Annotated in this window: 52 protein-coding genes and 1 pseudogene (1 of these 53 running past the window's edge); 21 read left to right on the top strand and 32 right to left on the bottom strand. The window is 63.5% G+C overall.

Going from position 1 to position 56,261, the window contains the following annotated elements; genetic code table 11:
* The 3 genes in view from U4Y90_RS21335 to U4Y90_RS21325 are tightly spaced (at most 18 nt apart) and all read right to left on the bottom strand, a layout consistent with a single transcriptional unit that may run on beyond the window.
* Positions 1-160 carry the beginning of a hypothetical protein gene (locus U4Y90_RS21335; RefSeq protein WP_321797472.1) on the bottom strand. Its footprint begins 380 nt before the window's first position, so only the first 160 of its 540 coding nucleotides appear in the window; its start codon is at positions 158-160; its stop codon lies off the left edge, out of view.
* Between the two features lie 18 nt (positions 161-178).
* The gene (locus tag U4Y90_RS21330) at positions 179-2,338 is read right to left on the bottom strand and encodes a hypothetical protein (protein WP_321797471.1); all 2,160 of its coding nucleotides are present in this window, start codon (positions 2,336-2,338) and stop codon (positions 179-181) included.
* A gap of 4 nt (positions 2,339-2,342) precedes the next feature.
* Complete coding sequence (locus U4Y90_RS21325) at positions 2,343-3,410, bottom strand: hypothetical protein (RefSeq protein WP_321797470.1); 1,068 nt, start codon at positions 3,408-3,410, stop codon at positions 2,343-2,345.
* 1,248 nt (positions 3,411-4,658) lie between these two features.
* On the opposite strand from U4Y90_RS21325, the gene U4Y90_RS21320 reads away from it, so the two are divergent.
* The gene (locus tag U4Y90_RS21320; RefSeq protein ID WP_321797614.1) at positions 4,659-5,117 is read left to right on the top strand and encodes an acyl-CoA thioesterase; all 459 of its coding nucleotides are present in this window, start codon (positions 4,659-4,661) and stop codon (positions 5,115-5,117) included.
* 54 nt (positions 5,118-5,171) lie between these two features.
* On the opposite strand, the gene U4Y90_RS21315 is transcribed toward U4Y90_RS21320, so the two are convergent.
* Positions 5,172-6,149, bottom strand: coding sequence for an MlaA family lipoprotein (locus U4Y90_RS21315; RefSeq protein ID WP_415749394.1), 978 nt, complete (start codon positions 6,147-6,149; stop codon positions 5,172-5,174).
* A complete protein-coding gene (locus tag U4Y90_RS21310; protein WP_321797468.1) occupies positions 6,146-8,806 on the bottom strand; it encodes an MMPL family transporter in 2,661 nt (886 codons plus the stop codon). Before U4Y90_RS21310 ends, U4Y90_RS21315 begins: the two co-directional genes overlap by 4 nt.
* A 243-nt stretch (positions 8,807-9,049) precedes the next feature.
* Here U4Y90_RS21310 and U4Y90_RS21305 point away from each other — a divergent pair, with 243 nt between their 5' ends.
* Positions 9,050-9,667, top strand: a complete 618-nt coding sequence (locus U4Y90_RS21305; RefSeq protein ID WP_321797466.1) for an ABC transporter substrate-binding protein — start codon at positions 9,050-9,052, stop codon at positions 9,665-9,667.
* 30 nt (positions 9,668-9,697) lie between these two features.
* Here the strand turns inward: U4Y90_RS21305 and U4Y90_RS21300 are convergent, their stop codons facing one another.
* Both U4Y90_RS21300 and U4Y90_RS21295 read right to left on the bottom strand, forming a co-directional pair.
* A complete protein-coding gene (locus U4Y90_RS21300) occupies positions 9,698-10,336 on the bottom strand; it encodes a response regulator transcription factor (RefSeq protein ID WP_321797464.1) in 639 nt (212 codons plus the stop codon).
* Positions 10,326-11,753: a cache domain-containing protein gene (locus U4Y90_RS21295; RefSeq protein ID WP_321797462.1), complete on the bottom strand. Its 1,428-nt coding sequence runs from the start codon at positions 11,751-11,753 to the stop codon at positions 10,326-10,328. The genes U4Y90_RS21300 and U4Y90_RS21295 overlap by 11 nt, the downstream gene beginning before the upstream one ends.
* 247 nt (positions 11,754-12,000) lie before the next feature.
* Between U4Y90_RS21295 and U4Y90_RS21290 the strand changes: the two genes are divergently transcribed.
* From U4Y90_RS21290 to U4Y90_RS21275, 4 genes and pseudogenes are all read left to right on the top strand, one after another.
* Positions 12,001-14,085, top strand: coding sequence for a carbon starvation CstA family protein (locus tag U4Y90_RS21290; RefSeq protein ID WP_321797460.1), 2,085 nt, complete (start codon positions 12,001-12,003; stop codon positions 14,083-14,085).
* A gap of 11 nt (positions 14,086-14,096) precedes the next feature.
* Complete coding sequence (locus tag U4Y90_RS21285; protein WP_309885247.1) at positions 14,097-14,291, top strand: YbdD/YjiX family protein; 195 nt, start codon at positions 14,097-14,099, stop codon at positions 14,289-14,291.
* Positions 14,292-14,436: 145 nt separating this feature from the next.
* Positions 14,437-14,535: pseudogene (locus U4Y90_RS21280) on the top strand (type II toxin-antitoxin system Phd/YefM family antitoxin); the annotation flags it as partial.
* Positions 14,536-14,552: 17 nt separating this feature from the next.
* The gene (locus U4Y90_RS21275) at positions 14,553-14,720 is read left to right on the top strand and encodes a PIN domain nuclease (RefSeq protein ID WP_321797457.1); all 168 of its coding nucleotides are present in this window, start codon (positions 14,553-14,555) and stop codon (positions 14,718-14,720) included.
* A 71-nt stretch (positions 14,721-14,791) separates the two neighbouring features.
* Here the strand turns inward: U4Y90_RS21275 and hpnH are convergent, their stop codons facing one another.
* Positions 14,792-15,946: an adenosyl-hopene transferase HpnH gene (gene hpnH, locus U4Y90_RS21270; RefSeq protein ID WP_321797455.1), complete on the bottom strand. Its 1,155-nt coding sequence runs from the start codon at positions 15,944-15,946 to the stop codon at positions 14,792-14,794.
* 13 nt (positions 15,947-15,959) lie between these two features.
* Complete coding sequence (gene ispH / locus U4Y90_RS21265; protein ID WP_321797454.1) at positions 15,960-16,922, bottom strand: 4-hydroxy-3-methylbut-2-enyl diphosphate reductase; 963 nt, start codon at positions 16,920-16,922, stop codon at positions 15,960-15,962.
* A gap of 407 nt (positions 16,923-17,329) precedes the next feature.
* Between ispH and U4Y90_RS21260 the strand changes: the two genes are divergently transcribed.
* Positions 17,330-18,532 (top strand): glycosyltransferase, encoded by a 1,203-nt coding sequence (locus U4Y90_RS21260; RefSeq protein WP_321797453.1) that lies wholly within the window; start codon positions 17,330-17,332, stop codon positions 18,530-18,532.
* Positions 18,533-18,546: 14 nt separating this feature from the next.
* Here U4Y90_RS21260 and U4Y90_RS21255 read toward each other — a convergent pair whose 3' ends face one another.
* From U4Y90_RS21255 to hpnA, 3 genes are all read right to left on the bottom strand, one after another.
* Positions 18,547-19,077: a hypothetical protein gene (locus U4Y90_RS21255; protein WP_321797452.1), complete on the bottom strand. Its 531-nt coding sequence runs from the start codon at positions 19,075-19,077 to the stop codon at positions 18,547-18,549.
* A 228-nt stretch (positions 19,078-19,305) separates the two neighbouring features.
* Positions 19,306-21,552, bottom strand: a complete 2,247-nt coding sequence (locus tag U4Y90_RS21250; protein WP_321797451.1) for an NADP-dependent isocitrate dehydrogenase — start codon at positions 21,550-21,552, stop codon at positions 19,306-19,308.
* Positions 21,553-21,796: 244 nt separating this feature from the next.
* Entirely contained in the window at positions 21,797-22,807 is a 1,011-nt protein-coding gene (hpnA, locus tag U4Y90_RS21245) for a hopanoid-associated sugar epimerase (protein ID WP_321797449.1), read from the bottom strand.
* Between the two features lie 161 nt (positions 22,808-22,968).
* Here hpnA and U4Y90_RS21240 point away from each other — a divergent pair, with 161 nt between their 5' ends.
* From U4Y90_RS21240 to U4Y90_RS21220, 5 genes are read left to right on the top strand one after another with little or no spacing between them, the layout of a single operon-like run.
* Entirely contained in the window at positions 22,969-26,100 is a 3,132-nt protein-coding gene (locus U4Y90_RS21240) for a response regulator (protein WP_321797448.1), read from the top strand.
* A 17-nt stretch (positions 26,101-26,117) separates the two neighbouring features.
* On the top strand, positions 26,118-26,954 hold the full coding sequence (locus U4Y90_RS21235) for a CheR family methyltransferase (RefSeq protein WP_321797446.1): 837 nt from the start codon (positions 26,118-26,120) through the stop codon (positions 26,952-26,954).
* Complete coding sequence (locus tag U4Y90_RS21230) at positions 26,951-27,553, top strand: chemotaxis protein CheB (protein WP_321797445.1); 603 nt, start codon at positions 26,951-26,953, stop codon at positions 27,551-27,553. The genes U4Y90_RS21235 and U4Y90_RS21230 overlap by 4 nt, the downstream gene beginning before the upstream one ends.
* A gap of 22 nt (positions 27,554-27,575) precedes the next feature.
* On the top strand, positions 27,576-28,715 hold the full coding sequence (locus tag U4Y90_RS21225; protein WP_321797444.1) for a hybrid sensor histidine kinase/response regulator: 1,140 nt from the start codon (positions 27,576-27,578) through the stop codon (positions 28,713-28,715).
* Between the two features lie 49 nt (positions 28,716-28,764).
* A complete protein-coding gene (locus tag U4Y90_RS21220; RefSeq protein WP_321797443.1) occupies positions 28,765-29,061 on the top strand; it encodes an acylphosphatase in 297 nt (98 codons plus the stop codon).
* Here the strand turns inward: U4Y90_RS21220 and egtD are convergent.
* A complete protein-coding gene (gene egtD, locus U4Y90_RS21215) occupies positions 29,058-30,026 on the bottom strand; it encodes an L-histidine N(alpha)-methyltransferase (protein ID WP_321797441.1) in 969 nt (322 codons plus the stop codon). The two genes, U4Y90_RS21220 and egtD, sit on opposite strands and share 4 nt — an antisense overlap.
* Positions 30,027-30,403: 377 nt before the next feature.
* On the opposite strand from egtD, the gene rarD reads away from it, so the two are divergent.
* Complete coding sequence (gene rarD, locus U4Y90_RS21210; protein WP_321797439.1) at positions 30,404-31,381, top strand: EamA family transporter RarD; 978 nt, start codon at positions 30,404-30,406, stop codon at positions 31,379-31,381.
* On the opposite strand, the gene U4Y90_RS21205 is transcribed toward rarD, so the two are convergent.
* Positions 31,382-31,885, bottom strand: a complete 504-nt coding sequence (locus U4Y90_RS21205) for a DUF962 domain-containing protein (protein WP_321797437.1) — start codon at positions 31,883-31,885, stop codon at positions 31,382-31,384.
* A 203-nt stretch (positions 31,886-32,088) separates the two neighbouring features.
* Positions 32,089-32,796 (bottom strand): hypothetical protein, encoded by a 708-nt coding sequence (locus U4Y90_RS21200; RefSeq protein WP_415749393.1) that lies wholly within the window; start codon positions 32,794-32,796, stop codon positions 32,089-32,091.
* 153 nt (positions 32,797-32,949) lie between these two features.
* On the opposite strand from U4Y90_RS21200, the gene U4Y90_RS21195 reads away from it, so the two are divergent.
* Together U4Y90_RS21195 and U4Y90_RS21190 are read left to right on the top strand one after the other, a co-directional pair.
* On the top strand, positions 32,950-33,264 hold the full coding sequence (locus U4Y90_RS21195; protein ID WP_321797436.1) for a hypothetical protein: 315 nt from the start codon (positions 32,950-32,952) through the stop codon (positions 33,262-33,264).
* A gap of 101 nt (positions 33,265-33,365) precedes the next feature.
* Positions 33,366-33,716, top strand: a complete 351-nt coding sequence (locus U4Y90_RS21190) for a hypothetical protein (RefSeq protein WP_321797434.1) — start codon at positions 33,366-33,368, stop codon at positions 33,714-33,716.
* A gap of 130 nt (positions 33,717-33,846) precedes the next feature.
* Here the strand turns inward: U4Y90_RS21190 and U4Y90_RS21185 are convergent, their stop codons facing one another.
* From U4Y90_RS21185 to U4Y90_RS21175, 3 genes are all read right to left on the bottom strand, one after another.
* Positions 33,847-34,422 (bottom strand): lytic transglycosylase domain-containing protein, encoded by a 576-nt coding sequence (locus U4Y90_RS21185; RefSeq protein WP_321797432.1) that lies wholly within the window; start codon positions 34,420-34,422, stop codon positions 33,847-33,849.
* Between the two features lie 116 nt (positions 34,423-34,538).
* A complete protein-coding gene (locus U4Y90_RS21180) occupies positions 34,539-35,948 on the bottom strand; it encodes a DHA2 family efflux MFS transporter permease subunit (RefSeq protein ID WP_321797430.1) in 1,410 nt (469 codons plus the stop codon).
* Positions 35,949-36,083: 135 nt separating this feature from the next.
* Positions 36,084-36,632: a phosphonate degradation HD-domain oxygenase gene (locus U4Y90_RS21175; RefSeq protein ID WP_321797429.1), complete on the bottom strand. Its 549-nt coding sequence runs from the start codon at positions 36,630-36,632 to the stop codon at positions 36,084-36,086.
* A 101-nt stretch (positions 36,633-36,733) separates the two neighbouring features.
* Between U4Y90_RS21175 and U4Y90_RS21170 the strand changes: the two genes are divergently transcribed.
* Both U4Y90_RS21170 and U4Y90_RS21165 read left to right on the top strand, forming a co-directional pair.
* Positions 36,734-37,054, top strand: coding sequence for a hypothetical protein (locus U4Y90_RS21170; RefSeq protein ID WP_321797427.1), 321 nt, complete (start codon positions 36,734-36,736; stop codon positions 37,052-37,054).
* A gap of 88 nt (positions 37,055-37,142) precedes the next feature.
* The gene (locus U4Y90_RS21165) at positions 37,143-37,736 is read left to right on the top strand and encodes a J domain-containing protein (protein WP_321797426.1); all 594 of its coding nucleotides are present in this window, start codon (positions 37,143-37,145) and stop codon (positions 37,734-37,736) included.
* 34 nt (positions 37,737-37,770) lie between these two features.
* Here the strand turns inward: U4Y90_RS21165 and U4Y90_RS21160 are convergent, their stop codons facing one another.
* The 3 genes from U4Y90_RS21160 to U4Y90_RS21150 form a co-directional block, all read right to left on the bottom strand.
* Entirely contained in the window at positions 37,771-38,019 is a 249-nt protein-coding gene (locus U4Y90_RS21160; RefSeq protein ID WP_321797424.1) for a hypothetical protein, read from the bottom strand.
* A 343-nt stretch (positions 38,020-38,362) separates the two neighbouring features.
* Positions 38,363-38,734 (bottom strand): VOC family protein, encoded by a 372-nt coding sequence (locus tag U4Y90_RS21155; RefSeq protein WP_321797422.1) that lies wholly within the window; start codon positions 38,732-38,734, stop codon positions 38,363-38,365.
* 11 nt (positions 38,735-38,745) lie between these two features.
* Positions 38,746-39,069, bottom strand: coding sequence for a hypothetical protein (locus tag U4Y90_RS21150; RefSeq protein WP_321797420.1), 324 nt, complete (start codon positions 39,067-39,069; stop codon positions 38,746-38,748).
* 267 nt (positions 39,070-39,336) lie between these two features.
* On the opposite strand from U4Y90_RS21150, the gene U4Y90_RS21145 reads away from it, so the two are divergent.
* The 3 genes from U4Y90_RS21145 (at position 39,337) to U4Y90_RS21135 (ending at position 43,378) form a co-directional block, all read left to right on the top strand.
* A complete protein-coding gene (locus U4Y90_RS21145) occupies positions 39,337-41,532 on the top strand; it encodes a SulP family inorganic anion transporter (RefSeq protein ID WP_321797609.1) in 2,196 nt (731 codons plus the stop codon).
* 79 nt (positions 41,533-41,611) lie between these two features.
* On the top strand, positions 41,612-42,139 hold the full coding sequence (locus U4Y90_RS21140) for a DUF3280 domain-containing protein (protein WP_321797418.1): 528 nt from the start codon (positions 41,612-41,614) through the stop codon (positions 42,137-42,139).
* 162 nt (positions 42,140-42,301) lie between these two features.
* Complete coding sequence (locus U4Y90_RS21135) at positions 42,302-43,378, top strand: beta-propeller fold lactonase family protein (protein WP_321797416.1); 1,077 nt, start codon at positions 42,302-42,304, stop codon at positions 43,376-43,378.
* Positions 43,379-43,434: 56 nt separating this feature from the next.
* Here the strand turns inward: U4Y90_RS21135 and U4Y90_RS21130 are convergent, their stop codons facing one another.
* Positions 43,435-45,786 (bottom strand): TonB-dependent receptor, encoded by a 2,352-nt coding sequence (locus U4Y90_RS21130; RefSeq protein ID WP_321797415.1) that lies wholly within the window; start codon positions 45,784-45,786, stop codon positions 43,435-43,437.
* Between the two features lie 175 nt (positions 45,787-45,961).
* Between U4Y90_RS21130 and U4Y90_RS21125 the strand changes: the two genes are divergently transcribed.
* Positions 45,962-46,966, top strand: a complete 1,005-nt coding sequence (locus U4Y90_RS21125; protein ID WP_321797413.1) for an ATP-binding protein — start codon at positions 45,962-45,964, stop codon at positions 46,964-46,966.
* On the opposite strand, the gene U4Y90_RS21120 is transcribed toward U4Y90_RS21125, so the two are convergent.
* The 10 genes from U4Y90_RS21120 to U4Y90_RS21075 form a co-directional block, all read right to left on the bottom strand.
* Positions 46,912-47,586, bottom strand: a complete 675-nt coding sequence (locus U4Y90_RS21120) for a response regulator transcription factor (RefSeq protein WP_321797412.1) — start codon at positions 47,584-47,586, stop codon at positions 46,912-46,914. The genes U4Y90_RS21125 and U4Y90_RS21120 overlap by 55 nt on opposite strands.
* A complete protein-coding gene (gene pqqE / locus U4Y90_RS21115) occupies positions 47,583-48,779 on the bottom strand; it encodes a pyrroloquinoline quinone biosynthesis protein PqqE (RefSeq protein WP_321797410.1) in 1,197 nt (398 codons plus the stop codon). Before pqqE ends, U4Y90_RS21120 begins: the two co-directional genes overlap by 4 nt.
* Before the next feature lie 4 nt (positions 48,780-48,783).
* On the bottom strand, positions 48,784-49,092 hold the full coding sequence (gene pqqD / locus U4Y90_RS21110) for a pyrroloquinoline quinone biosynthesis peptide chaperone PqqD (RefSeq protein WP_321797408.1): 309 nt from the start codon (positions 49,090-49,092) through the stop codon (positions 48,784-48,786).
* Positions 49,089-49,835 carry a pyrroloquinoline-quinone synthase PqqC gene (gene pqqC / locus U4Y90_RS21105; protein WP_415749392.1) on the bottom strand — a complete coding sequence of 249 codons (747 nt, stop codon included), beginning with the start codon at positions 49,833-49,835 and terminating at the stop codon, positions 49,089-49,091. The genes pqqD and pqqC overlap by 4 nt, the downstream gene beginning before the upstream one ends.
* A 32-nt stretch (positions 49,836-49,867) precedes the next feature.
* Positions 49,868-50,788: a pyrroloquinoline quinone biosynthesis protein PqqB gene (gene pqqB / locus U4Y90_RS21100; RefSeq protein WP_321797406.1), complete on the bottom strand. Its 921-nt coding sequence runs from the start codon at positions 50,786-50,788 to the stop codon at positions 49,868-49,870.
* Positions 50,785-51,360 (bottom strand): cytochrome b, encoded by a 576-nt coding sequence (locus U4Y90_RS21095; protein WP_321797404.1) that lies wholly within the window; start codon positions 51,358-51,360, stop codon positions 50,785-50,787. The genes pqqB and U4Y90_RS21095 overlap by 4 nt, the downstream gene beginning before the upstream one ends.
* A 63-nt stretch (positions 51,361-51,423) precedes the next feature.
* The gene (locus U4Y90_RS21090) at positions 51,424-52,254 is read right to left on the bottom strand and encodes a formylmethanofuran dehydrogenase subunit C (protein WP_321797402.1); all 831 of its coding nucleotides are present in this window, start codon (positions 52,252-52,254) and stop codon (positions 51,424-51,426) included.
* On the bottom strand, positions 52,251-53,192 hold the full coding sequence (gene fhcD / locus U4Y90_RS21085; RefSeq protein WP_321797400.1) for a formylmethanofuran--tetrahydromethanopterin N-formyltransferase: 942 nt from the start codon (positions 53,190-53,192) through the stop codon (positions 52,251-52,253). The genes U4Y90_RS21090 and fhcD overlap by 4 nt, the downstream gene beginning before the upstream one ends.
* A gap of 3 nt (positions 53,193-53,195) precedes the next feature.
* Positions 53,196-54,890, bottom strand: a complete 1,695-nt coding sequence (locus U4Y90_RS21080) for a formylmethanofuran dehydrogenase subunit A (protein ID WP_321797398.1) — start codon at positions 54,888-54,890, stop codon at positions 53,196-53,198.
* Positions 54,887-56,152 carry a formylmethanofuran dehydrogenase gene (locus U4Y90_RS21075; RefSeq protein ID WP_321797396.1) on the bottom strand — a complete coding sequence of 422 codons (1,266 nt, stop codon included), beginning with the start codon at positions 56,150-56,152 and terminating at the stop codon, positions 54,887-54,889. The genes U4Y90_RS21080 and U4Y90_RS21075 overlap by 4 nt, the downstream gene beginning before the upstream one ends.
* Positions 56,153-56,261: the final 109 nt, after the last annotated feature.

Below are 56,261 nucleotides of genomic sequence, written 5' to 3'. Positions count from 1 at the left end.
TCTTTTCGCTCCAACAATACTTCGATAGCGCGACTTGTGTGACGCAGGCGTTCAATAGCGAACGCGGTGCTGCGGTGGGCTTTTCGATTGCGGCGCACATTTGTATCCATAGATTCCTAGTGCTATCTACCGAAGTACTTGAAGGTTCGTGCGTTTTCATATGAGCTCCGTGACTAGATCAAGTTTCAGAAGTATGAATAGACAACGCAATCCTGTGACTGCCGCTCGGTGTAGTAATCGTGACGACGTCGATTCGATAAAGTCCAGTCAAAATGCAGTGTTCGAGCCAATGCTTAAGTTCTGCGTCGCTGACCTCGCTTATCTCGCGCACGCTGAAATGTCTACAGACATTTCGGTACAGTGCCTCGATGTCCCGCCGGCCTGCACTGCGCTTCATAGACACGCTGAAATTGTGCAAGACTTCAGCAAGATAGTCGGCTTCGAGTTCCGAAATCACCTCGCCTGGAGTGTTCGACTTGATATATGCTAAAACGTGTGCTGCATTAGTGTGCCCGGCCAGCCATCTCGCCGTATCTAACGCCGCGTACTTGAAATACCAAACGAATGTCAGCAAGAAGGACTTCCTATTCTCGTGTACTCTCACGTACCATCGCCGTCCATGTCCGTCGGGAGGAAGTCCTACATGGTCACAGAATGAATCGAGCGCATAGGCGAGTGATGACGCATTCCGTCTATTGAGCCTTGTGCGTTCGATTTCTTTGAAAACGGGAAGGTTAAAGAGAAACTCGGGCCCTTTCGGTTGTTTAGATTCCCGGACTGTTGAAACCGAATCTTCTCCGAGCTTTCGCAATAGCCGGACTGCTTCCGCCACGCAACGTGGAACCGGCAGGTCTTGTTCAGCATGCTGGTCGCTTCGTACCGCTTTACCACGCCTCCTGCGAATCCAGAATCCGTCGCCGTCTTTGAAACTAAGGCATTCTTTTTTCAAAGTGACAAGTTCTGCGATTCTGATCGGCAGAACACCGGAGATCAAATGCACGCAAGCGCCTAGAAACACGGTCATAGCTGAGGTAAGAGAGAACTTCCTACGGTCTTCGCCCGTGGCCCCCCATCCGGTGATTCCGGCTCTGGCAAGCTTTTCTGGTAGATTCTTGCGCGTCCAGGTTTCGCGGTAGCGATAACGAGTGTCGGCACAATCTGTTGAATTAAGAAAATCCTTGCTAAAGAAGTGTCTGCTAGCTTTAAGATAGAAATCGACTAGAGTCTGACCATAATCCATCACCCACCGTAACGCCTCGTCGAGATAGTTCATCGCAATCTCGATCGGAATCCACGGGGTCGGCGTGACGAGAGGCGTGTCTTTCAAGTGACAACGAAGAGGTGAGACGGGTAGTCCTGCTGCAATTGGTTTTAGGCTAAACGCATCCTCTTGACTAGATAGCGTGTCAAGCGCTTCGATCGTTTGTATGATCTGTCCAAGCTGCGCTCTAGACGGTCTCGACTTCAAAACTTCCTCGAGCAGCTGTGTGCGATGGGAGGGGTACTCAGTGTCTAGTGGAGTCGTTTCCACGATCAGATTTCCGAACCGAACAATGTATTCTGGTTCGAACTGACGAAAGAACGCGTTCGCGCGGGTTGTGGCCAGTTTCTGTAAGGGAACTCGGAGAAGTTCGGCAATCTTGCCCCGGTCGAGGTGCTTCAGTTGGGCATTCGGTCCGCTCCCGCCGGTGACTGAATAGAAGCTGAGGTGTTCGAGTGCTTTGCAAACCGTGTTCTTCACCTCTGTCGGGAGTTTATAGATTGATGGTTTACACTTGAGTTGTTTCCATTCTGAGAATGCAGCCGGGCTGACGAGCTGAAGGAATCTCGCTGGATAGTCGCACGCGTGGAAAATGCCCCCGGACGCGAATTTGCTGATGAATTCGTGCAACGCTTTAAGGTCGACCCTTGCGAACCCTTCCGATGCCGGCGAGAAACGTTTCACCTGGGAATACATCCAGTGTGCCAAGCTCTTCAAGATCTGGATGTAGATGGCGTGGGAATTACTAGATTCTATAATCAGCACTCGTTCCCTGATTAGAAACGCCGCCTTCTGCAAGTACTGGCGAAAATCGCGATTGCACTCATCGGTCAATCTGGTGCCATTAGGAAGAAGATCGTCCCAATTGATCTTCAGGACGTTGTTCCATTTTCCTCCGATAAGAGCCGAGTCCTGAAGGCGAAGTGCCCAGGAGTCTGCATGAATGGGGCCTAATAGCCATTGAGCCTTCCAGTCGGTTTCAGGCTGTGCGATCTGAACATCCTGAGCTTCTCTTAGCAGTTCTTGAATTATCCTCTCCTCATGTGCTTGACGATCTCGAGCGGCGGGGTTCGACATGATTTCATGCCTCGGCCCTTAATGATGCGAAGCTTGCATCGCACATTTTGTTGATAAGAGTCGGGGCGATAAGTTGTGCGGCATCGTGAGCGTCACGAAAAGTCCTGTCCGGATGTTCTGGGAGACGTATCGTTAGAAGGTCAGCGAGGTCCACCATCGCCTGAGGAGAAAGGTGTTGCTGTCCCTGCGCGGCGTGTTCGACTCGGTGTTCGGTGAATCCTCTCTCGTAAGTTAGGTCTCGAAAAGCGTAAAGCACAGAGAGAGTCGGTGCGCTGATACCTATCACCAAACTGCTTGGGCCGTTTGCATTTGACCGAGGCGGAGTGTCGTCGAAATGCTCTGGGGCACGAAAGCGCTCATGCAGCATCGACGCAAGTTTGCTGCTTGATGGGTTGTGCTCATCTAGCATATCGTCAACAAATTTCTTAAGCTCCGTTTCGGACGCGAAGTCTGTTGATGCAGCGCAATAATCCTCGTGCGCGCTCGCAGTGATTAGTAGCAGATTTTGGAAACGTCTGGCTAGGCGGACGTTCCACGCTCTTAGAAGGGCGGCGGGTATGTAGTGCTTTATCGTTACGTTCGTTGTGTTTCCGATCTTAGTAGCAGCCTTCAGCACTGACCCCGTTCGGAACCATTCGAGGACAGCAATAGTCTTTCTTATTTTCGCAGGGATTACGTTTGAAGGCGGAATTCCGGCGGCTGTCGCATTCGGCAGGATATGCTTTACATCTCGGGTGTCCCGTCGGCCGAAGCTATACAAGTTACGGTAAGGCACTCCTCGTGGCCCCATGTAGTCGAGCCCGAAGAACAACCGATTCTTTAGAGGGTCATCTGGAGCCATGGCACGCCTCGCATCGCTTGTGACAGCTAGGACAGTATTTATTGCTAGAATGCTGTCGGCGTCTAACGTACTTTTTTTCTCTGCCTTCGCGCGTTCCTTATTTACCGTGAAGGCTTGTCCGTCCGTAACAAGTGTGAACGTTGAGTCACCGTGCTTGTCGGTTATGACAGAATCGTACAATGACAGGGCAGTAAAAACCGGATTCCTCAACAATAGTAGAAGATTCAGCATACAGAGGTCCGTTGCGTCTAGAAAACATCCGGCCATCCATCGAAACCTACGCGTTTGGCTGACGAAGCTCGCGTGCGGTGGTTGCGGAGCGTTTTCGGGAAACGTTACGATCTGCCAAGTAGGCAGCCAATCCGATTGCGAAAATGTGTGCTTATTTTTGGGGTGTGGGGTCGCCCGCAAGAAAAAGCGTAGGATTCTTGCTAAAGACATTTCGCTCCCGCCAGGAGGCACTCCGCACTCAAGACACGCTCGCATTTGGTGGTATGGTGACTTGTTCTGCGCGGTATAAGTCGCTTGCATCTCGTCTGCATCTTTTTCGGAGAACTTCTGAAGGAGTCGCGCTCCGTAAGCGACGTGCTCAGCCATAGACTTGACGTACGCGACGCAGTCGGAATCCAGAGCGGCGCGGGCGTCAATGAGTCTGTCCCGATACGTCTCCAGGTATTCTGCATTGGTCATACTAACGTCTAAGTTCAGCAGCAACTGAGAAAATGACAGCACCTCGTCGCCGGAATCGGCTTTGTGGGTTTCCCCATCGACCAACGTGTCGTGCCTGTATCCGAATCGGCCTGTGAGCCTAATCGGTTTTAGTGGAAGAATATTCACGGCGGACGGAATCAGGCCGGCTTCGTCGCGCAGGAATTGGAGAATGGGGCGAATGCCTTGTTGCCAGTCGTTTATCCGAGTCTCTAAAGAGTATTTTGGCCGCTTAACGGTCAGGTGTTGCACGTATATTTTCTTCAGCGCTGCTTGCCATTCAACAGCAGAGGTCGGCTTGGTAAGAACGCCCGTCGCGCGAAGGTAGAGCGTAAGCTTCCGTAGGGACATAAGGACGTATGCGCGACTGGAATGGCAGTCACTTCTAGTCATAAAGGGATCTAGAGCCTCAAGAAACTCTAAAGCGGCGGGACCGTTGTCGAATATGGGCCCCAGTGCGCGCCAGTAAGCTACGCCAGAGCCGTCCCTAAACCAGCCTCTATACCCAGCTTCAGTCCGCTCGAAGATTCCCATCATGAGGTCCCAGGCGTATTAATCGGCGGGCGTGTCGCTACCTACGTTCGTATTAATATTACCAATAGTAGCAACGGCTTTGCGGGTACCAAAAGCGACGGCCGCTCATCGCGTTCAGCGTTGAGAGGCACTGCCACTTACCCGCCCGCATCGCATTTCCATTTCATCAACGCAGATCGTCAACGCCTTTCGCAATGGTGCCGACCTTGCCGCGAATGCTTGACCCCCCCCTCAAATATAGGCTCCTTTGATGATATTGGTAGTCTGGAAAACGAGGCGCTGTTCGGTGGCAGCCTCTTGCGCTGGATCGACGAAGAAGCGGCGATCTACGCCATCTCGCAACTGGGCAACCAGCGCGTCGTCACCAAGTTCATGTCCGAGATCAACTTCGCGAGTTCGGCGCGTCAGGGCGACATCATCGAACTGGGCATCACCGCGACGCAATTCGGCCGCACGTCGGTCACGCTGCGCGCGGAGGTGCGCAACAAGATCACGCGAAAGAGCATTCTGACCGTCGAGAAGATGGTATTCGTGAATCTGAACGAGCAAGGCGAACCGGCGCCGCACGGCCGCACGCAGATCCGCTATGCCGATGAGCTGTTCGAGGCGTATCGCCGGGATCAGGGCGCGGTCGAAGCGCCGAAGATATCGAGCGATGATCTGCTCGAAGAAGTCGCGGAAGAAGCGGCGCACTAGAAGCAAACGGGCGCTCATCGAGCGCCCGTTGCCATTTCAGACTTCAACCCCGGCTCACTTGCCCGCGGGCTGCGCACCCGGATCCTCATACTGCGGCAATCCCTGCGCCTTGCTCGAACTCGGCGACGGCTGAGTCTTGGGCGCGCTCTCCTCCGGCGCGGGCGACTTGCCGCCGACGCCGCCCGCGGGCGATTCCGCCGCGCCCGGATCGACATACGTCGGCAAGCCTTGCTCCGTGCTGCCGCCGCCGGTTTCGCCCGGCGCGCTCGCGCCTTCGGGCGCCGATGCGCCTTCGTCGCCGTAATCGGGCAGCGAGCTCGCGCCGCCGCCCGTCAGCAGATATTGACGCCGCTGCGTGTAGGCGTCGCGCACGAACGCGTATTTGTCGAGCGCCGCCGCCGACAGCAGATCGGTCGCGCCGATCAGATCCGCGCGCGCGCTCACGAAGTTCAGGCCGAACAGCGGCCAGCGAATCTCGGCCTCGGAGTAGCTGATCGGGTTCACGCGCCAGTCGACGAGCCAGGTCGTCGAATCGCGGAACGAGCTCGGGCCGAGCAGCGGCAGCACCAGATAAGGCCCCGACGGCATGCCGTAGTGCCCGAGCGTCAGTCCGAAGTCCTGATGATGCTTGGGCAGCCCCGCCGGCGACGCGATGTCGATCAGGCCGCCGATGCCGAACAGCGAGTTCATCGCGATGCGCATCAGATCCTGCGTCGCATCGGTGATCTTCAACTGCAGCAGGTTGTTCGCGAAGTTGGAGAAATCGCCGAGATTCGAGAAGAAATTGCTGACCGCAGTGCGAAACGGGCTCGGCGTGTAATCGACGTAGAACTGCGCGACCGGCTTGGCGATGTAGGTATCGAGCGTGTCGTTGAACGTGAAGATCTTGCGGTTCATCGGCTCGAGCGGATCTTTCGGGTTTCGGTCCGGGCCGGTCGCGCAACCCGCCGTCGCGAGGGCGACCGCCATCATCAGACTCAACCCCAATTTATGCACTGCACGAGCGGTCAAGGCCGTCGATCCCGACTTCATTCTTCAATTCCTCTTAGGTTGTCATGTCGCTGCGCCGCCCTGAGCTTCGCGCGAGCCGCCGCGCGCACCTTGCGCGGCTTGCCCATCAGCACCGGTTGAAAGACCACCGCGCCGACCAGCGTGCAAAAGAGCGACAGCGCCAGCAGTCGCCCCATGCTGGACGTGCCCGGATGATGGGAGAACCACAGGCTGCCGAACGCCGTCGCGGTCGTGGCCGCACTGAACATAACGGCATGCGTGAGGCTGGACTGTAGCAGTCGCGTCTGGCCGGAGCGCCACGCCATCACGAAATAGATCTTGAACGCGACGCCGACGCCCAGCATGAGCGGCAGCGCGATGATATTCGCGAAGTTGAGCGGCATCCGGAAGACGACGCACAACTCCAGCGTGACGATCGCGGAAACGAGCAAAGGTACCAAAGTTCTCAGAACGTCGCCAAAACGGCGCAACGCGATCCACAGCAGCACCGCGATCGCGATCAGCGAGTAGAGCGCCGCCTGTTCGAACGCCTTGATGATGGTCTCCGCCGAATGGCGCACGGAAATCGGCCCGCCGATCGCATCCGGCTCGGCCTTCTGCACCGCGTCGGCGAAGCGGGCGAGCAGGGCGTCGTCGTTCGGATCGGCGCCGGGCGGAACCTTCGGCGCCACGTCGACGAGCGCCTGACCCTGCGGCGTCACGAACGACGCGACCATCTGCGGCGGCAGGGTGTCGCGCGTGATCTCCGTCGGCGTGAGCAGCGCGCGCAATTGCGCGAGCGCGAGGCGCAGCGGTTCGGCCATCGCGTGCTCGGCGCGGTCGCGCGTCGCGGCGTCGGCTTGCGCCAGCTTCGTGAGGGTCTGCGCGAGATGCTTCGCTTCCTTCTCGCCGGGACCGGGATGCTCGTCGGCGGCGAGCGAAAGCTGGTTCGCCACGCGCTTGAGCGCCGCGACGCGCACCGCATCCGTTACCGGCGATGCCGTCGGCTGATCGAGCGCGGGCAGCAACTGGTCGGCGGCAGTCTTGATGAGATCGAGCTTCTTCGGCTGATCGTCGGGGATCAGCGAGGAGAGCGTCGTCGCGCTCCCGACTTCCGGCAGCTTGCGCAGCTTTTGGGCGATTCCGTCGGCATCGGCGAGCGAGGGCGCGAGCACGGCGACATCGTTCACCGCGCCTTCCGGCGAATCCTGGAGCGAGATGAGCGTCGCCATCGACTCGGTGTGCGGGTCCTTCAGATGCAGCGGATTGAAGTCGAAGCGCAGATTGAAGAGCAGCGGCAACGCGCCGATCACGACCACGAGCGTGCCGATCAGCACGGGCTTGCGATGCTTGTCGAGGAATTCATCGACGGGCGCGAGCACCGGAAAGCCCGGCGAATGCGCTTCGCCCGGCGGCGCGAACACCTTGATGAGCGCGGGCAGGAGCGTCATGTTGGTCACATAGGCGACGAACATGCCGACGCCCGCGATCAGCCCCAGCTCCGATACGCCGCGATACGCGGTCGGCAGAAACGAGAAGAAGCTCGCGGCGGTCGCGGCGGCGGCGAGCGTGAGCGGCACCGCGACGTGACGCGCCGTTTCCGCGAGCGACACGTCGAGCCGCCTGTGCCGATAGCGCTCCTCGCGGTACTTCACGCCGAACTGAATGCCGAAGTCCACGCCGAGGCCGACGAACAGCACCATGAACGCGACGGAAATCATGTTGAGCGCGTGGACCATCATGAGTCCGAGCGCCGCGGTGATCGCAAGGCCGACGAAGAGCGTGATGAAGACCGCGACGATCATGCGCTTGGAGCGCAGCGCGACCCAGAGGATCATCAGCACGACGAGAAAAGTCAGCACGCCGTTGAGCACGGCGCCGTCCTGCACCGAGGCGAATTCCTCGTCGGCGAGCGGTTGCGCGCCGGTCAGATGCAGCGTCGCGCCATACTTTTTGTCGATGCCGAGTTCGGCGGCTTTCGCGCGAATCTCTTCCGAGGCGCCCGCCGCCGCCTTCAGCGCGTTGAAGTTCAGCTCCGGCAGCACCGTGACGAACGCGCGCCCGGGCGCATCGCCCGTCGACGAATCCGCGAGGCCGCGCCACGAGAACGCAGCCGGCTGATTCGCCAGCACGCGGTCGAGCACGGTCGCGCTCTTGCCGAGCAGCCCCGCCATCTGGCCGAGACTGACCTGTCCCAGTGTCAGCGGAAGATTGAGCGTGGTGTTGAGCGTCTGCGCGAGGCCGGTGAGCGTCGGGTCGTGCGCAAGCGTATTGATGAGCGGACGCGCCTGCACGAGTTGCTTCGTGACCTGCTCGACCTTGTCCGCCGGCAGATAGAGCAGTCCGTTGTGCTCGAAGAACGCGCCGCCCGCGGGCTGCGAAACCGACTTGAAGCGCTCCGGCTCCTTCGCGAGCGCGGCGGCGAGTTCGTTCGCGGCGGCATCGGCGAATTCCTGCGCGGGTGCCTGAACGACGATCAGCAGCGTCGCGCCGCGCTGCGGAAACGCCTCGTCGATCGCCTTGCTGCGTGACGCCCACTCGGGCTCGGTTTCGATCAGCTGACTGACGTCGGTGCTGATTCTGAAGTGATGGACGACATAAATCGTGGACAGCACGCCGAGCAGCAGCGAAACGGCGATAATCCACGCCGGCCGGCGAATGGCGAGGGTGACGAAGCGAGTAATGTTGGACGTCAGCATGAAGACGCTACCTGTGTGCCCTGTTATTTTTTGCGCGTGCGAACGCGCGAATTGCATGATGCCGACCGCCAGGAAACGACGCGAGGCGCCGCGCAAGTATAGCGGGCGCACCGGAACACTCCCGGCTTGAACTGTTGCGGCCCCGCGGTGTCGGTATACTGACCTCGCAGCCATCTGGCCGCTCCTGCAACGTCCGAAGGCCGCACGACCCGCGCCGCCAAACCTGATTAGAGAACGGGTGCCATGAAACGCTATCTGTCCATTTGCTTCGCTTTCTTCCTTGCCTCGATGTCCTTCACAGGCGAGGCGCTCGCACAAACGAGTCCCGATGCCGTCGTCAAGAATGCCGTCGAAGGCACCGTCAACGCGATGAAGGCCGACCCTCAGGCGCGCGGCGGCGACATGGCGAAGATCACGCAGCTCGTCGAAACGCGCTTCCTGCCCGCCACCGACTTCCAGCGCACGACGCGCATCGCGGTCGGCAAGGCCTGGGCGAGCGCCACGCCCGAGCAGCAGAAGCAGCTTTACGACCAGTTCCAGACCTTGCTGGTTCGCACCTATGCGGCATCGCTTGCGCAATTGCGCGATCAGGACGTGACCTTCAAGTTCGACGCGCCCAAAATCGACGCGAACGCGAAGGACACCGTCGTCGAATCGCACGTCGTGTCCACCGGCGGCGACAATCCCGTGCGCTATCGCCTGGAGAAGACACCGCAGGGCTGGAAAATCTACGACATCGACATGATGGGCGCCTGGCTCATCCAGGTCTATCAGCAACAGTTCGCCGGCCAGTTGCAAAAGGGCGGCGTCGACGGCCTCATCAAGTTCCTGTCCGAGCACAACGCCCGTTCCGCGGGCTGACGTTCTCGCGTCTTCCGGCGAGGCCGGGCTTCATGTGCGGCGGTGCTCCACCGCGAACTTGATCAGCTCGGCCTGCCCGTCGATATCCAGTTTGCGCTTCAAATTCAGCCGATGCGTTTCCACCGTGCGCACCGACAGCCCGTGCTGCTGCGCGATCTGCTTGCTCGATAGCCCTTCGGCGAGCGCATCGAGGATGTCCAGCTCACGCGGCGTCAGACGTTCGAGCGGCGTCTGCATCGACTGTGCCTGAATCATGCGCGCCGCGAGCCCGGCGCTGAAAAAGGTCTTGCCGGCGAGCACCGCGCCGATCGCCTGGATGATTTCGGCGGCGGGCGAATCCTTCAGCACGTAGCCGCTCGCGCCCGCGCGCACCGCCTGCTTCACGTACTCGACGTTGTCGTGCATCGACAGCATCAGCACGCGGATGCCCGGATGCCGCTCGTGAAAGAGCGCCGCCAGTTCGATGCCGCTCATGCCCGTCATGCCGACGTCCATCAGCGCGAGATCGGGCGGGTTCGACTCGTCGGCGGCGAGCGCGAGCGCTTCCCTGGCGTTGCCGGCCTCGCCGATCACGCGCAGATGCGGCACCGAGTCGAGGCGTGCGCGCAAGCCGTCGCGCACGAGCGGGTGATCGTCGACGAGAATGATGCGGGCGGTTTCAGCGCTCATCGGTATGTCCTTGAAGATTCGGCGCGGCGAGCGGCAGCGGCACGCTCGCCGTGATCGACGTGCGGCCGAGCTGCGAGCTGATCGCGAGCGCGCCGCCGAGCGTGTCGAGCCGCTCGCGCATGTTGCGCAGGCCGACGCCGCTCGCCGGATCGGAAAACGCGTCGTGCGCGTCGAAGCCGCGGCCGTTGTCGGTGATGTCGAGCGTGACGGCGTGCGTCGAGATATCGAGCGTGATTGCCGCGCGCGACGCCTGCGCATGCCGCGCGATGTTGGTCAGCCCTTCCTGCGCGATGCGAAAGAGCACGGTGTTGACGGGATCGGGCAGCGTCGCGCGCTGCGTCGCACAAGGCTTGCCGTGGTCCGTCGATTCGAAACGCGCTTCGATGCCGTCCTGCCCGTCGAACTCGCGCGCGAGTTGCTCCAGCGCGGCCGCGAGCCCGAGATCGTCGAGCATCGCGGGACGCAGCGCATGCGAGATGCGGCGCACTTCGCGCAGCGTGCCGGACAGCCGCCCGAGGCTCGTCGCGAGCGCGGCTTCCGCGGTCGGCTCGCGCGCCGCGCCGCGTTCGAAGCGCGCGAGCGCCGATTCGAGCAGCAGCTTCACCGACACGAGCATCTGGCTGATGCCGTCGTGCAGCTCGCGCGACAGCCGCGCGCGCTCCTGTTCCTGCGAATCCACCACTTGCCGTGCGAGGCGCTTCAGCTTCGCGTCCGCGCTGCGATGCTCGCTGATGTTGAGCACCGCGCCGCATGCCGCGATGATCGCGAGCGCGGCGAGCGCGATCGCGCCGATCCACATGAGCGTGCGATCGATGTTCGCGGCCGCCTGCGAATCGATGCGCGCGAGCGTGGTCTCGACGTCTTCCAGATAGATGCCGGTGCCCATCATCCAGCCCCAGCGTTCGAGCGGCACGACATAGCCGAGCTTCGGCGCGATCAACCCCGTCGACGGCCGCCGCCAGACGTAGCGCACATATCCGCCGCCCCTGGACGCCTGCTCGATGAGCTGCTGGATCGTCAGCGCGCCGTTCGGATCGCGCATCAGCCAGAGATCGCGTCCGACGAGATCCGGCTGACGGGGATGCATCAGCGACGTGCCGTGCATCGTGTAGACGAAAAAGTAGCCATCCTGGCCGAAGTCGAGACGCTGGAGCGCGTCGAGCGCGAGGCGGCGGCGTTCGTCGTCGCTGCGCGGATCGTCGGCGGGCGCGTCGTAGTACGGCGCGATCGCGCTCTTTGCGATCTCGACGTAATGCCGCAGTTCGATCTCCTTGCTCGACATGTACGCGGCCTGCGTCGTGTCGTGCTGCGCCTGCGCGAGCGATTGCGCCTGCTGGCGCACGCCGTAGGTGATGCCGCCGATCGCCAGCGCGAACGGCACGATCGCGAGCAGGAAGATCTTTGCCTTGAGATTCATCGAAAGTCTGTTCACATGCAAAACGGCCATGCCCGAAGGAAAGTCCCGCAGGGGACACCCCATTTCGGACGTTCGCATGGCCGTTTCGCATGCAAACAGACGTTGGGGTTTTCCGCTACGTGAAGCCACGTAGCGCGCATACGTAGTTATGCGCTTGTAAGCGCCCGGGCGAAAGCGAATACTACCGCCCAATGCGCTATCACGGCGCATCCATCGACCCGGCGGGGTCAATAACTAAGGAGACGCCATGAATCGGGCTTCCGGATTCCTGGTCTGGATCGCGCTCGCGCTGCTGGGCGCGTTCGCATTCGGCACCATCGCGCTCGCGCACGGCGAGCGTATCAGCGCACTATGGATCGTCATCGCGGCGGTCTGCGTGTATCTCATCGCTTACCGGTTCTATTCGCGCTTCATCGCGGCCAAGGTATTGCAGCTCGACGGCCTGCGCATGACGCCGGCCGTTCGTCACAACGATGGCCTCGACTACGTGCCGACCAACAAGTACGTCCTGTTCGGCCATCACTTCGCGGCGATCGCGGGCGCGGGTCCGCTCGTCGGCCCGGTGCTGGCGGCGCAGATGGGCTACACGCCCGGCATGCTGTGGATTCTCGGCGGCGTGGTGTTCGCGGGCGCGGTGCAGGATTTCGTCGTGCTGTTCATCTCGACGCGCCGCGACGGTCGCTCGCTCGGCGACCTCATCAAGATGGAGCTGGGCACGGTGCCCGGCGTGATCGCGCTGTTCGGCGCGTTCCTCATCATGGTGATCATTCTCGCGGTGCTCGCGCTGATCGTCGTGAAGGCGCTCACCAATTCGCCGTGGGGCACCTTCACGGTGGCCGCGACCATTCCGATCGCGCTCTTCATGGGCGTCTATACGCGCTATATCCGTCCGGGGCGCATCGGCGAGGTGTCGATCATCGGCTTCATCGGGCTGATGGCCGCGATCGTCTACGGCGGGCAGATCGCCGCATCGCCGACGCTCGCGCCGTTCTTCACGTTCACCGGCGTGCAGCTCGTGTGGATCCTGATCGGCTACGGCTTCGTCGCGTCGGTGCTGCCGGTGTGGCTGCTGCTCGCGCCGCGCGATTATCTTTCGACGTTTCTCAAGATCGGCACGATTCTCGGCCTCGCGATCGGCATTCTGATCGTCGCGCCCGAGCTGAAGATGCCGGCGTTCACGAAGTTCGTCGACGGCAGCGGGCCGGTGTGGTCGGGCAACCTGTTCCCGTTCCTCTTCATCACGATCGCGTGCGGCGCGGTGTCGGGCTTCCACGCGCTGATCTCGTCGGGCACGACGCCCAAGATGGTCGATAACGAAGTCAACATGCGCTTCATCGGTTACGGCGCGATGCTGATGGAATCGTTCGTCGCGATGATGGCGCTCGTCGCCGCCTGCGTGATCGAGCCGGGCGTGTACTTCGCGATGAACAGCCCGGCCGCGCTGCTCGGCTCGACGCCCGAAGCGGTTGCGCAGACCGTGTCGAGCTGGGGCTTCGTGCTGACGCCCGAGATGCTGACGTCGACGGCGAAAGCAGTCGGCGAGACGACCATCGTCGCGCGTGCCGGCGGCGCGCCGACGCTCGCGGTCGGCATGGCGCACATTCTTCATCAGGTGATCGGCGGCCCGGCGATGATGGCGTTCTGGTATCACTTCGCCATTCTGTTCGAGGCGCTCTTCATCCTGACCGCCGTCGACGCGGGCACGCGCGCCGGCCGCTTCATGCTGCAGGATCTGCTCGGCACGTTCCATCCGGCGTTGCGTCGCACGGAATCGCTGCCGGCCAATCTCATCGCGACGGGTTTGTGCGTCGCCGCGTGGGGCTACTTCCTGTATCAGGGCGTGGTCGATCCGTTCGGCGGCATCAACACGCTGTGGCCGCTCTTCGGCATCTCGAATCAGATGCTCGCGGGCATCGCGCTGATGCTCGGCACCGTCGTGCTGTTCAAGATGAAGCGCGAGCGCTATGCGTGGGTCACGCTCCTGCCGACGATCTGGCTGCTCATCTGCACGCTGACCGCCGGCTGGCAGAAGATTTTCGACGCGAATCCGAAGGTCGGTTTCCTCGCGCACGCGGGCAAGCTGAAGGACGCTTACGACGCGGGCAAGGTGATGGCGCCGGCGAAGTCGCTCGCGGAAATGCAGCGCATCATCTTCAACGATTACGTCGATGCGGCGCTTGCCGGCTTGTTCATCTTCGTCGTGTTGAGCATCGCGGTGTATGGCGTGCTGGCGGTGCTGCGCGCGCGGCGCGAAGCGAAGCCGACCGTGCGCGAGACGCCTTTCGAGGCGATGCCGGCGGGCGCTTCCAGTGCGGTGCGCGGCGGACATTGAAGGAGCACGCGATGTTCACCGATCTTCGACAAGCAGGACGGTATCTCGGCCAGGCAATGCGCCTGATGGTCGGGATGCCCGATTACGACGCGTATGTCACGCACATGCAGACGACGCATCCCGACAAGCCGGTGATGAGCTACGCGGAGTTCTTCCGCGAGCGGCAGGAGGCGAGGTACGGGTCGGGGGCGGGGAAATGCTGCTGAGTTGAGGCCGCGTAGCGGCGGTCAATCAGAACGCGATGGCGAGAGCCGTCGCGTTTTTTTATGGGCACGCGAGGCAGTGTCCGTTTTGCCTGCTCCGTTCGGACGAAGCTAAATCGACCACGTAAATGTGACCTTGGGCGATATCGTGACTGTCAAGCGAGTGTCGAAATCCGAATTCAAAGCAAAAGCGCTCGAACACTTTCGTCTCGTGGAATCGGCAGGAGAACGTATGATCGTGGCGGACCCGGCGCGGTGCGTGTCATGCCCGTGGACAGCAGCATTGCCATCAAGTCGATCGATCCGCCCGGTCGATTCCACGACGATCGCGCAGACCGCATGATCGTTGCGGCCGCGCGCGCGTTATCGGCGCCGCTGGTGCCGAGGGATCGGCTGATTCGCCAGTACGAACACGTCAAGACCATCTGGTAACCGACAAAACAAAAAGGGCGGATGACCCGAAGCCATCCGCCCTTCGCATGCCCGTCGCTCGACGGAGCGACTCAGTTCACCGCCGCCGCCGTCTTCGCGCCCTTGTTCTTCTGCGCGCGCCCGATCTCTTCCAGCTTGATCTCGACATGCTTCGAGAACACATATTCGGCGGGACGCTGCTTGTCGATCGGCAGATCCTTCGCGAACGCGCCCGTCGTGCGCGGGCCCGAAAGAGCGATCTTCGCGGCCTTCAGCGGATGCGCCACCGTGTCCATCACGGCGGTCGCCTCGAAGCCGCAGTGGACCATGCAGTCCGCGCACTTTTCGTACTTGCCCGTGCCGTACTTGTCCCAGTCGGTGGTTTCCATCAGTTCCTTGAAGGTCTTCACGTAACCTTCGCCGACCAGATAGCACGGCTTCTGCCAGCCGAACACCGTGCGCGCCGGGTTGCCCCACGGCGTGCACTGATACGTCTGATTGCCCGCGAGGAAATCGAGGAACAGCGTCGACTGGCTGAACGACCAGTTCTTGCCGTTGTTGCCGCGCTTGAAGATTTCGCGGAACAGATTCTTGGTCTTTTCGCGGTTCAGGAAGTGCTGCTGATCGGGCGCGCGCTCGTAGGCATAGCCCGGCGAGACGGTGATGCCGTCGACGCCGATGGGGCCGAGCGTGTCGAAGAACTTCGCGACGCGCTCGGGTTCCGCGTCGTTGAACAGCGTGCAGTTGATGTTCACGCGAAAGCCCCGGCGCTTCGCTTCCTTGATCGCCGCAACGGCCTTGTCGTACGTGCCCGGCTGCGAAACCGAATGATCGTGCGCCTCACGGTCGCCGTCGAGGTGCACCGACCAGACGAAGTACGGGCTCGGCTCGTAGTCGTCCATCTTCTTTTCCATCAGGAGCGCGTTCGTGCACAGATACACGAACTTCTTGCGCGCCATGATGCCCTTCACGATCTGCGGCATTTCCTTGTGCAGCAACGGCTCGCCGCCCGCGATCGAGACCACCGGCGCGCCGCACTCGTCGACGGCGCCGAGGCACTCTTCCAGCGACAGCCGCTGGTTCAGGATCGGGTCCGGATAATCGATCTTGCCGCAGCCGTTACACGCGAGATTGCAGCGGAACAGCGGTTCCAGCATCAGCGCGAGCGGGTAACGCTTGGTGCCCGTCAGGTGTTGCTTGAAGATGTAGGCGCCAACGCGGGCCTTCTGGAGCATCGGGATAGACAATTGCGTCCTCTCCTTATTCTTCGCGAATCGCGGCTGCCGCAACGGCGGCGACCGGCTGAGTGAGCTTCGCGGGGAGTTTGAATTCGACCTTTTCCTCGCGGCCGTTCATCGTCGTGACTTCGACGTTTCCGAACGCGCGCAGGGCATCGATCACATGTTTGACCATTTCCTCGGGCGCCGAGGCCCCCGCGGTGATGCCGACCGTCTGCACATGGGCAAACCATTCCGGCTTGATCTCGGAACCGTCCGCGACGAGGTAGCTCGGAACGCCGGTTTCGGCGCCGATCTCCCGCAGGCGGTTCGAATTGGAACTGTTGGTGGCGCCGACCACGAGCAGCACCTCCACCTGGCTCGACAGCTCGCGCACGGCGGCCTGGCGGTTTTGCGTCGCATAGCAGATGTCGCGCGTGTCCGGGCCGACGATATCCGTGAAGCGGCGCTGCAAGGCATCGATGATGCCGCGCGTGTCGTCGACCGACAGCGTGGTCTGGGTGACATAGGCGACGGGCGTGTCCGGCGCGAGCGTCATCGTCGCGACTTCGGCTTCGCTCTGCACGAGGACGACGTCGCCGGGAATCTGCCCGATCGTGCCTTCGACTTCCGGATGGCCCGCATGGCCGATCAGAATGAGCGTGCGTCCCTGCGACACATACTGGCGCCCCTGCACGTGAACTTTCGTGACGAGCGGGCAGGTGGCGTCGAGCACGTCGAGCCCGCGCGTCTCGGCATCCCGCTCGACGCTGCGCGCGACGCCGTGGGCGCTGAAGATGGCGACCGCGCCGTGCGGCACTTCATCGAGTTCTTCGACGAAACGTGCGCCCTTGCTGCGCAAATTGTCGACGACATGACGGTTATGAACGATCTCGTGACGCACATAAACAGGTGCGCCATGCCGTTCGAGGGCCCGATCGACGATTTCGATCGCACGGACCACACCCGCACAAAAGCCGCGGGGTTGAGCAAGGATAATACGCATATTCGAACGAACTCCGACTGACGCGGGTTTCGGGTTAGCCGGCGCGAAGCTCGCGCTTTCCGATGATTCGGTCTCCGCGACGCCTCGGATAACGTCTGGGAGCGCCCGGAAAGCAGACCGGAAAAAAAGACCTGGTGGTGTCGGTCCGCGCGCCGAAGTTGACCGCGTATTCTAACGCGTTCCCTTTTTGGGTGCTCAATGCCCGCTTCACTGCGCGGCCCGGCGCGGCGCGCAAATACGGCTATTTTCAGAACCCAGTAAACTGTCGGACGCTTGCGGACCGCGCGGCGGCAAGACTTGCGCCGCGCCCGCCCGCCGGATGGGCTTTTCGGCCGGTGCCGGCGCCCTTCGGTCTGTGTGTTTTTCGCGCAACGCTGCGTCCCTGTTTTCGAGCTAACGTTTATTTCATGCTATTGATCGCCTGGCTGTCTTTCCTGATCTGGATCGTGTTGTTGTTCGCCCGCGGCGGCTTCTGGCGCGCGCAGCCCGCAGCGCCGCTCTCCGACACCACGATCCACGCCGTCGGCAACGCGGAGATCGCGCGCCGCGGCGCATGGCCCGCGCTCGTGGCCGTCGTGCCCGCGCGCAACGAGGCCGACGTCATCGGGCGGGCGGTCGGATCGCTGCTCAAGCAGGACTACGCGGGCGCCTTCCACGTGATCGTCGTCGACGATCACAGCACCGACGGCACCGCCCAGGTCGCGCTCGCCGCCGCCCGCGATCTCGGGCTCGAAGACCGTCTGACGGTGCTGACCGCGCAGCCGCTGCCGCGCGGCTGGTCCGGCAAGGTGTGGGCGCAGTCGCAGGGCATCGACGCGATCGACAAGCTCGGCCTGCCCGCCGAATTCCTGCTGCTGACGGACGCGGACATCCACCATCCGGCCGATGCCGCGACGCAGCTCGTCGCGCGCACGATTCTCGAAGATCGCGATCTGGTCTCGCTGATGGTCCGGCTGCGCTGCGACTCCCTGTGGGAAAAGGCGCTGATTCCGGCGTTCGTGTTCTTCTTCGCGAAGCTCTATCCGTTCGCCTGGGTCAACGACGTCAAGAGGCCGACCGCCGGCGCGGCGGGCGGCTGCATGCTCCTGCGCCGTTCGGCGCTCGTGGAAGCGGGCGGAATCGAATCGATCCGGCACGAACTGATCGACGATTGCAGTCTCGCGGCGCGCATCAAGCATCGCGCGGGCCGCAACGACGCGCGCCCGATCCGCCTCGATCTGGCCGGGCGCAGCGAATCGCTGCGTCCTTACGATAGCTGGCGCGAGATCTGGAACATGATCGCGCGCACGGCGTTCACGCAGTTGCGCTATTCGCCGCTGCTGCTCGCCGGCACCGTGCTCGGCATGGTCGTGATCTATCTCGCGCCGCCGGCGCTCGCGCTCGCGTACGGCGCGCGCGCCTGGCCCGCGTGCGCGGCGTGGGCGTTCATGTGCATCGCCTATGGTCCGATGCTGCGTTATTACCGCAGATCGCTGTTGTGGGCGCCGCTCTTGCCGCTCGTCGCGTTGTTCTATGTGAGCGCGACGATCGGTTCGGCCGTGCGTTACTGGAGCGGGAAGGGCGGGCAATGGAAGGCGCGCGTGCAGGCGCCGACCCAGGAAGGTTCGTAGCGCGCCGTTCGCGCTTACTTCTTCGTCAACATGGCATACAGCTCGATGACCATGTTCGGCGAGAACGTGAACGGCACCCAGCCGTGCCCGCCGTGACGCATCACCAGCAGGCGGTCGCCGTTCGCGTATTTCTGCGTCGCCATGACGGGATTCTTGGTGGCGGCGAAGCGCCATCCGGGTGCGATGCCCGTCGGCTGCTCCACCGACATCGACGCGCGCACGTTCGACAATTCCTCGATCAGCTCCGATACCCCTTCCGGGCTCAGCTTCACGGTCTTGCCCGCGATCGTCATCTCGACCGCGTCGCGCTCCGGGCGCGACACGACGAGCGTCGGCGGTTCGTTCAGGCCGGGCGGTTCGGCGGGCGCGACGGAATCGTCCGGCTGACGGGCGCCGCCCAGCGCGGGCGGTTCGTCCGGTGAGACTTCCTTCGGCGAAGAGGCGGGTTCGGTCGATTCGGCAGATGATCCGGCAGATGCGGCAGCGGTCCGGAGGAGCGTGTCGAGGCTCGACTCCAGCGCCCCGAGCTGGTCTTGTAGATTCATGCGAGTGTGTGTGTATCTGGCAAGCGGGCGGCGAGGCAACGATTCTACCCGCTCGAATTTGGCGAGGTCGGCACAGGTTGTAACCAATTGCACCGAACGTGCGGATTACACGACAGATTTCTTCGACGCCGACAGCCGATTTTGCACGCCGCGGCGCCTCAAAAACAAAACCGGCATCTCCGAAGAGATGCCGGTTCATCGGGGCGCGCCTGACGCGCCCGTGCGACCTTACTTCGCGCGCACTTGCTCGAGCGCGGCGTTGAGCGTCTTGCTCGGACGCATTACCGCTTCGAGCTTCTTCTCGTCGGGCTTGTAGTAGCCGCCGATATCCGCCGCCTTGCCCTGCACGGCGGCGAGTTCGTCGACGATCTTCTGCTCGTTGTCGGCAAGCGACTTCGCGAGCGGCGCGAACAGTTCGGCCAGCGCCTTGTCTTCCGACTGCGACGCGAGTTCCTGAGCCCAGTACATCGCGAGATAGAACTGGCTGCCGCGATTGTCGAGCTGGCCGGTCTTCGGCGACGGGCTCTTGTTGTTGTCGAGCAGCTTGCCGGTGGCCGAATCCAGCGCCTTCGCGACGAGCTTCGCACGCGCGTTGTCGTTCTTGATGCCGAGCTCTTCCAGCGACACCGCCAGCGCGAGGAATTCGCCGAGCGAGTCCCAGCGCAGGTGGTTTTCCTGCACGAGCTGCTGCACGTGCTTCGGCGCCGAGCCGCCCGCGCCCGTTTCATACAGGCCGCCGCCCGCCATCAGCGGAACGATGGACAGCATCTTCGCGCTCGTGCCGAGTTCCATGATCGGGAACAGGTCGGTGAGGTAGTCGCGCAGGATGTTGCCGGTGGCCGAGATCGTGTCCATGCCGCGGATCACGCGCTCGAGCGTGTAACGCATCGCGCGCACCTGCGACATGATCTGGATGTCGAGGCCCTTGGTGTCGTAATCCTTCAGGTACGTCTCGACCTTCTTGATCAGTTCGGCTTCGTGCGGACGATACGGGTCGAGCCAGAACACGGCCGGCGTGCCCGAGTTCTTCACGCGCGTGACGGCGAGCTTCACCCAGTCGCGGATCGGCGCGTCCTTCACGAGGCACATGCGCCAGATGTCGCCCTTCTCGACTTCCTGCGTGAGCCCTTCGATGACTTCGTTCGTCGCGTTGTCGACGATGCGCGCCGTGCCGTCTTCCGCGATCTCGAACGTCTTGTCGTGCGAGCCGTACTCTTCGGCCTTCTGCGCCATCAGGCCGACGTTCGGCACCGTGCCCATCGTCTTCGGATCGAACGCGCCGTTGGTCTTGCAGAAGTTGATGATCTCCTGATAAATGCGCGCGAACGTGCTCTCCGGGATCAGGCACTTCGTGTCTTGTGGACGGCCGTCGGCGCCCCACATCTTGCCGCCGGCGCGGATCATCGCGGGCATGGACGCGTCGACGATCACGTCGTTCGGCGCGTGCAGGTTCGAGATGCCCTTCGCCGAATCGACCATGGCGAGCGCCGGGCGATGTTCGTGGCACGCATGCATGTCGCGGATGACTTCGTCGCGCTGCGATTCCGGCAGCGTCTCGATCTTCGTGTACAGATCGACGAGGCCGTTGTTCACGTTGATGCCGAGCTCCTCGAAGAGCTTCGCGTGCTTCGCGAACGCGTCCTTGTAGAACACCTTCACGGCGTGGCCGAAGACGATCGGGTGCGAGACCTTCATCATGGTCGCCTTCACGTGCAGCGACAGCATGACGCCGGTCTTGCGCGCGTCTTCCATCTGTTCTTCGTAGAACGCGACGAGCGCCTTCTTGCTCATGAACATGCTGTCGACGATCTCGCCGTCCTGCAGCTTGACCTTCGGCTTCAGCACGATGGTTTCACCGCGCTTCGTGACGAGCTCCATGCGCACTTCGCGCGCGCGATCGTTCGTGACGGACTTCTCGCCGTGATAGAAGTCGCCGTGCTTCATGTGCGCGACGTGCGTGCGCGAGGCCATGCTCCACTCGCCCATGCTGTGCGGATGCTTTTTCGCGTAGTTCTTCACGGCGAGCGGCGCGCGGCGGTCCGAGTTGCCTTCGCGCAGAACGGGGTTCACCGCCGAGCCGAGGCACTTGCCGTAGCGCGCGCGGATCGCCTTTTCTTCGTCGTTCTTCGGCTCTTCGGGGTAGTCGGGCAGCTTGTAGCCCTTCGACTGCAATTCCTTGATCGCGCTGGTGAGCTGATGCAGCGACGCGCTGATGTTCGGCAGCTTGATGATGTTGGTGTCGGCGTCCTGCGTGAGTTCGCCGAGCTTCGCGAGGTTGTCGGGGACCTTTTGCTCGCCGGTCAGGAATTCGGGGAATTCACCGAGGATACGGGCGGCGACGGAGATGTCGCTCGTCTCGACGTTGACGCCCGCCGGCGCCGTGAAGGCACGGATGATCGGCAGAAACGCGCTGGTCGCGAGCAGCGGAGCTTCGTCGGTCAGGGTGTAGATGATGGTGGGTTGCTGATTACTCATCGCTTGTCTCGACATCCGAAAACAGGTTGGAAAAAACCGCCGGCCTCGGCACCCCTCCGGCAACAAACCGCTATTCTGCCTGATTTTGTGGGGTGCGCGTGTGAATTTCGGCTTGCGAAAATGGCCAAAACGGGCGTTTTTCGTGATGAATCAATGGCTTAACTTTTTTCGAGTCTTATACAAGAGTTGCTGTGTTATTCCTGCGAGGCGATGGCCCGAACGTTTCACGGAATGATTTCACACTTCATCCAGCGAGATAGCCGTTCGCCCGGAACCACGTCAGCGCGTCCTTCAGGCCTTCGCGATACGGCCGCGCGCTGTATCCGAGCTCGCGCTCGGCCTTCGCCGAGGTGAAGTACATCTTGTTCTTCGACATGCGCAGCCCGTCGACGGTCACGAAAGGCTCCTTGCCGCTCATTTTCGCGAACAGCTCCGCGCCGATGGCGAGCGGATAAAGCGGCCCGCGCGGCAGCTTGATGGTCGGCGGTTTGCGTCCGACGAATCCGGCGATGTCCGCGAGCATCTGCTGCAACGGCAGGTTTTCGCCTCCGAGGATATACCGCTCGCCGATCTTGCCGCGTTCGAGCGCGAGAAAATGCCCGTTCGCGACGTCGTCGACGTGAACGAGATTCAGGCCCGTATCGACGAACGCCGGAATCTTGCCCGTCGCCGCTTCGACGATGATGCGCCCGGTCGGTGTCGGGCGCACGTCGCGCGGGCCGATCGGCGTCGACGGATTCACGATCACCGCGGGCAGCGCGTTCTGCGCGACCATGCGCTCGACGGCGCGCTCGGCGAGCACCTTGCTGCGCTTGTATGCGCCGATGGTGCTCGCCGGGTCCGACGGCTTCGTCTCGTCGGCGATCGCGCCCGAACTCGTCACCTTCAGCGTCGCGACGCTGCTGGTGTAGACGATGCGCTCGACGCCTTCGGCCAATGCCGCGCGCATCGTCGCTTCGGTGCCTTCGAGGTTCGCGCGCTCGATCTCGCCCGGGTCCGGCGCCCAGATGCGATAGTCGGCGGCGACGTGGAACAGGAAGCGCACGCCCTTGAGCGCGGCGCGCATCGACGCTTCGTCGCGCATGTCGCCGACGACGATCTCCGCGTTCAGCGATTCGACGTTCTTGCGCGGGCTCGTCTTGCGCACGAGTACGCGCACGTCGAAACCGCGTTCGATGGCGAGCCGCGCGACGGCGGACCCGACGAATCCCGAAGCGCCCGTGACGAGCACGCGAGAACCGGAAAAATCAGTCATTCTTACCTCGTTGAAAGCGCTGGCGCGACTCTTTTCGTAACGATTGCCGCGTCAAAAAACGGCTGCAAAGCCCGATGTGACAAGGGCTCGCGGCTCATGCTATGGTCCTCGCCTGCCGCGGGCGCGACGCCCGCGCAAAACATGAACACAACCGGTGAACGATGCCTCAAGACACTCGAAACCTCAGCGCCTGGATCTACCTCGCTATCGCGATCGCGCTCGCCATCGTGTTCTGCATCGACGTGCTCACGCCGATGCGCGTCGCGATCTGGGTCTTCTACGTGCTGCCCGTCGTGCTCTGCGTCTGGGCCGATCGTCCCGCCGTGCCGATCGTCACGGCGTGCGTGTCGGCCGTGCTGATGATCGCAGGATACGCATTCGCCCCCATCGACCCGACCGCGAGCCGCGAAGTGCTGCAGATCAACCGCGCGATGGGCGTGGTCGTGCTGCTCATGCTCGCGGCGGTGGCGCATCTATATATCAAATCGCGGCTCGCCGTACAACGCACGACCTGGCTGCAGCAGGGCATCGTGCAACTCGGCCAGAAACTGCGCGGCGAGCAGTCTCCGGCTTCGATCGGCGTGAGCATCCTGCGTTCGATCATTCCGTACGTGAACGCGAAAGTCGGCGTCGTCTACGCGCTCGACGGCGATGCGCTGGTGCGCGTCGCGGCGTGGGCGCTGCCGGACGAGGGTAGCGCGCCGCTCCGGATCGCGCGCGGCGAGGGGCTCGTCGGGCAGGCGATCGAGGAAGGGCGCGTGCTCGAATTGCGCGACGCTTCGTCGCATTACCTGAAAGCCGGTTCCGCGCTCGGGTCGGCGGCGTCGTCGCGGGTCGTGATCGCGCCGCTTCATGCCGATGGCGAAGTCACGGGCGCGATCGAACTCGGTTTCGTCGGCAGCGAAGGCCGCTTCGACGATGCCCGCGCGCTGCTCGAGATGGCGTCGGAACCGGTCGGCATGGCGCTGCGTTCATCGCGTTATCGCGCGCGCCTCGTCGAACTGCTCGAAGAAACGCAGCGCCAGAGCGAGGAGTTGCAGGTGCAGCAGGAAGAGCTGCGCGTGTCGAACGAGGAACTGGAAGAGCGCGGCCGCGCGCTGCAGGATTCGCAGGCGCGCCTCGAACAGCAGCAGGCGGAACTCGAACAGACCAATGTTCAGCTCGAAGAGCACACGCAGCATCTGGAGCGGCAAAAGGCCGAGCTTTTGCAGGCGCAGCAGGAACTGACCGCGAACGCCCTGGAAATGGAGCGCGCGAGCCAGTACAAGTCCGAGTTTCTCGCGAACATGTCGCACGAACTGCGCACGCCGCTCAATAGTTCGCTGATCCTCGCGAAGCTGCTGCAGGACAACAAGCAAGGCAACCTGAGCGACGAACAGGTGCGCTACGCCGCGACGATCCACTCGTCGAACAGCGACCTGCTTGCGCTCATCAACGACATTCTCGATCTGTCGAAGGTCGAGGCCGGGCAGATGGATGTGCAGTTCGCGCCCACGTCCGTCGACGCGATTCTGGAGACGCTGCGGCAATCGTTCGCGCCCGTCGCCGGGAACAAGGGTCTGGAATTCGTCACCGCGCGCGGCGAAAACGTGCCGCAGTATTTCGTCACCGACAGCCAGCGGCTCCTTCAAGTGCTGCGCAATCTGCTGTCCAACGCGTTCAAGTTCACCGAGCGCGGCCGCGTGACGGTCGCGGTCGAACGCGCGGGCGACAACGCGCTGCGTTTCGATGTGCGCGACACGGGCATCGGGATCGCGCGCGAGAAGCAGGACATGATCTTCCAGGCGTTCCAGCAGGCCGACGGCACGACCAGCCGCAAATACGGCGGCAGTGGCCTGGGTTTGTCGATTTCGCGCGAGTTCTCGCGTCTGCTCGGCGGGTCGGTGGCCGTGTCGAGCGAACTGGGGCAGGGCAGCGTGTTCTCGGTGACGCTGCCGGTCGCCGCGCGCGAAGGCACCGTGACCGCGAAACTCGACACGATCGGCCATATGAGCCAGCCGGCGCCGCAACCTGTGCCCGCGCAGCCCGCGCCGGCGCAGCCGTTGCCGGTTCAGGCGCCCGTCGCGATGCCCGAGCCGCTCGCCATCGCGGATGACCGCGCCGACCGCAAGCGTCCGGATCGCGCGATTCTCGTCATCGAGGACGATCAGCCGTTCGCGCACATCCTCTACGATCTCGCGCACGAACTCGACTTCGACTGCGTGCATGCGGCGACCGCCACGCAAGGCGTCGAGCTCGCGCGCTCGCTGCAGCCGAACGGCATCCTGCTCGATATCGGCTTGCCGGATCAGTCGGGTCTCACCGTGCTCGAATGGCTCAAGCACGATCCGCTCACGCGCCACATCCCGATCCACATCGTCTCCGCCACCGATCACGCCGATGTCGCGCTGCACCTCGGCGCGATCGGCTATACGCTCAAGCCGAGCGCCCGCGAGGAGCTGGCGCTCGCGATCCGCAAGCTCGAAGCGCGCTCGGCGCAGGGCATGCGCCGCGTGCTCGTCGTCGAGGACGATCCGGCGCTGCGTCAGAGCATTCACGCGCTGCTCGCGAGCGATACGGTCGGCATCGTCGAGGCGGGATCGATCGCGCAAGCCATCGAGGAAATGCAGGGCGCGCCGTTCGACTGCGTCGTGATGGATCTCGCGCTGCCCGACGGCTCCGGCTACGAGCTGCTCGAACGCGTGTCGACGGGCGGCGGCCACGCGTCGCCGCCGGTCATTGTCTACACGGGGCGATTGCTGTCGCAGGAAGAAGAACAACGCCTGCGCCGCTATTCGAAATCGATCATCATCAAGGGGGCGAAGTCGCCGGAGCGCCTGCTCGATGAAGTGACGCTGTTCCTGCATAGCGTCGAAAGCGCGCTGCCGCCGGAGCAGCAGCGCATGCTGCGCGCGGCGCGACAGCGCGACGACGTGTTCGAGGGTCGTACGATCCTGCTCGCCGAGGACGACGTGCGCAACATCTTCGCGCTCTCGCGCGTGATCGAGCCGCTCGGCGCCACGCTCGAAATCGCGCGCAACGGGCGGGAAGCGCTCGAAGCGCTCGCGCGCCGCAGCGATATCGACCTCGTGCTGATGGACATCATGATGCCCGAGATGGACGGCCTCACCGCGATGACCGAGATCCGCCGGCGCGCGGAGCACGCGCGCCTGCCGATCATCGCGCTGACCGCGAAGGCGATGCCGAGCGACCGCCAGAAATGTCTCGAAGCGGGTGCGGACGATTACATATCCAAACCCATCGACGTGGATAAGCTCGTGTCGCTGTGCCGCGTATGGCTGCGCCAGCGATGAACGGATCGACCCCTGAGATGAACGACAGCCGCCACGACGAAGAAGCGACGTTCGACATCGAACTGAAGCTGATTCTGGAAGCGATCTACCTGCGATATCAGCACGACTTCCGGCATTACTCCGTGAGTTCGCTGAGGAGGCGGCTCGCCCAGGCGGTGAACGATCTCGGCTCGCCGACGCTTTCGCATTTGCAGGAACGCATTCTGCGCGAGCCGGCGCTGTTCGCGCGGCTATTCCAGTACCTCACGGTTCAGGTGAGCGAGATGTTCCGCGATCCGCAGTACTTCCGCGCGATCCGCGAGCAGGTCGTGCCGATTCTGCAGACGTATCCGTCGATCAAGGTCTGGGTCGCGGGATGCAGCAGCGGCGAGGAACTGTGGTCGCTCGCGGTGCTGTTCGCGGAAGAGAAGATCGCGGAGCGCACCGTGTTCTACGCGACCGATATCAACGCCGAAGCGCTGCGCCAGGCCGAGAGCGGCATTTATCCGCTGGAACGCATGGCGGGCTTCAGCCAGAACTATCTGGCGGCGGGCGGCAAGCGCTCGCTGTCGGACTACTATCACGCGGCCTACGGCGCGGCGAAGTTCTCGCAGACGCTCAAGTCGCGCGTGGTGTTCGCGGATCACAGCCTGGCGACGGACAGCGTGTTTCTCGAAGCGCATCTCGTGTCGTGCCGCAATGTGCTGATCTATTTCGATCGCGCGCTGCAGGATCGCGCGCTCGGCCTCTTCAGCGATTCGCTCGTGCGGCGCGGGTTCCTCGGCCTCGGCAGCAAGGAGAGCCTGCGTTTTTCCAGCTGCGCGGACCGCTTCGCGGATTTCAATTCGCGCGAGCGGCTTTACCAGAAGGTATGACGATGTTCGACGCGGATCGCTTCGGGGCAGTGGTGATCGGCGCATCGGCGGGCGGCGTCGAGGCGCTCGGTCAACTGCTGCCCGTGCTGCCGAAGTCATTCGCACTGCCCGTGCTGATCGTGGTGCACGTGCGGCAAGGGCAGCCGAGCCTCTTGCCGGGATTGTTCGCGTCGCGCTGTCAGCTCGCCGTGGAAGAGCCGTTCGACAAGGACCTGGTCGTGCGCAGCACCGTATATTTCGCGCCGCCGGGCTATCACATGCTTGTCGAGGCGGAGGGCGGCGCGGCGCCGACGATCGCGCTGTCGATCGATCCGCCCGTGCGCTTCTCGCGGCCATCGGTGGACGTGCTGTTCGAATCGGCCGCGCATGCGTACGGCGAGCGCCTGCTCGGCATCGTGCTGTCGGGCGCGAACGACGACGGCGCCCGCGGCGCGCGCGCGATCCGCGATGCGGGCGGCACGTGCTGGGCGCAGGACCCGGAGACGGCCACGGCCCCGGCGATGCCGCTCGCGGCCATCGCGCAGGACGCGGTGCATGAAGTACTGACGCTGGACGAAATGGCGATGCGGCTGTCGCAACGCATCGACCGGCAGCCATGACAAGAAGGCAAGGAGTCACCAGATGACGCAACCCATCCACGTGCTGATCGTCGATGACATTCGCAACAACATCACCGCGCTCGAAGCGTCGCTCGCGCGGCCGGACCTGTCGGTGCTGAAGGCCGAATCGGGACCGTCCGCGCTCGAGCTTCTGCTCAAGCACGAAGTCGCGCTCGCGATCCTGGATGTCAACATGCCCGGCATGGACGGGTTCGAACTGGCCGAGCTGATGCGCGGCAGTCCGCGCACCGCGCACGTGCCGATCATTTTTCTCACGGCGACGGCGCAGGACGCGAGCCGCACCTTCCGCGGCTACGAAGCGGGCGCGGTCGATTTTCTCTACAAGCCCTTCGATTCGCGCATCCTCAACTCGAAGGTCGACGTCTTCATTCAGATGGAGCGTCAGAAGCAGCAACTGGCGACGCAACTCGCGACCGTGCAGCAACTGCTCGATGCGAACGAAATGCTCATGGCCGTGCTCGGCCACGATCTGCGCACGCCGTTGAGCGCGGTGATCGCATCGGCGGAATATCTCGCGCGCTTCGTGCAGGACGAGAATGTCGCGAACATCGGCACGCGCATCAAGTCGAGCGGCATGCGCATGGTGCGCATGGTCGATCAGTTGCTCAATCTCGCGCGTCTGCGCGGCGGGCGCGTCACGCTGCAGCCGCGCGCGGTGGAGCTGATGACGCTCGCGAAGAATATCGTCGATGAATACGAGGCGCGCGTCGGCAAAGGGCGCATCTTCGTGCTGCGTCAGGGCGACACGCTCCTGCAAGGCGACGGCGATCTGCTGTCGCAGGTATTCTCGAATCTCATCGGCAATGCGCTGCAGCACGGTCTCGAAGGCTCGGCGATTCAGGTGCGTCTCGACGGCGACGCCCAGAACGTGACCATCACCGTGCAAAACGCCGGCGAGATTCCCGCCGAGGTGCTGCCGACGATCTTCGCGCCGTATCGCTCGGGCCGGCGTCAGCATGAATCGAGCGGTCTCGGGCTCGGGCTCTACATCACGCGCGAAATCGCGCAGATGCACGGCGGCGATGTCAAGGCGCGCTCGACGTCCGAAGCGGGCACGGTGTTCGAAGTGACGCTGCCGCGCGTGCCGCATCCGCGTTCGGGCGAGCGGGCCGACATGGCTCAGCCGTTTCGCCTGAGTTGACGGGCGTGTCTACAATGCGGCCTATGAATATCGGAAAGGAGAAAGCGCAATGCCAGGCCCGGATCTGGATACGAGAATCGAAACCTATTACGTGCGCGTGCGCGGCGTCGTGCAGGGCGTCGGTTTCAGGCATCACACGGTGCGAAAGGCGCACGCGCTCGGCGTGCGCGGCTGGGTCGCCAATCTCGATGACGGTTCCGTCGAAGCGATCGTGCAGGGCGCGGCCAATCAGGTCGACCTGATGCTCGAATGGCTTCGACGCGGGCCGCCGCATGCCCGCGTCACCGAGTTTCACAGCGAGGAGCGCCACGTCGAAAAGCGTTACGAGCGCTTCGAGCAGCACTAACGCGCGACCAGAAGGCTCTCCGCGAACTGCCATTCCTCGTCGCGCCACTGGTGCGTGCATTCGAAGCCCGCGTCGGCGGCGATCGGCGCGACTTCATCGGCCGCATATTTGTGGCTGCTTTCCGTCCAGATCGTTTCGCCTTCGCGGAAGTCCACGCGCAGGTCGGCGCCGCGCACGCGCACGGAAAGCGCGCGCTTCGCACGCAGATGCATTTCGATGCTGCGCGCATCGGGATTGAAGCGCGCGACGTGCTCGAAGGCGTCGAGCGGAAAGTCGCCGGCGAGTTCGCGATTGATGCGCGCCAGAATGTTCAGATTGAACGCGGCCGTCACGCCGATCGGATCGTCATACGCGGCGATCAACACCGGCAGCGGCTTGATGAGATCGGTGCCGAGCAAAAGGGCATCGCCGGGCTGCAGCATGCCGCGAATCGAGCGCAGGAATTTCGTCGCCGCGAGCCGCGCGAAATTGCCGATGGTGCTCCCGAGAAACAGCACGAGCAGCCTTTCGCCGTCCTTGCGCTTCGCGCTGACTTCGGAGAGTCCCGCGAGATAATCGCGCTCGTGTCCGACGATCGATACACGTTCGATGTCGCTCAGTTCGCGCCGGCACAACTGCAACGCGGTGCGAGAAATTTCAATCGGATGGTAAGCGGTGGGCTGTTTTTTACACAGCGCCTCCAGAATGCGGCGCGTCTTGCGGCCGCTGCCGCTGCCGAGTTCCGCGACCTGAATATCGCCGGGCATCGCCGCGACGATATCCGCCGCGTGGTCCTTCAGCACGCGCTCCTCGGCGCGCGTCACGCCGTATTCGGGCAGCGCGGTGATCACTTCGAAGAGGGCGGAACCCACTTCGTCATACAGATACATCGACGGCAGTTCTTTTTGTGGACGCTTGCTGAGTCCTGCGTACACGGCCTCTGCAAAGGCGTTGGCAAAGCGGGGGGACAAGGCGGTTTGAGTCATGACGTCTCCATCGATGCGGCGTTTTCTTCGCGTGCCGTCGTCGAAACGAAGGCACGGCGCGTGTTGCTGCGGATGCAATGACGTGAGCGGCGAAGGATCGTGCGGTGCGCCGCCCGGACTTCGGGACCGGACCGGCAGCGCGTGCCGGACCGCCAAGGGTCGCCGATCATCGTGACCGGCTAAAGACAAACGCAAGTGACAGCGATCACGCGATCGAGTTCATGCCGAAATGCGAAGCGTGAATGAAGCAAAAAGCGGGCACGGCCGGAAAATTTGTTTGAAGCAGTTTTTGAAAACGGCGAGTACGCCGCGTTTAGAATGCGCACTTCCCGTTTCATTCGGCTTGCATTCACCTTCAGCGCGCAGCGCCTCTCCCGATGAACCAGCACGACCTCGCGCGCGGCATCGCACTGTCCGTTGCCGCTTCCGCGCTCTTCGCGCTCATGTCCGGCTATACGAAATGGCTCGCGCCGCTCGACGGGCTCGACATCTTCGCGTGGCGTATCGTGTGGACGCTACCGGGAGCGCTCGTGCTCGTGGCGGCGAGAAAGCGCTGGCCGCAATTATGCGCGCTCGTTTCGAGGCTTGCCAAAACGCCGCAACTGCTGCTGATGTTCGGCATCGCCGCCGCGCTGCTCGGCGTGCAACTGTGGATCTTTCTCTGGGCGCCGCTGCACGGGCGCGCGCTCGAAGTGTCGCTCGGCTATTTTCTTTTACCGCTCGCGATGGTGCTGCTCGGACGCTTTTACTACGGCGAGCGGCTCGACGCCTTTCAGTGGGCGGGCGTCGCCGTGGCGGCTGTCGGCGTGGCGCACGAGGTGATCGTCGCGCATGCGTTCGCCTGGCCGACGCTCGTCGTGATGCTCGGCTATCCGCCGTACTTCATGTTGCGGCGCCGGCTCAATGCCGATCCGCTCGTGTCGTTCGCGGTGGAGATCATGCTCATGTCGCCCGTCGCCGTGCTCATGCTCTTCGTGCGCGGCTCGTTCGCGGAGATCGCGGGCGAGCCGCATCTGTGGCTGCTGCTGCTTCCCGGACTCGGCGCATTGAGCACGATTGCGCTCGCGTCGTATCTGCGCGCGAGCCGTCATCTGCCGCTCGCGCTCTTCGGCATTCTGGGTTACGTGGAGCCGGTTTTGCTCGTCGGCGTGGCCGTGTTGCTGCTCGGCGAGCCGTTTTCAGCGCGTCAACTGGGCACCTATGTGCCGATCTGGATCGCCGTCGTGCTGACGGGCGTGCACAGTGCGCGGCTCGTGATGCGCGAGCGCTCGCGCGCGCGGACATTGCCGATGAGCGAGCATCACGCGAGCGCCGAGCACGAAACCGTCGCGGAGGAAATCGAGCGCGTGGATTGATCAGCGCACGGCGCGCGTGTCGATCGCGTCGTGCAGATCGCGCATGAGACCGAGCCCGAACAGAAGCTCGACCAGAATGAAGAGCGGGCCGATCAACAAGCCGACGATATCGTCGGCGAATGCGGGCTTGCGATGCTCATAGCGCACATGCCCGACGAACTGGAAGACCCAGCCGATCACGAACATGCCGATGCCGATCGCGAGCCACATCGACGTGCCTTGCGACGCGGCCCACAGCCCGAACGCCGCGCTCGCCGCGGACACGATGCCCATGCCGATGCCGAGCGGCACATCGAGCCACAGGTAATAGAGCGTCGCGAGCGCGAACAGCACCCACGCGGGCGTCAGCAAAAATGCGCCTGACAAGACGGGCCATGCGGGACGGCTCAGCAATGCGGCGATCGCGAGCACGATCAGCGGAATGCCGACGAAGTGCGTGGCGATATTGCGCCTGTCGCGATGATATTCGGCGTACCGCGACAACTGATCGGTCAGCGTGCGCATGACGGGCGTCTCCTTCGTGTTGTTTTATTTCACGAATGATAAGCCGCGCGCCGGCATCGGCAAGTAGAGCGTTTCCTTTAGTCAGAACGGAATCGCCGGCTTAGCGGAAAACAAAAAGGCGAGCCCGAAAGCTCGCCTGAACCGAACGCACTGGTGTGTTGATATGCAATGCCCAGTGCGCGATGCGAGGACGCTGACCTCCCTTACTTCTTCGCCGCGTCGACCTTCGCATCGGCGGCCGACTTGTTCGCGTCGCTTTGTGCTTCGACTTTTTCCTTGTCGGCCTTCGCTTGCGCCACGTTGGCGTCTTTCGCTGCTTCCTGCTTCTTCTTGTCGGCCTTCGTTTGTGCAGCGTGCTTCTTCTTGTTGGCTTTCGCCTGCGCCTTGGCGGCATCACCGCGAGCGTCGGAAGCCTGTTCCGGCGTGGTCGCCTGCGCTACCTTCGCGGCTTCCTTGTTGGCGTCGGCTTGTGCCGATGCCTTGTCCTCGTTGGCCGATGCCTGCGCCTTCGCGGCGTCGTGCTGCGCTTCGGCCTTCTTCTTGTTGGCGGTCGCCTGAGCCTCGGCTTTTTCGTTGTTTGCCTTCAATTGCGCTTTGCCGGCATCGGTGGAGGCAGTCTGTGCGAATGCGGTGGTGACGAGCATGGCGGATGCGAGAGCAGCGACGATCTTCTTCATGGTTTGACACTCCCTTGATCTTTTATTCGAGGACGCGTGGCACACAGTGCGCCGCGCTGACGGTGAAAACGCCGGGTCCGTCGATATCGTTGACGTTCTTCTGGTGACAAACCGTAACCAGTGGCTAGCAATTGAAACGGCGTGCGGTAAAAGCGCCAGCATCACGTTTGCTAGCCGATCTGCATTACCGGCGATGACGGATAAGTTGTTACGGTTCAGCGAATTCGATTCCATTTGTAACCGCGCTTAGGGTAATTCGGTATCCGAAGTTATTGCGGGCGATTTGTAATCGTTGAAATGCACGGTTACCAACTTCTGCAGTTATTTCTTAGCTGTCTGCTTAAGATGACTTCCATGAACCCGGCCAAACGGGAAATGGAGAAGCTCATGAAACGCGCAGCACTTGTCTTGGTGATGATCGGTAGTCTGACGGCGGCGGGCCAGGCGTCGGCGCATGGATACGGCGGCGGTCATCATGGCGGCGGCGATGGCGGGGCGATCGTCGGCGCGTTGATCGGCGGCGCGGTGCTGGGCGCGCTGGTGACATCGGTCGCCAATGCCCAGCCGGCTTATGCGCAGCCCGTCTATCAACAACCCGCATATGCGGAACCGGCCTATGCCCAGCCCGTTTATGCCCAGCCCGCGCAAGCGCCTGGCTACTGCTACGACAACTACCGTAACGCGTATGTCCCGTGCTATTGATTGCTGATCCAGACAAGGCGCGGCACGTCCCTTGCGCCGATGCGGACACGGTCGTTGCATCCGATTCGTGACGACCGATACGCACACTTTGGAGACTTGCAATGAACGCGACTACGAAGAAGCTGGTGATCTCTGCGCTGATGCTGGGCTTGTCCGGCGGTGTCTATGCGCAGGCGGGCGGGGGCGGATCGATGGGCGCCGGCGGCAATGGCTCGTCGGGTAACGGCTCGGCTGCGGCGGGCAAGGGCGGTGGCGTCGGCATGGGCGGCACCGGCATGGGCGGCACCTCGGATGGCTCGGCCGGCACCGGCGTGAAGAGCGGCATGGGCAACGACGCGACCAACGGCATGGGCCAGGATCAGGGCACGGTGCAACGCAGTGCGCCTAATAACGGCAACATGAACTCGGGCGGCATGAAGTCGAACAGCGGCGGCTCGCAAAAGGCCTATTGATGCGATGCCAGCGCCCGTGCGGGTGCGATCGCCGCGGCGTAATCGGGACGCGAATGCGGCATCCGCCTGACGGCGTGCGGTATCGATTGGAAGGGAAACTGATGCGCCGTGAATGGCGCGAAATGGATGCTTATTGGCCGCTCGCCGATGCCGCTTCAGCGGATGCAGCCGGTTCGAACGTCTTGGCGCGCAAGCTGACCTTTTCAGCGTAGGCGCGCGAGCCGCCGTAGCTCTTCAGCGCGGCGCCGACATCGCCCTGAGCGGATTTCACATAGCCGTGCAGGATGGCCGAGCCTGTCTCGATGTTGTCTTCCGGATCCGTCAGATCGATGTTGCGCACGAGTTGCTTGTGCGCCGACGGCACCACCTGCATCAACCCCGTTGCGTTGTTCGGCCCTCTGGCCGTTTCCTTGAAGCGCGATTCGATCGAAATGATGGCGAGCAGGAGCGCCGGAGGCAGCGAATACTTCGAAGCGGACGACATGACAGCCGTCGCGATGGTCTGCGCCTTTTCGCGCGCCACGCCGAATTTGCGCGTCAGCATTTCCGAAATCTTGTGACTTGCCTGCTCCGCCTTCGGGTCCGACTGGACCGGCGTTTGCGCGGCCGCATCGTTCGTGGCGAGCGGGTTTTCCTGAGCGGCCGCGAGTTGCGCGGTGCTCAGCGAGACAGCAAGGGCGGCAAGAATGACGAGGACACGGCGCATCGGACGGACAGATCAAAACGGAATCGCATTATAGACACATAAAAAACCGTTGTGGATCATGTACTTGTCTTAAATATGATGTTTCGTTTCGGAAACGGCACGAATTACGTGCTGTTTCATGTGCGTTCGGCGCGCTTGGCGGCGGGCGCCGAGATGCCTTCGCCGGCGTCTTCCGGGAGGCGCGCGAACATCGGCAGCGAGGCCAGAACGACCAGCGCCGTCACGATGAAACCGCACGCCAGTTGCCAGCGCTCGGTGTGCGCGCTGCCGGAAACGAGCATCGTCGCCTGGACCGTGCCGGATGCGACCGTCACGCCGACCGCTTTCATCAACTGCTGCGCGGTGCCCTGAAACGAAGTCGCGGCGGCGAGACGCGGCTTGGGCACATCGGCGAAGGCGAGCGCGCCCATCGTCGCGAAACTGAGCGAGCGGCCGAGTCCGCCCAGCAGCAATAGCAGGAAGATCGCGGCGGCGGGCCAGGCTTGCGACATCGTCGAGCAGACGAGCAGCACGGCGGCGAACACCACGCTGCCCGAACACAAAACCGTGCGCACCGAGAAATGCCGCAGCGCGAGCGAAGTCATCGGCCGCATGCAGAACGAGCCGAGCGCGCTCGCGAACGTGACGAGACCGCTCGCCGTCGCGCTGTAGCCGAAGCCGGTCTGCAGCGTGAGCGGCACGAGAAAGGGCAGCGCGCCCGCGCCGGCGCGAAAGAGGCTTCCCGCGACCGTGGCGGCGTGGAACGTGGGAATCGACAGCAACGAGAAGTCGATGGCCGGATTCGCGACGCGGCGGCAATGCAGCACCGTCACGCGCAAGAGCAGCAGGCCGGCCGCGACGCAGATCCACGGCATGCCGGCCGGCAGGACGCCGCGCCCGGCGCTTTCGATGCCGGTCATGAACAGGGTGAGCGAAACGCCCGATAACAGCATCCCGCGCAGATCCGGCGATGTCCGGTCTTCGGGCGGCGACGGCGGCAGCAGCTTCCACGTGAGGAACAGCCCCACGATCCCCACCGGCACGTTGACCCAGAAAATGCTGCGCCACGAGAGCGCGTCGGTGAGAAAGCCGCCGAGCGGCGGCCCGAGCAACGGACCGACGAGCGCGGGCATCGTGAGCCAGGTGGTCGCTTGCAAAAGCTCTTCGCGCTTGACGCCGCGAAACAGGATCAGGCGGCCGACGGGCACCATCATCGCGCCGCCGAGACCTTGCACGACGCGCGCGGCCAGCAACTGCGGCAGATTCATCGCGGCGGCGCACGCGACGGACGCGAGCGTGAAAGTCGCGATCGCCCACATGAACACGCGGCGTGCGCCGAAACGGTCGGCGACCCAGCCGCTCGCGGGAATGAAGACGGTCAGCGCGACGAGATACGCGGTGATCGCGCTGGAGAGGTGAACGGGGTCCACGTCGAGGTCGCGGGCCATCGTCGGGATGGCGGTGGCGACAATCGTCCCGTCCATGTTCTGCATGAAGAGCGCGCTGGCGACGACGGCGGCGGTGATGCGGAAGTTGCCGCCTTTCAAGATGCGGCGCTCGTATGCGCGCCGAAGGCTTGCAGCAAGGCGCGCTGAAGTGGGAATGATTGCATGGCGCACAGTCTAGCGCGATACGCGACCGGGCGTTTTTCGATGGCAACGCGCGATCGGGCGCGCGCGCCGCTAGCCGATGGCGACGCTCGCCGCGATCTCGATGAAATGCGCCAGCGCGGGCGTCGCGCGATGTGCGTCCTTCGCTGCGTCGTCCCAGCGGCGCAAGGCGATGGCGCCGCGCGCGTAGGGCTTCGCGAGAAATGCCTGCGCGGTCTCATCGTCGAATATGCCGCCTTGCAGTTGCAGGCTGCGCACCGAATCCGCCGACAAGCACGCGTGGTACGACGCATCGATCGCGCACAGGCAACGTTTTGCATCGACGTGCAGGCGAATCGGTTCGAGCACGGCGTCGGCGAAGAGCGGGCGCAGGAACGGCAGCGCGAAGTATTGGTGCAGATCGTCGATGCCGCGTTTGCTCGGCGTCTCGCCCTGCAGGTTCAGCAAGTGCCCGAGGTCATGCAGCAACGCCGCGACGATGAGCTCGCGGCTCGCGCCCGCCGCCTCGGCGAGCGTCGCGCTCTGCAACGCATGCTGCAACTGGCTAACCGGCTCGCCGCTGTAGGCGATCGAGCCGTGTTTATCGAAGAGATGCCGGATGTCGTCGAGTGAAAGCGCCATCGTAAGGAAATGGTCGAACGGGTATGCTGGAAACGGGAAAACGCGCGATTGTCGCAGGGCTTTGTGACGCGACGATGGCTGCGCACAAGGAACCGACGCCCATGCCTTTCTCGTTCAGCCGACGCCCGGAACTCGCGGGACTTGATCGCGCATCGCGACGCGACGTGCGCCGCATCGCGTGGCATTTCGCGCAACGGCACTGGACGCTGCACGCGCCGGCGTTCGTGTGGATCGTCTTCGTGCTGCTGCATACGCGCTATCAGGTCGTGCCGGAGCGGCGCGCTTATGTGCTCGTCACACTCGCGATTTTCGTGGTTGGCGTGATCAATATCCGGCTTCATATTTCTCGCTATCTGAAGCCCGCGCGTGCCATATTCGACGCGCTGGGCACGGCGGCCGCACGCGCGATTACTGGCCGCTAGTCATTCGTGTTGCAATGCCGCATCTGACGAAAAGACCCCGTTTTTCGCGTGTTACGATGATCGACGACCCGCATCCACCGAACGGAAGATGGCAACGCTATACGAAACGCTCGGCGTGGACGAGCACGCCACTGTAGAAGAAATCAAACGCGCGTATCGCAAAGCGGCGATGCGCTGCCACCCGGACCGCAACGCAGGCAACGAAGACGCCGCCCGCGCGAAATTCCTGGAGATCAAAGAGGCCTACGCCATACTTTCCGACCCCGCGCAGCGCGAGGTGTACGACCGCATCTACACCGAAGAGATGCGTCGTTGGGAAGAGCGCATGCGTCAGGAAGAAGCCGAGCGCGAGGCGCGCGAAGCGAAGGAGCGCGAGGCCCGCGAGGCGCTCTATGCGCAGCGTGTATCGCTCGCGATGCGTTTCGCATCGCAAGGCCATAATCGCGACGTCGTGTTCGGCGTGCTGCTCGGCGCGCAGTGCGACGAGCCCGCCGCGCGGCAGATCGCGGACAGCGCGATCGCGCTGCATGAGTCGCGTCAAGCCAGGGAAAAGAGAGAGGAGCGAGCGGAAGAGCCCGTCACGAACCGAGAAGAGGAGAAGGTGAAGGAATCCGCTTCCGCCGATGCGGCGAATCCGCTCGGCGCGATGTGGTTTCAGTTCCTCAACAATCTGCGGTTCTGATTGTTCGCCGCGCGGGGGGCGAGATAAAGCCGCTTCAGGCCGCCAGTCTTTCGCCGCGCATGTTGCTTTGCTTCGGTGCGGGCGGATAGACGCACCAGTGTCCGTCGTCGTGACGGAAGAAGAACAGCGCTCGCGATGCCGCGCCGTGCAACGCTTCCACGCAGACATATCGGCGCCTGTCGGCGCGCGTTCGGCTGAATTGCCTCACATGCACCGGCACGCTGCCCGGTGCGAGCCATTTTTCAACCTGATAACGCAGGGACCGCTCGTTCGCGCATTTCATTTCAGTCTCCAGCACGCGACATTCATGATCGGGATAACGGCCGAACTCGCCGAGGATTGAAGCCCAATCAGTGAAACCCCTGCCGCGACGCACCACGTTCTTGACAAAGCACTTGAACTCTACGCTTCAAATCCTGAGCCGTGCCCGTTTTTGCGAAATAGCAACAACACACTTTTACGCACCTTTCACCATGCCTCGTTCATGAAAGACGCGTAGTGCCGTTGAACTCATCGTCGTGCAACGTGATGCGAGGGTATGTGCGCGATCGGTCATATGAAATGGCCGATGCGTACGCTACCCGTCACTTGCGATACAAGCGAACGTCGTGCCTGTGCCGTGCGAATCAAAGCGGGCGCGCGAAGCTCAGTTCGTGGCCGTCGGGATCGGTGAGGTGGAAATAGCGCTCGTTCCAGGGCGCATCGCGCGGCGCGAATTGCGGCTCGATGCCGTGCGCCAGCGCTTTCCGATAGAACGCGTCCACGTCGGACACGTAGATGATGACGCGACCCCAGAATTGAATCGGGCCGTGCGTCTCGCCGGTAAGATTGAGAAAGGAACTGCCGAGCGCGAACGAAGTGAAGGCTTCGTGCGCGCCGCCATGCACGATACGAAAGCCGAGCGTTTCATAGAAGCGCACCGCGCGCGGCATGTCGTGCGTCGCGAGCGTGATCGCGCTCAGGCTTTCGACGTGCGCCTCGTGCGCTGATCCTTCCATGCGTTGGCTGGTCATCCCGGATGATGCTGATGCGACACGAGCGACAGCACCGAGAGATCCGGATGCGTGCCATCGACGATGCTCTTGCCGATATGCCGCGCATCGTCCACGGCGTCCTGCGCGCTTTTGTAGGCGTCGTCGCCGTCGGCGTGAAAGTGCACCGCTTCGCCCGGTACGTTCGCGTTCGCGCCGGGTCTGCACACATGTCCGATATACACGTAGCGCGCAACCGCGCTCGGCGGCGCGTGTTCCGGTGTCGGCTTCGGTTGCGGCTGTACGTGGATCTCGAAACCTTCGTAGCTGAAGACGTGCCACTGAGCGGGATCGTCGGGCATGATCGCCTCCTTGGTGTACTGTTCGCTCGCGAGTCAACGTTACTCCTGTTGGCGCGATGAATCCACCGCGATGCACGCTCATGTCAGAGGAAAGAGCCGATCCCGTCGACGAATGCGAACGCGTGTCGCCGGAAATTGACAGCGTCTTCTCACGCGGCGGATACTTTTCGGCGCACATCGTGTTCGAGCGTACATGTCTGCCGTTTTCCCGGATCGGGAGGCGCCGTGAAGCCAGCCACGACACATCGCACGATTCTCGCGCGCGCCATGCCGCGCGCGGCCGCGCTCGTCGGCGACGTGACCGCGGGCACCGTGTCCACGCTCATGATGCTGTGCTACGCGATGAGCCTCGGCACGCTCATCTTCAGCGCCGACCTTGCACGCTATGCCGAACTCGGCGTGCCCACCGCGCTCGTGAGCTGCATCGTGACCGCGTTCGTCATCGCGCTGACGAGTTCGATGCGCATGAACATCGGCGGGCCGGACAGCAACGCGACGGCGTTTCTCGTCGGCGTCGCGGCCGGCGTCGCGAGCAGCGTGCGCGCGAATGGCGGCACGCCCACGGTCATTCTGTTGACGGTGCTCGTCGCCATCGCGCTGTGCTCGCTCGTGACGGGGCTCATTCTCTTCGCGATCGGTTCATCGAAACGCAGCCGCACGCTGCAATTCCTGCCCTATCCGGTGATGGGCGGCTTTCTCGCGGGCACCGGCTATCTGCTGATCGCGGGCGCGTTTCGCGTGCTGACGGGCGTCGCGCTCGACTGGCACACGTTGCCGAAGCTCGCGCAACTGCACTGGCTCGCATGGGCGCCCGCGCTTTTCGTCGGCGCGCTGGCGACGATTCTCGCGCGCACCTGGCGGCATGCGGCGGCGTTGCCGATCACGCTCGCCATCGGAATCGCGCTGTTCTACGTGCTGCTGCGCGTCGCCGGCATTTCGCCCGAGGAGGCGCGCGACATGGGCCTGCTGCTTCAGCACGTGCCGGCGCACGCGCTGCACATTCCCGAGCTGCATCTGCCGTCGTCGCTCGCGCGCGGCGAGATCGACTGGCACGCGATCGTCGCGCACTTGCCCGAGACGCTCATCGTCACGTCCGTGTCGGCGATCACGATCATCATGAATTCGACCGCGATGGGCGCGGCCACCGGACAGGACATCGATCTCAATCGCGAGATGCGCGCCGCGGGTCTCGCGAATATCGCGAGCGGTCTCTTCGGCGGCATGGTCGGCTATCAGTCGTATAACCGCTCGATACTCAACGCGCGCGCCGGCGCGACCAGCCGCGCCGCGGGCGTGTTCGCGGCGCTCGCGTGCCTCTTGCTGCTGATCGCCTCGCCCGATCTCGTCTCGCTCTTTCCGGTGCCGGTGCTCGTCGGCATGCAGATCTACATGGGACTGCGCCTGATGGTGGATTGGCTCGTCGGCGCTTATCGCAAGCTGACGTGGCATGAATATGTGCTCGTGCCGCTGATCCTCGCGGTCATTGCGTTCTATGGCGTGATCGCGGGCGTCGTCGCGGGCGTGGTGGCCGCTTGCGTCACCTTCGCGCTGCTCTATGGCCGCGCCGGCTGCGTGCGCATGGAGTTCGACGGCCGCACACGCACATCGAATGTCGAGCGCAGCATCGAGGAAACGCGTCTCTTGATCGATCGCGGCGACCAGATTTGCGGCGTCTGCCTGCAAGGCTTTCTCTTTTTCGGCTCGGCGAATTCGATGCTGCAGCGCATCCGCGAGCGCATCCGTTCGCACGGCCCGCGTCCGGTGCGCTACGTCGTGCTCGATTTCGCGTGGACCAACGGCATGGATGCGTCCGTGTCGCTCGCGTTCGTGAAGCTGCGTCAGGCGTGCGTGGCGATCGGCGCGGATCTCGTGCTGACCGCGCTGCCGCGCAACTCGCGCGCGCTGCTCAGGCGCACCGGCGCGCTCGCGCTCGGCATCCGCGAGTTCGACACGCTTGACGCGGGCCTCGAATGGATCGAAGCGCAGCAGCTCGCCACGTCGACACACACGCTCGAACCGCGCGCGCCGGCCGGCGATTTCCGCACGATGTTCGCGCCGCATTTCTCCGCGCACGCGCTGCAAGGACTGGCCGACTTCCTCGACGTCTGCGATATCGGCGCGGGCGAGGCGCTCTTTCGACGCGGCGATGCCGGCGATGCGCTGTATATCGTCGAGGAAGGGCGCGTGACGGTATCGTTGCCGCTCGCCGATGGCCGCTCGGTGCGCCTGCGTTCGTTCGGGCCGGGAACGATCATCGGCGAGATGGCCGTGTACACGCACGCGCCGCGCAGCGCCGATGTGGTCGCCGACGAGCCGGCGCGCCTGCGCCGTCTCACGCTCGCGGGCTTGCGCAAGCTCGAGGTCGATGATCCGGTGACCGCGCAGGAGTGGCATCGCTTCGTCGTGAAGATGATGGCCTCGCGGCTCGCGATTGCCGACGAAGCATTGCGCGCCGCATCCTGATCGCGCGCTTCGCGCGAACGGGCATGCGATCTGCTTTTTGCGCGTGCAGGTGCTCATCATCATCGTCGAGGCCGTTACCATGACTCACATCCTGCGCGCGATGCTCGCGATCGCGCTTGCCATCGCGATGACGAGCGCGCACGCGCAAGCCGCGCCGCACTCGATCGCAATGCTCGACTGCACGCTCATCGACGACAACGCCGCCTACAACGATGCGGACACCAATCGCATTCAGGCCGAGCGTCTCGCGATCGTGAGCGGCGCGTTGCGCGACGATCTGCGCGATCGCGCGCTCTTTCGCGTGGCCGACAATGCGAAGGCGAGCGATCTCATCGCGACGCTGAAAAGCACGCAGGACCTGAACGCGTGCAACGGCTGCGAACTGCGCGTGGCGAAAGCGCTCGGCGCGTCACGCGTCGGTGTGTGCTGGGTGCAGAAGATCAGCAATCTCATCCTCAACATGAACCTGCGCGTCGAAGACGCGGGCAGCGGCGCGATGCTCTTTCAACGTTCGGTCGATATTCGCGGCAATACGGATTTGTCGTGGAAGCGCGGGGCGAAGGCGCTCGTCGATCTGCTTGCCAGCGATCCCTCCGCGACGCGCTGAAACAGCGCCTGGCGCAATTCGGGAATTTCTCCCGGCCGATGCCGTTGCCAGGGTCGCGCCGATTGGGCTAAGTTGAACCTCCGGGCACGCGCGCCGTGCGATGCGCCGCGTGCGTGCGCCCACGAACTCGAACAATCGGTATCGAAACCGCTGGAGACGACCATGCAAGTCAGATTCAAGCCGGCGCGCATCGCCTGCGCGTCGGTGATCGCGCCATCGCTCGCGCTCGCAGTCGCATTGACGGCGAATGTCGCGCATGCCGCCGCGCCGACCGCCTACGTGACGACCGAGAACGCCGGCGTCGGCGTGATCGATCTCGATCAGCTCTCGCTCGCGAAGACCTGGGATGTCGGCAAGGACGGACCGCGCGGCCTGTCGCTCAACAAGGACGGCACGCGTCTGTATGTGGCGAACAAGGCGACGAGCGATCTGTCGGAGATCGATACGTCGACGGGCAAGGTCACGCGGCGCGTGAAGATCGGCAAGAATCCCGAGTTCGTGCGCGTGTTCGGCGGCTATGTGTATGTGACGTACGAGCCGGGTGAAAGCGGCGGCCCGCCGAAACCGGGTCAGCCGGAAAAAGACGACGACGACGCCAATTCGCCGCCCGCCGAAATCGCCATCGTCGATCTCAAGACGATGAAGGTCACGCACTCCGTCAAGAGCGGCCACGAGACCGAAGGCGTCGAGTTCTCGCCGGACGGCAAGCTGATTCTCGTGACCAACGAGGGCGACGACACGGTGTCGGTGTATCGCGTCGGAACGGGCAAGCCGGTGCGCACGGTGAAGCTCGACAAGGGCTCGCGTCCGCGCGGCATCAAGGCGTCGCCCGATGGCAAGCAATATGTCGTCACGCTGGAGAACGCGAACAAGTTCGTCGTGCTCGAAGGCAATACCCTGAAGACCGTGAAGACCGTCGATACGAAGACGGGCCCGTACGGCGTCTCGTTCGATCCTTCGGGCAAACGGCTCCTGGTCGCGGCGTCGCGCGACAAGACCTTGCAGGTGTTCGACGGCTCGACCTACGAGCATGTGCAGGACGTGCCCGTCGGTCAGCGCTGCTGGCACTTCAGCTTCACGCCGGACGGCTCGAAGCTCTTGCTCGCGTGCGGGCGCTCGAATGCGGTCTATGTGCTCGACAGCTCGGATTACAAGGAGGTCAAGCAGATCGGCGATCTGCCGCTCGCGTGGGGCATCGTCACGTATCCGCCGAGCGCGGGGTCGATCGTCGGGCGTTGAGCGACAGCGACGCGTCGGCCGCCGCGGGGCGGCATCGACGCGCGCTGCGTGCCGCATCACTTCCACGCGTACCGCATCCCCACCCACACACCGCGCGGCGCGCCTACGCCCAGAAACTGCTCGTTGACGGTATCGCCGCCGTTGAACGTATGGTTCGGCCCGTTGAAGAAGTTCTCGCCGAGAATCGCGAAGTTCGCATAGCGCTTGTTCAACAGATTCTTCACCGTCGCATAGACCTGCAGCTGCTTGGTCACGTTGTAGGTCGTGTCGAGGTCGATCAGGAAATAGCCCGCGACGCTGCCGTTGACGTCCTGATTGTTCTCGTCGCCGCGCGCGAAGATGTTGCTGCGATACGTGAGATTCGTGCCGATATTCCAGCGCGCGATCGGGTTGTAGTCGATGCGCATCTTCACCGTGTTCGCCGGAATGCCCGGAATGCGATCGCCCGAATGCACGGTGATGTTGCCGTCGGCATCCGCGCTCGAATTGCTCGCGCTGCTTTCGGTCCACGACGAGCGATACGTCGCGTTCACATAGCTATAGCTCGCGGCAACGCCCACCGGTCCCCATTGCGTGCGTCCCGCGAGCTCGAAGCCTTGGCGCCGCGTCTTGCCGACATTCTGAAAGTAACCGAGCGTGCTCGCCGCGCCCTGGCTGCTGACGAACTGGATGTCGTTGTCGAGCGTCGTGCTGTAGGCCGCGGCGCTCCACGTCGTATGGCTGCCGACACGCCCGCGCGCGCCGATCTCGAACGTCTTCGAGATCACCGGCTTGAGGTCCGGGTCCGCGATGAAATCGTTGGGCAGCGAGCACGGCGCGTTCGGGTCCGCGCATGCGAGCTCGATGGCGGTCGGCGAGCGCATGCCTTCGTTATACGTCGCGTAGGCGGTGAACCAGGGCGTCGGATTCCAGTTGAAGCCCACCGCCGGATTGAAGCGCGAGAACGTATGGTTACCGTCGAGCAGCGGCTGCACGCCGCTTTCGTCGCCGATCGTCGCCTTCGCCCAGTTGTAACGGCCGGCGAGCGTCATCGACCATTGCTCGTTGAACGAGAACGTATTCTCGAAGTAGATGCCCCAGTTCTCGTTGCGCGTCTTCGCGTCGGTGGTCGGCGCGAACGGTCCCGTGCCGATGGTCGCGCGGTTGTCTTCGAATTCCGCCGGCTGCTCGGCTTGCGTGAAGTGCGAATTGGCGAAGTCGCCCGCCGCGCCGATGATCAACTGGTTGTCATGGTCGAACAGCCTGTTGAGGAGCGTGAGTTGCAGACTCGCGCCGTAGCTGTCCGTGACGATCACCGACTGATCGTTGAACGCCTGCGTGAGTTCGGCGGCATCGTCGCCGTCCGGATCGAAATCGTCGTTGACGTTCGAGCTCACGTTCTTGTTGCGATAGTGGCGGTAGTACACATTGCCGCTCAACTGCACGTTCGGCGTGAAGTAGTGCTCGGCATTGATCGTCAGATAGCCGACCTGATTCTCGTTCGTGTCGGGAAACGTGTAGGCCTGACGGAAGTTGTCCATGAACGAGCGCGGAATCGTCTGCGAGCCGTTCAGCGTGTTGTCCGCGCCGCCCATCGAGACGGAGATCGTCGTGTCGGCGTCGGTGTAGCGGATCTTGCCGAACGCCTGGCGGATGCGGCTCGAATTGTGATCCGCCCAGCCGTTGTCGTTCGTGACGTTCGCGGTGAAATAGTAGTCGAGGTGATCGCCGATCACGCCGCCCTGCTCGATCTGCGCAGCCTTGCGGCCCCACGAGCCGAAGCTCAGATCGACATTGCCGCCCGGATTGCTGCGGCCGTTCTTGGTCGTCACCGCGACGGCGCCGCCGAGCGTGTTCAGGCCGAAGGTCGGGTTCGAACCGGGAATGATCTGCATCGTCTGGATCGCGGCTTGCGGAATCAGATCCCAGTTGACGACATCGCCGAACGGCTCGTTGATGCGCACGCCGTCCATGAACACCGACAAGCCCTGCGGCGTGCCGAGCAGCGGCGAAGCCGTGAAGCCGCGATAGTTGATGTCGGTCTGCCACGGGTTGCCCTGCGCATCGTTGGTGTCGACGCTGACGACGTTCTTCTCCAGGTAGTTGGCGACGGTCGGCGAATGCTGCGCGTCGATCTCGCTGCCCTTGATCGTCTGCACGTTCGCCGGGACCTTTTCCAGCGGCGTGCCGACGCCGACGAGCGGCGTGGTGCCGACGACGATGATAGAAGGCAGCTCGGTATTCGGCGGCGTGTCGGTCTGCGCGACGCTCGCTGACGCGGGTTCGGGCGCTTCGGCGGTAGCGGCGGGCGGCGTCTGCGCCCAGGCGGCCACGGTGATGCTCGCGCATGCGCTGCCGAATACGAGTCGCAGCCCTGCTCGGGGTTTGAACCGATGCGCGGGCGCGGGCAAGCGCTGCATGCTCTTCATGACCGTCTCCTTTTGTATTTCGATCCACGCGTCGAGAATGTTTCTTTCAATGAAAGCGTCGCATAAGACTGAGCGCGTGGACCGGGAGGTTTTCCCGATCGCGCAGGGAAGCGTTCCCAATCGCGTTCCACCGGCCTCACCACACGATCAACCGGTGCGTAGAATGCATTCCGTGATGCCAACCGAATCCTTGCCCTCTGTTGCGAAAGACGCCGACCGTCGCGCGCTGCGCTCGCCGGTGTGGCGCGATCTCGCGTGCGTGCTCGCGATCACGGTCATTGCCGGCGCGCTGTTCGCGCGATTCGATTTCAGCGAGTACGCGTATCGCCTGACGCGCAGCGCCGAGCGCTTTCAACTCGACGAGTTGCCGCCGACGCTCGTCGTGCTCGCGCTCGGCTTTGCGTGGTTCGCGTGGCGGCGCTATCGCGAGGCGCAATCGGAAGTGCGCCGGCGACGCGCGCTGGAAGAACAGGCCGAGCATCTGCTCGCGGAGAATCGCCGGCTCGCGAGTCAGGCCATCGCTGCGCAGGAGACCGAGCGCCGCCATCTCGCGCGCGAGCTGCACGACGAGCTCGGGCAATACCTCAACGCAATGTCGCTCGATGCGGGGCGCATCCGCGATCTGTCGGCGCAGCGCGAGGCGGAGATTCATCGGCTGTCGCTCGCGCTGATGCAAAGCGCGACGCATGTGTATCGCGAGATCGGCGGGATGATCCGCAAGCTGCGTCCGATCGGGCTCGATGAATTCGGCTTGCCGACGGCGCTCGAACATTGCGTCGACGGCTGGCGCGAGCGCTTGCCCGACGCGACGTTCACACTCGCCGTGGATGGCGACTTCGACGCATTGAGCGATGCGCTCAACATCACGCTTTACCGGCTCGTGCAGGAAGGACTCACGAACGTGTCGAAGTTCGCGCGCAGCGCGCACGTGGAGATTTATCTGGCGCGCGCGCCGCAGGAAATCGTCGTGACGATGGCCGACGACGGACCGGGCGTCGATCTCGCCAAGCCGCGCAAGGGGCTCGGCCTGATCGGTATGCGCGAGCGCGTCGAGGCGCTCGGCGGGGCGTTTCAGATCGCGAGCGAGCCGGGCGCGGGCTTTCTGTTTTGCGCGCGCGTGCCGGCTCAGGCGGGGCTGCCGTTGCCCGCGACCGCCGACGAAGCGAAATCGGCGAAGTGAAGCCCCAGCCGGTTCGCGATTTGCGCGAGCTGCACGCCGTTATCCGCGCCGAACTTCTGACGGATCACGGACTGATGATTCGCGACCGTCTTCTGACTCAAGCCCAGCCTCTCCGCGATGCTCGGCAGCGTATAACCCTGCACCAGCAGACGCAGCACCTCGAACTCGCGCGCGGATAACTGGCGTCCTTCCTGAATGCTTGCCCGCAGCGCGAGCGCCTGCGAAACGTCGGAACTCAGATACGATACGCGCCGCGCGACGGCGCGCACCGCTTCGACGAGCACATCGGGTGCGCTCGCTTTCGTCACGTAACCGCGCGCACCGGCATCGAGCGCGCGGCGCACGAAAATCGCTTCCTCGTGCACGCTGAAGATCAGCACATGCGCATGCGGCTCGCGCGCCAGCATGCGCCGCATCGCTTCGATGCCGCTCGCGCCGGGCAAGGCGAGATCCATCACGACGACATCGGGCTGCAATGCGCAAAACTTCTGGTAAGCCTCCGCCGCATTGGCCGCTTCGCCCGCGACGTTCACGTCCGGACTCAGTTCGAGCAGACGCTTGTAGCCCTCGCGCACGACGGCGTGGTCGTCCACGAGCAACACGGAGATGTCGGCGGTCATGGCTTGTCTTCTCCTTCTTGTGAACCACTTCCGGAAGTCTCCGCCGCGATGCGCTTCGAATTCGCATCGTTGCGGAAGATGATGGGTTGCGCCTCGACTTCCTGTCTCGCCGATGCCGCGCGCACCACTTCGATCACGCGCTCGTGATGCGGAGACTTGTCGCACACCGGGTCGGCATTCGCGGGATCCTGCGTCAACAGATAGGCCTGGCAGCGGCAGCCGCCCATGTCGATCGCCTTCTCGTCGCAACTGCGGCACGGCTCCTTCATCCAGCCGAAGCCGCGAAAGCGATTGAACGCATCGCTTTCGTACCAGATGTCCCTGATCGGCATCTCGGTGACGTTCGGAAACGTGAGGCCCGGCAGCGAGCGCGCCGTATGACACGGCAGCGCTGCGCCATCCGGCGCGATGCCGAGAAACACCGAGCCCCAGCCGTTCATGCAGCGCTTGGGTCTGCGCTCGTAGTAATCCGGCACGACGAAAAAGATCTTGCACTTGTCGCCGATCTCATTGCGATAGCGCTCGACCACGGCTTCCGCGTCGTCGAGTTGCGCTTTGGTCGGCATGAGTTGCGCGCGATTCGTGTGCGCCCAGCCGTAGTACTGCGTGTTCGCGAGTTCGAGATACTCGGCGCCCATTGCGAGCGCCATGTCGATGATGCGTCCGATATGCGGCAGGTTATAGCGATGCAGCACGCAGTTGAGCACCATCGGAAAGCCGTGTGCCTTGATGAGGCTCGCGACGCGCTTCTTGTAGTCGAAGGTTTTCGTGCTGGAAAGAAAGTCGTTGAGCTCCTGCGACGAGTCCTGAAACGAAAGCTGAATGTGGTCGAGTCCGGCGTCCTGCAATGCGCCGATGCGCTTCTCCGTCAGTCCGATGCCCGACGTGATGAGGTTCGTATAGAAGCCGAGCTTGCGCGCCTCGCCGACGAGCGTTTCGAGATCGTCGCGCAAGAGCGGCTCGCCGCCGGAAAAGCCGAGTTGCGCCGCGCCCAGCGCGCGCGCCTGACGCAACACGTCGATCCATTGATCCGTGTCGAGCTCGCGCGTGTGATCGGCGTAGTTCACCGGGTTGTAGCAGAACACGCAATGCAGCGGGCAGCGATACGTCAGCTCCGCGAGCAGCCACAGCGGCGGCGCGATCGGCACGCCTTCGTGCTCGGGCCTCGCAATCGGTTCGGACAAGTCGGTCATGATGCTACTCCAGCCAGCCTCGCGCACGCGCGCCGGCAATGAACGCCCGCACGTCGTCGCCGAGGCCGGTCGCGTTGAACGCCTGCTCCAGATCCGCGACGAGCGCCGGAATATCGCGCGTGCCGTCGCAGCGCAGAAGAATCTCCGATGCGCTCTGATTGAGCTTCACCATGCCCTCCGGATAGAGCAGCACGTGCGCGTTCTGCGCCGGCTCCCATTGCAGACGGAACAGGCGTTTCAGTTTCGGACGCAGCGAGTCGTCCGGTGCCTCGACGGCTTCCTGCCTGCGTTGAGTCGGGTTCGTATCGCTCATTGCGCAAAGGCCTTTTCGATCGAATCGAGCATGGTCCAGAGGATATCGAGCTTGAACTGCAGGATATCGAGCGCGCGCTGCTGATCCTGGCGCGTCGTGAAATGCGCGAGCGTCACTTCGAGCCCGTGTTCGACATCGCGCTGCGCCAGCGACACGCGCGAGCGGAAATACGAAAGCCCTTCCGGCTCGATCCAGGGGTAGTGCTCGGGCCACGTCGCGAGGCGGTCCTTGTGGATCTGCGGCGCGAACATTTCCGTCAGCGACGAGCACACGGATTCCTGCCACGGCGCGCGCCGGGCGAAGTTCACATAAGCATCGACGGCGAAGCGCACGCCCGGCGTCACGAGTGCGAGCGACCATAGATCGTCGCGCGAGAGGCCGACCGCATCGCCGAGACGCGCCCATGCCTCGATGCCGCCCGGCTGATCGCCGTAACCGTCGTGATCGAGAATGCGCAGCACCCAGCGGCGGCGCGTGTCGCGATCGGGACAATTCGACATCACCGCCGCATCCTTCAGCGGAATGTTGATCTGATAGTAGAAGCGGTTCGCGACCCAGCCGCGTATCTGCTCCTTCGAACAGCCGCCGCTGTTCATCTTCACGTTGAACGGATGATGAATGTGATACGCCGTGCCCTTCGCGCGCAACTGCGCCTCGAATTCATCGCGCGTCCACGCGGGGCCGTCGTCTTTCACTTTCGTGAAGATCGGGCCTGTGGTCGGGTTGAGCATCGGATCGGACATCGGGCGGTCTCCAGTGCCTGGTGCGGAAAGGGTCATAGCTCGAAGGTCATGCCGTCGTGCGCGACTTCGATGCCGTGCTCGGACAGAATGCGCCTTTCGGGTCCGTCCTCGATGAGGATCGGATTCGTGTTGTTGATATGGATCAGCACACGGCGCACGCTCGCGCGATCGATCGAATCCAGCACGTCGATCATGCCGCCCGCGCCGCTCTGAGCGAGATGGCCCATGTCCTTGCCGGTCTTTTTCGTGAGGCCGAGGCGGATCATTTCATCGTCGGTCCATACGGTGCCGTCGACGAGCAGCAAGTCCGCCGAGCGCATCGCATCGAGCACATGCGGCTCGAGCGCGCCCAGTCCCGGTGCATAGAAAGCGCGCTTGCCTGTCGTGGTATTCGTGAACACGAGGCCGATGTTGTCGCCCGTTTCCGGCGCATCGCGATGCGGCGAATAAGGCGGCGCCTTGCTCGACAGAGGCAGCGCGCCGATCGTCACGCGCGGCAGTTCTGGCACGGAAAACGATGCGCCGTCGAGCGCGATGCGCCTGTGCTCGACACCACAGTAATGCGAAAGAATCGACGTGATCGGAAAGCCCGTCGAGAGGTCCTGCCACACGGCGTCGGTCGTATAGAGCGGCAACGGCGTGCCGCGCTCGCGCAGCATCAGGAGACCGGTAACGTGATCGATCTGCGCATCCATCGTCACGACAGCGGCGATACCCGTGTCGCGCACGCGACGCGCGGGCTGTAATTCCGGATTCGCCGCGATCTGCGCCAGAATGTCCGGCGATGCGTTGACGAGCAGCCAGTCCTCGCCGTTATCGGTAACGGCAATGGACGATTGCGTGCGCGCGCGCGCCGTGATCGTGCCGCGCCGCACGCCGTCGCAATTGCGGCAGTTGCAGTTCCATTGCGGAAAGCCGCCGCCCGCCGATGAGCCGAGCACGCGAATCTTCAAGGCAGCATCCTCCGCAAGAGACCGTCGCGATCGATCAGTTGATGCTTCATCGCGCCGAGAAAATGCAGGACGATCAACGCGGCCATGATCCACGCCAGGTACTCGTGAATGCCGAAGAAGATCTCCCGCAGATGCTTGTCGTCCGAGCCCCATTGTGGCAGCGCAATGCCCCAGAACTTCGTGCCGAACTTGTTGAACGACGAGCCGAGATAACCGGTGAGCGGCATCGCCACCATGCCAACGTATAAAAGAGCCTGCGTAATGCTCGCGGCGGCGCGTTGCCACGTTCGCATCGGCGGCAGAGGCGGCTGGCGATAGGCCAGACGTGCCAGGATGCGGAGCAGCACCAGCAGGAAAACGGTGATTCCGAGCGACTTGTGGAAATTGACGAGGTCCGACTTGAACGGCAGCCCGCGCGGCAGGCCGACCATATAGAAGCCGATGCACAGCATCGCGATGATTCCGATCGCGATGAGCCAGTGCAACGCGATCATCGGGCGGGCGTAACGCTCGCTCGCGGCATCGATGATGCTGGCGTCGCGCGACGTTGCCTGGGTCCGCGCGGTGCTCATGGCGTGTCTCCCGTGAAAATGGTTTTCGTTCCTGAAGATGCACTCTGCATTTTTCTCGCCCGGCTATGAATTGGCGATCAGCAATTCCCCCCGTCCGTCCACTGCGAGGTCGCCGGCGTAGCGTCGCGGCAACATCTTGCCCGCGAGTTGTGAAAAGGGCGAGATCTCGCGCGCGAGCATGCGCGAAAACAGCAGCCAGAACACGTCGAAGCCGCGGCCGCCTTCGGTGAAGGTCGGTGGAATGCGCGATGGCGCATCGGTCATGTTCATCAGCAACACCGTGCCGCGCCGCATGCCGTATCCCAAGTGTGCGCCCACTTTCGCGCCGATGCAGACCGAGCCCGCGACGAGCCGCGACGCGGCGAAATCGCCCGCATCGCCGGCGACGAGCACGGTGCCGCGCCGCATGCGGTCCGCGAGCCGCGCACCCGCGTTGCCGTGAATCGCGAGCGTGCCGCCCGTCATGCCTTCCATGTCGCCGGGCAGCGCGCCGGCGGCGAAATCGCCCGCATCGCCGTGAATCGACAGTCGCCCGCCCTGCATCTCGCATGCGGCGAACGCGCCCGCATCGCCTTGAATATGCAACCCGCCGCCGGACATCTTCATGCCCGCATAGTCGCCCGCGCTGCCGTGCACGGTGAGCGTGCCTTCGGTCATGCCCGCGCCGATGCGATCGAGCCACGGCGCGTCGCCCTCGATCGTGAGCGCGGGCGCGTCGGTGTGCTCCACGGCGATATCGAAGAGATCGCCGATTGCGAGCGTTTCGCCGGCGCCTTGCAGTACGACTCGCGGCAACTCTGTCCGCGACATGACCGCAAGCGTCGCAGGAAGTAATTTCGACCCGTCGACACGAAAGCCCGGCGCATTTTTTACGCGCAACGTGATCGCGTTCATGCGCGGCTCCCGTCGATGTCCTTCGACAGTTCGTGCAGCTTGAAGTGATACGGTCCGAGCTTGCCGCCGTAGTTGCCCGCGGACACGCGCAGCACGCCGCCCGCGCGCCCGATCTTCGTCGCGGCGGCGATGCCTGCCGTCATCGCCGCGCCGACGTCGGCATCGGTGAGACCGTCGATCACGATTTCCAGCACGCACGCGACGTCCGGCGTGAGTTCGCTTTTCTTCGACAGACCGACGAGCGTCGGGCAGAAGGCGTCGTTCGTCGATGCCGTCGCGCCCGCATACTTCGAGCCGATCTTCGATCCCGAACGCACGACGCCGCCGGGAAACGGCGTGATGATATTCGGCAACGCGTGCATCGCGCTGACGGCGGATTCCGCGGCATGGAGCGCGCTGTCGAGATCGCGCGCGAGAAACAGCAGATTGCCGCCGCCGACCGCTTTCACCGTCGCGGTGAATTCCTCGCAGACGAACTCGCCGTCCATCACGGGCACGCGCCAGTAACGCGTGCCATCGAGCATTTTCGATATCTGATAGCCATCGCCGAAGAAACGCAGGCCAGCGCCGAGCGGCGCATTGTCCGACAGCGGCGCGCGCGTGGTCGCGGGATCGATGCCGCCGTAGACAGCCGTCGTCGGGCAGGTCAGCACGCACTGGCCGACGCGCCGCGCGATCTGCTTCGCCAGTTCCTTCGACGATATCGCGAAGATCAGCACCGCGACGCCCGGTCTGCCATCGGGCGTTTCATCGCCGGCCAGATCGCGCTCGATGCCCGCCTCGCAGCCGCAATCGATGACCGACGTCGCGAAGCCCGTCAGCGAGCTGGCCGCATGGCGCGCCCACGTCGGGGTATGCGCGGTGATGACGAGCCGCGTCGCTTTCATCGGGAAGGCTTCGGCGAAGGTGTCGTCGATCTGCGTGTCGTTGATGCGCATGCGTCAACCTCCGCTCGCCGCGAAGCACGCGACGGGCAGGAGCCGCCCGCCGTTGCAGCATGCGCAGATTTCGTCGTCGCCGATGGCGATGTTCTCGAAGCGCGTCGCGAGATGTTTCTGCGCGTATTCGCGCACGCGCTTCTCGATCGCGCGGTCGTATTCGGGGCTCACGTAATGAATGCCGCCGCTGGGCGTCGCGAGCAGCGTGCCGTCGCGCGCGATCAACCGGCCGTCCTTGAAGACGTAAGCGGGCGACGTGAACATGCGTTCGCGATCGGCGTCGTCGCGATACACGGCGATATCCGCCGCCGCGCCCGCGCCGAGATGGCCGCGATCCTTCAGGCCGAGCAACTTCGCCGGACCGGCGCGCGTGATGATCGCGATGTCGTAGAGCGAGAACTCGCGCGCGATGCCGGCGAGCGCGCTGGCCGTCTTCGCATCGGCGTGAAGCTTGTCGAGCTGCTCGTCGCGGAAGGACTTGTCCATCAGCAGGCGGATCAGATGCGGATAGCTCGTGAAGGGCGCGCCATTCGGATGGTCGGTGGTCATCGACACGCGCCAGGGATCGTCGACGAGCAGGAAGATTTCCAGCCCGATGATCCATTGCAGTGCGTTCACGAAGCTCTGCTCGCGATACTTGAACGGCACGACGCCGCAGCCCGCGTCGCATTCGATATCGCCGAGCACCCATTTGCGCGGCCGGGCCATCGGTGCGTTCTTGAACTGCATCATCGTGTCGCCCGATGCGGTGACCGTCTGACCGAAGATGATCTGGCCGACATCGATCGTCACGTTGGGCCGCGCGTTCACCGCTTCGGCGATCGCGCGCGCGCCCGACGAGAACTTGCGCGAACCTTCGGTGCCGTAGCTGTGGAACTGGATATGCGTCAGATGAATGGGCAGGCCGTCGGCTGCGTCCATCGTCCTGATCGTCGATTCGATGTTGCCCGGCACGCCGAGATTGCTCGCGTGGACATGAAGCGGATGCGGCACGCGCAGCTCGGTGAGGGCGCGCGTGAGGGTCTTCAGGACATCGCGCGGGGTGATGCCGTAATGCACGTGCCGCTCATCGAGATCGAGCGAGCGCTGATTGAACTTGAACGCCGAGATGCCGCCGGGATTCACGACTTTCACGCCGAGCGCCTTGCTCGAATCGATGGTCCAGCCGACGTAATCGCGCACGCGTTCGAAGTCTTCGTTCGCGGCGAGCATTTGCAGGAAGAGCTCGTCGTTGCCCATCATCACGTAGGCGCCGTGATCGATGATCGGTGTGTCGCCCATTTCCAGATGCGCGTGGCGCGCGTTCGACGCGATCATCGCCGGCTCGAACGCGGCCGTGTAGCCCATTTCCGCATATCGATAGCCGGCGGCGAGCGTGCCCGGCGTGCACACGCCGCACGAAGGCAGACGCATGTAGCGGCCTTCGTTCGGACGATCGGGCACGGCGCGCGGATCGTCGCGATGATCTTCGGGCAGCAGCAGACGCGACAGATTCGTCTTGCCGCCGCCGATGTGCGAATGCAGGTCGATGCCGCCCGCCATCACGATCATGCCGGTGGCGTCGAAGTCGTGCTCGATGCTTTCGTTCGAAGCCGGGTCGACGATGCGGCCATCGCGGATATGAATGTCGCGCTTCTCGCCGTCGATGCCGTTCGCCGGATCGTAGAGCGTGCCGCCTAGCAGGCGCGTGACGCTCATCGCGGCCTCCGCGCCTGCGCGAGTTGCGACGCGATCGAAGCGAGCGTCGGCAATGCGTAGTCGCGCGCGGCGGCGAGCGGCGCGACCACCGATGTATCGACGCGAAACAGGTGCCCGCCGCTGTCGATGCCCGGCGTTGCGACCGGAATGAACACGGTCGGCGCCTTGCGCGCGGGCACCGTGGTCGCCGGATGGGCGAGGACGATCGCGGGCACGTTTTCATCGAGCGATGCGGGCAGCGGCTCGGGCGCGAAGCTCGACACCCACAGGAGCGCATCGATTTCGCCGCGTTGCAACAGCGTATCGGTGCGATAGCGATGCGCGTCGTGATCGGGCGCTGCGCCGTACGCGATGCGCGTGCGCAGCGGCAAGCCCGACAGCCACGTGATCGTCTGATTGACGGACGCCGCGCCGTCGTCGCCGGTCAATGCGAGCGCGCCGGCGCGCGCGGTGCGGTTGATCGCCTTGACGATGCGCTGTAGCGCTTCGATCGCGAGCGCCGCGTGCTTCGTCGGCAGCGTCGAAGGCTCGTAGATGAAGGCGGTGTATTTCGCTGCGCGGATGCGCGCGGTGAGCGCGACGAGCTCGGATGTCGGAATCGCGCGTCCGCCTTCGACGAGCGCGGACCATAGCGCGAGCGTATCGAAGGGATCGGTGTTTTGCAGGATCGATTCGGCGTGCGGGGCCGCTGCCTGGTCGACGTCGCATCCGACGAATACGATGCTGACGTCGCGGCCGGGGTCCGCGATGCGTTCGAAGAAGCGTGGATAGCGCTGCGACGGCTCGCACGCGAACACGACGACGAGATCGGCGCGCGAGCGGATTTCCGACAGCGTCGTGAAGAACGAGCCGCGGTCTTGCAGCGCGCGATTGCTGTCGGCGAGCGTGTCGCCGTGCAGATGATCGAGAATCGCGCCGCACTGTGCGGCGAGTTCATAGAGCGCGCGTGCGCCGGCTACGTCGGTCGCGAGTCCGCCGAAGAGCGGCCGATGCGCGTTCGACAGGATCGCCACGGCTTGCGAGAGCGCCGATTCTGGATCGGTGATTTGCCCGTCGATTGTGGGTTTGCGGTTTGCATCGCTCGGATCGAAGTGGGCAAGGGAGTTTTTTAGGCGCGGGCAGGCGGTGTGAGGGGCTGCGAGGCGCTGATCGGCGGATGGCGCGAGCGTGATGTCGTCGCATAGCAGAGGGCAGAAGGGGCAGGTCCAGGAGGTGGCGGCTGCCGCCTGGGCGTTGGTGAGCGTTGGTGGGGGAGCGTGCATGGTCGTGCTCTGGAGCAAGGTTTATGCCGGTTTTGGGTTTTGGCCTTGGTCTCGGTCTCGGTCTCGGTCTTGTTTCGCCGGATCCCGTATTCGTGGTGGTCTATTAGCA

Source organism: Caballeronia sp. J97 (genome assembly GCF_905220305.1).
Lineage (GTDB): Bacteria > Pseudomonadota > Gammaproteobacteria > Burkholderiales > Burkholderiaceae > Caballeronia.
The sequence above is the reverse complement of the archived record's forward strand: the minus strand, read 5'-3'. Positions and strand labels throughout refer to the sequence as shown.

Coding starts and splice junctions, on each gene's coding strand:
- U4Y90_RS21250 (WP_321797451.1), bottom strand. CDS start 21,552: ATGAGTAATCAGCAACCCACCATCATCTACACCCTGACCGACGAAGCT.
- U4Y90_RS21135 (WP_321797416.1), top strand. CDS start 42,302: ATGCAAGTCAGATTCAAGCCGGCGCGCATCGCCTGCGCGTCGGTGATC.
- U4Y90_RS21170 (WP_321797427.1), top strand. CDS start 36,734: ATGCCTTTCTCGTTCAGCCGACGCCCGGAACTCGCGGGACTTGATCGC.
- U4Y90_RS21090 (WP_321797402.1), bottom strand. CDS start 52,254: ATGAACGCGATCACGTTGCGCGTAAAAAATGCGCCGGGCTTTCGTGTC.
- U4Y90_RS21130 (WP_321797415.1), bottom strand. CDS start 45,786: ATGAAGAGCATGCAGCGCTTGCCCGCGCCCGCGCATCGGTTCAAACCC.
- U4Y90_RS21300 (WP_321797464.1), bottom strand. CDS start 10,336: ATGAGCGCTGAAACCGCCCGCATCATTCTCGTCGACGATCACCCGCTC.
- U4Y90_RS21150 (WP_321797420.1), bottom strand. CDS start 39,069: ATGCCCGACGATCCCGCTCAGTGGCACGTCTTCAGCTACGAAGGTTTC.
- U4Y90_RS21230 (WP_321797445.1), top strand. CDS start 26,951: ATGACGATGTTCGACGCGGATCGCTTCGGGGCAGTGGTGATCGGCGCA.
- ispH (WP_321797454.1), bottom strand. CDS start 16,922: ATGCGTATTATCCTTGCTCAACCCCGCGGCTTTTGTGCGGGTGTGGTC.
- U4Y90_RS21285 (WP_309885247.1), top strand. CDS start 14,097: ATGTTCACCGATCTTCGACAAGCAGGACGGTATCTCGGCCAGGCAATG.
- pqqD (WP_321797408.1), bottom strand. CDS start 49,092: ATGAGCGATACGAACCCGACTCAACGCAGGCAGGAAGCCGTCGAGGCA.
- U4Y90_RS21255 (WP_321797452.1), bottom strand. CDS start 19,077: ATGAATCTACAAGACCAGCTCGGGGCGCTGGAGTCGAGCCTCGACACG.
- fhcD (WP_321797400.1), bottom strand. CDS start 53,192: ATGCGCATCAACGACACGCAGATCGACGACACCTTCGCCGAAGCCTTC.
- U4Y90_RS21140 (WP_321797418.1), top strand. CDS start 41,612: ATGACTCACATCCTGCGCGCGATGCTCGCGATCGCGCTTGCCATCGCG.
- U4Y90_RS21260 (WP_321797453.1), top strand. CDS start 17,330: ATGCTATTGATCGCCTGGCTGTCTTTCCTGATCTGGATCGTGTTGTTG.
- U4Y90_RS21175 (WP_321797429.1), bottom strand. CDS start 36,632: ATGGCGCTTTCACTCGACGACATCCGGCATCTCTTCGATAAACACGGC.
- U4Y90_RS21295 (WP_321797462.1), bottom strand. CDS start 11,753: ATGAATCTCAAGGCAAAGATCTTCCTGCTCGCGATCGTGCCGTTCGCG.
- U4Y90_RS21200 (WP_415749393.1), bottom strand. CDS start 32,796: ATGGAATCGAATTCGCTGAACCGTAACAACTTATCCGTCATCGCCGGT.
- U4Y90_RS21080 (WP_321797398.1), bottom strand. CDS start 54,890: ATGAGCGTCACGCGCCTGCTAGGCGGCACGCTCTACGATCCGGCGAAC.
- U4Y90_RS21305 (WP_321797466.1), top strand. CDS start 9,050: ATGAAACGCTATCTGTCCATTTGCTTCGCTTTCTTCCTTGCCTCGATG.
- U4Y90_RS21290 (WP_321797460.1), top strand. CDS start 12,001: ATGAATCGGGCTTCCGGATTCCTGGTCTGGATCGCGCTCGCGCTGCTG.
- U4Y90_RS21325 (WP_321797470.1), bottom strand. CDS start 3,410: ATGCTGAATCTTCTACTATTGTTGAGGAATCCGGTTTTTACTGCCCTG.
- U4Y90_RS21145 (WP_321797609.1), top strand. CDS start 39,337: ATGCCGCGCGCGGCCGCGCTCGTCGGCGACGTGACCGCGGGCACCGTG.
- U4Y90_RS21225 (WP_321797444.1), top strand. CDS start 27,576: ATGACGCAACCCATCCACGTGCTGATCGTCGATGACATTCGCAACAAC.
- pqqE (WP_321797410.1), bottom strand. CDS start 48,779: ATGACCGACTTGTCCGAACCGATTGCGAGGCCCGAGCACGAAGGCGTG.
- U4Y90_RS21125 (WP_321797413.1), top strand. CDS start 45,962: ATGCCAACCGAATCCTTGCCCTCTGTTGCGAAAGACGCCGACCGTCGC.
- U4Y90_RS21095 (WP_321797404.1), bottom strand. CDS start 51,360: ATGAGCACCGCGCGGACCCAGGCAACGTCGCGCGACGCCAGCATCATC.
- U4Y90_RS21235 (WP_321797446.1), top strand. CDS start 26,118: ATGAACGACAGCCGCCACGACGAAGAAGCGACGTTCGACATCGAACTG.
- U4Y90_RS21275 (WP_321797457.1), top strand. CDS start 14,553: ATGCCCGTGGACAGCAGCATTGCCATCAAGTCGATCGATCCGCCCGGT.
- pqqC (WP_415749392.1), bottom strand. CDS start 49,835: ATGTCCGATCCGATGCTCAACCCGACCACAGGCCCGATCTTCACGAAA.
- U4Y90_RS21330 (WP_321797471.1), bottom strand. CDS start 2,338: ATGTCGAACCCCGCCGCTCGAGATCGTCAAGCACATGAGGAGAGGATA.
- rarD (WP_321797439.1), top strand. CDS start 30,404: ATGAACCAGCACGACCTCGCGCGCGGCATCGCACTGTCCGTTGCCGCT.
- hpnA (WP_321797449.1), bottom strand. CDS start 22,807: ATGACTGATTTTTCCGGTTCTCGCGTGCTCGTCACGGGCGCTTCGGGA.
- U4Y90_RS21190 (WP_321797434.1), top strand. CDS start 33,366: ATGAACGCGACTACGAAGAAGCTGGTGATCTCTGCGCTGATGCTGGGC.
- U4Y90_RS21075 (WP_321797396.1), bottom strand. CDS start 56,152: ATGCACGCTCCCCCACCAACGCTCACCAACGCCCAGGCGGCAGCCGCC.
- U4Y90_RS21165 (WP_321797426.1), top strand. CDS start 37,143: ATGGCAACGCTATACGAAACGCTCGGCGTGGACGAGCACGCCACTGTA.
- U4Y90_RS21120 (WP_321797412.1), bottom strand. CDS start 47,586: ATGACCGCCGACATCTCCGTGTTGCTCGTGGACGACCACGCCGTCGTG.
- egtD (WP_321797441.1), bottom strand. CDS start 30,026: ATGACTCAAACCGCCTTGTCCCCCCGCTTTGCCAACGCCTTTGCAGAG.
- U4Y90_RS21155 (WP_321797422.1), bottom strand. CDS start 38,734: ATGGAAGGATCAGCGCACGAGGCGCACGTCGAAAGCCTGAGCGCGATC.
- U4Y90_RS21315 (WP_415749394.1), bottom strand. CDS start 6,149: ATGAAGTCGGGATCGACGGCCTTGACCGCTCGTGCAGTGCATAAATTG.
- U4Y90_RS21185 (WP_321797432.1), bottom strand. CDS start 34,422: ATGCGCCGTGTCCTCGTCATTCTTGCCGCCCTTGCTGTCTCGCTGAGC.
- U4Y90_RS21240 (WP_321797448.1), top strand. CDS start 22,969: ATGCCTCAAGACACTCGAAACCTCAGCGCCTGGATCTACCTCGCTATC.
- U4Y90_RS21160 (WP_321797424.1), bottom strand. CDS start 38,019: ATGAAATGCGCGAACGAGCGGTCCCTGCGTTATCAGGTTGAAAAATGG.
- U4Y90_RS21220 (WP_321797443.1), top strand. CDS start 28,765: ATGCCAGGCCCGGATCTGGATACGAGAATCGAAACCTATTACGTGCGC.
- U4Y90_RS21195 (WP_321797436.1), top strand. CDS start 32,950: ATGAAACGCGCAGCACTTGTCTTGGTGATGATCGGTAGTCTGACGGCG.
- U4Y90_RS21310 (WP_321797468.1), bottom strand. CDS start 8,806: ATGCTGACGTCCAACATTACTCGCTTCGTCACCCTCGCCATTCGCCGG.
- U4Y90_RS21205 (WP_321797437.1), bottom strand. CDS start 31,885: ATGCGCACGCTGACCGATCAGTTGTCGCGGTACGCCGAATATCATCGC.